This window comes from Zobellella taiwanensis (assembly GCF_003012795.1).
GTDB lineage: Bacteria > Pseudomonadota > Gammaproteobacteria > Enterobacterales > Aeromonadaceae > Oceanimonas > Oceanimonas taiwanensis.
Genome location: NZ_PXYH01000022.1, coordinates 1 through 57150, shown reverse-complemented (window position 1 = coordinate 57150; position 57150 = coordinate 1). Strand labels below are relative to the sequence as shown.

The window sequence follows — 57150 nt, the reverse complement described above, 5'->3', positions numbered from 1 at the left end:
AAGAATGCGCAGGTTATTGACCGGATGCATGTCGCAGGCGATGGCGTTGGCCAGCTCCAGTACCCGGGCCCGGGCCAGGGGCTCGGCAGGCAGCAGCCGGGGCTCGGGCCGGGTTTCGTCCAGGTAGTCGATGATCGCCATCGACTGGCTCAGGGCGGTGCCGTCGTCCTCCACCAGCAGCGGCACCCCCTGGGAGGGGTTCAGCATCCGGTAGTCATCGGCCTTTTGTTCACCCACCCGGATGTTTATATCTTTGTAGTCGTAGTCCAGGCCCTTCAGGGCCAGGGCGATGCGCACCCGGTAGGAGGTGGAACTGTTGAAAAAACTGTAAAGCTGCATGGTCTTCTCTCCCTTACACCACGCGCACGCGCAGTTCGCCCAGGCCGTCGACGCCGCCGACCATCAGCTCGCCCGGTTTCACCGCGCCCACCCCTTCCGGGGTACCCGTCATGATGAGGTCGCCCGGCTTCAGCTCAAAGAAGCGGGACAGGTAACTGATGGTCTCGGGCACCGACCAGATCAGCTTGTCGATGTCGCTGCGCTGGCGATCCTCGCCGTCCACCTGCAGCCAGATGGCGGCCTGCCCGGGGTGGCCGACCTGGCTGGCCGGATGGAGCGGGCCCACCGGCGCCGAGGCATCAAAGGCCTTGCCGATTTCCCAGGGGCGGCCCATTTCGCGCATTTTCATCTGCAGGTCACGGCGGGTCATGTCCAGGCCCACGGCATAGCCCCATACATGGTCGTTGGCTTCTTCCAGGGGAATGTTGCTGCCGCCCTTGCCGATGGCCACCACCAGCTCGATTTCATAATGGTAATTGCCGGTTTCACTGGGATAGGGCAGCGCCAGGGTGTCGCCATCGGCGACGGCCACCACGGCATCGGCGGGCTTGCAGAAAAAAAAGGGCGGCTCCCGATCCGGATCGAAGCCCATCTCCCGGGCATGGGCGGCATAGTTGCGGCCGACGCAATAGACGCGACGCACCGGAAACTGCTGGTCGGCATGGCCGGCGACGGGAATGCGGGTAACGGCTTGGGGTTCTACGACATAACTCACGTGACACTCTCCTGACTGTTTGAGCGGCCCTGCCTCGGCGCCCTGGTACTGCCCGGCGATAGCATTCTTCCAATGTCTCGCTTACGGACTCATAACTTCTGGGCAACAGTATTCACTGGGAAAGCCATATCGAATAATGATATTTTGAGATACCGTCATACAATTTATGGTATATCTCATGGACTGGACCCGCCGCCTGCGTCTCAGGCACCTGCATCTGCTGATTAACCTCACCGATACCGGCAGCCTGAGCGACACCGCCCGTATGATGCACACCACCCAGCCGGGGTTGTCGAAGTGGCTGAAGGAGCTGGAGGAAGACATCGGCGCGCCGCTGTTCGAGCGCCATGCCCGCGGCCTCAGGCCCACGGCCATGGGCCAGTTGCTGGTAAGGCATGCCCGGCGCATGGTGACCGAGATGGACCGGGCCCAGCACAACCTGGAAGCCCTGCAGGAAGGCAGCTCCCGTACTGTGGCGGTAGGCACCTCGCCCGCCTCGGCGCCCAGCTTCGTACCGGCGGCCATCATGGCCTTTATCGCCCAGCATCCCAAAGCTCGGGTGGAAATACAGGAAAGCACCATGAACTCGCTGCTGAACAAGCTGGAGCTGGGCAAGCTGGACGTGGTAGTGGGCCGGCTCGACAACTACCAGCCCAGAGCCAGCCTGAAAAGTGAAATGCTTTACGAGGAGCCGCTGCGCATCGTGGCCCGTCCCGGCCACCCCCTGGCCGGGCGGACGGGGCTGGGCTGGGACGATCTTTACCAGTACGACTGGATCGTCTGGCCCCAGGGCACGCCCATCCGCAGCAAGCTGGACATGGCCCTGACCATGGCCGGACGCAAGCCGCCGCCCTACCGGGTAGAGTCATCCTCCCAGGTCGGCAACCTCTGGCTGCTGCAATACAGCGACATGCTGTCGGTCAGTTCGGAACGGGTGGCCCGCCATTTCACCGGCCGCGGCCTGGTGGTGCCGCTCGATATCCGTCTCGACAGCGGCGAAGGCTATGTGGGCATGTGCTGGCGCGACGAAGTCCACCCCGACCCCATCACCCTGGATTTGCTGCAATGCCTGCGGGAAACGGCCACCCTGGTCGGGCACTAGGGCGGGTTAAGCCACCTGGCCGGCCACCCAGCCGGAGCTCCAGGCCCACTGGAAGTTGTAGCCCCCCAGCCAGCCGGTGACGTCCATCACCTCGCCCACAAAATAGAGGTTGGGCACCTGCTTCGCTGCCATGGTCTTGGACGACAGCTCATTGGTGTCCACCCCGCCCAGGGTCACCTCGGCGGTGCGGTAGCCCTCGGTGCCGCCGGGCTTCAGCGGCCAGGCCGTCAGCCTTTCCTCTATCGCCGCCAGCTCCTTCGGGGTGTATTGCTTGAGCGGCTTGTTCACCAGCCCTTCCCGCGCCAGCAGCGCCTCCACCAGCCGTTTGGGCAACTGGCGGCCGAGCCAGGTTTTCAGCTCCTGGTTGGGGCTGTCCGCCATGCCCTCGGCCAACCGGCCGGCGGGCAGCAGCTCGAAATACACCCGTTCGCCCGGTTGCCAGTAGGACGAAATCTGCAGCACCGCCGGGCCGGATACCCCCCTGTGGGTAAACAGCAGGTTTTCGGCAAAGCGGGTGCCGTCCTCGCTTTCGGCCACCACCGGCAGGCTGACGCCGGCCAGGGGCTCCAGGCTTTTCCTGTCTTCGGGCTGCAGGGTAAAGGGCACCAGGCCGGCCCGGGTGGGCAGCACCTTGAGGCCAAACTGTTCCGCCAGCCGGTAACCGAAGGGGGAGGCGCCAATCTTGGGCATCGACAGGCCGCCGGTGGCCACCACCAGGGAGTGGCAGCTGTACTGTTCACCGGCCGTCGCCACGGCAAAGCCCTCGCCCAACCGCTCGACATTCAGCACCTCGCTTCGCAGGCGGATACTGACACCGGCAAAATCACACTCTTTTACCAGCATATCGACGATATTTTGCGCAGAGTCATCACAAAACAGCTGGCCCAGGGTTTTCTCGTGATAGCCGATGCGGTGCTTTTCCACCAGGGCAATAAAATCCCACTGGGTATAGCGGGCCAGGGCCGACTTGACGAAATGGGGGTTGGCACAGAGGAAGGCTTTGGGCTCCACATGATAGTTGGTGAAGTTGCAACGGCCGCCGCCGGACATCAGTATCTTGCGGCCGATGCGCTTGCCGTGATCCAGCACCAGCACCCGCCGGCCGCGCTTGCCCGCCTCGGCGGCACACATCAGGCCGGCGGCGCCGGCGCCGATCACGATTACATCCCAGGCCTGCATGGGCTTTATCCTCTCGTCGACACAAAGGCGCTATTCTAGCGCCCCGCTCCCGGCTGTGCTATCCAGCCCGGCAGGGCACCGTTATAATCCGCCCCATGAGCGACCTGGCCGATCTTTTCAACACCCTGAGCACCCTGCTGCTGCGCCACCAAAGCGACTGGCGGCCGCTGCCCTTTGCCTGCACTTCCCTGCCCTGGCCAGAGCTGGCGCCGGTCCTGGCATCCCTGGACGACGCCAGCCTGGACCGGCTGGAGCAGGACGAGGCCGCCGTCCATGCCCTGCTCGCGCCCTGGCGGCCCGAGGTGGTAGCCGCCCTGGACTGGCGCCTGCCCGAGCTGCGGCGGGCCGCCAACTACGCCACCCCACGCTGGAGCAGCGGTATTCCCGGTCGTAAATGGGCACAAATTTGCGACTTTGGCGCCAATGTCGATGCCAATCACCCCATACTCGAATGGTGTGCCGGCAAGGGCCACCTCGGCCGCTTGCTCGCCCTGCGCTCGGGGCGGCCGGTCACCAGCCTGGAATGGAACCCGGATTTGTGCCGCCAGGGCGAGCAGCTGGCCGATTCGCTCGGACTCGATCACCGCTTTGTCTGCGCCGACGCCCTGGCCGCCGACGCCGCCGCACTGTTCACCGCCAACCAGCAGGCCCTGGCCCTGCACGCCTGTGGCGAGCTGCACCTGCGCCTGCTGCGCCATGCCGCCGCCGCCGGCACCCGAGCCATCGCCCTGTCGCCCTGTTGCTACCATCTGATCGATGGCAACGACTACCGCCCCCTGTCGGCGGCAGGCCGGCGCCAGGATCCGGGGCTGGGTCGCCATGAGCTGCGCCTGCCCCTGCAGCAGCAGGTGACCGGCGGCGCCCGCATTGCCCGCTTGCGGCACATTGAACAGGGCTGGCGGCTGGCCTTCGACGTCCTGCAGCGCAGCCTGCGCGGGCAGGATCGGTACCTGCCGCTGCCCGCCTTTCCCAAACAGCTGTTGAGCGGCGATTTTACCGCCTTCGCCCGCTGGGCCTGCGAGCGCAAGGGACTGCGCCTGCCCGAGCCGTTCGATCCGGCACCCTGGCTGGCCCGGGCCGAAGGCCGGCGGCAACTGGTGCGCCGCATCGAGCTGGTGCGCCACCTCTATCGCTACCCGCTGGAACTGTGGCTGCTGCTGGATCGGGCCCTGTTTCTGGAAGAGCAGGGCTACTGGGTCCGCCTGGGCACCTTTACCGCCTGCGCCAATACCCCCCGCCGTTATTTGATCCAGGCCAGCCTGGACTGAAATAGCCCGGCGCCCGTCTTGTGCCGGTGCGCCCTCCTGGCCTATGCTGCTGGCATCAGGTGCGGTGCAAAATTCCCGCCCGGCTCACGGTTTAAGAGCTAATGGATTGATAGACTTGGTAAAAAAGGAGAGGTGCCATGACAGAACCCTATCAGTACAAGCATATCCTGGCGGCGGTCGACATGACCGAAAAAAACCGCAAGGTAATCGCCAAGGCGGTGGATCGCGCCCGCGCCAACCAGGCCAAGCTGTCGGTGATCCATGTGGATGTCGACCTGAAAGACCTCTATACCGAGATGATCGATATCGATATCGACAATATCCAGGATCAGGTGGTGGCCGACGCCAAGCAGCGGCTGGAGGAATACCTGGGGGACATCAACTATCCCATCGAGAAAAAGCTGGTGATCTGCGGCGATCTGACGCTCAAAGTGAACGAAGCCGTGGAGCAAAACCAGATCGACCTGCTGGTCTGCGGGCATGAGCAGAGCTTCTGGAGCCTGCTCACCTCCTCCGCCCGCCAGTTGATGAACACGGTGCCCTGCGACATGCTGGTGGTGCCCCTGCCGAAGGACTGATCCCCCAGCCGGGCCGGTTCAGCGCCGGCCCTCACCCACCTCGCCCAGCAACTGGCGAAACCAGATCAGCGCCGGGTCAAACTCGGTCAGCGGGTGCTGTGCCAGTACATAGGTGCTGTAGAGCGGCTCGTCCAGGGCGTGGCTTTGCAGCGGGTAATAGTGGCAAAAATCCCGGGCGATCAGCTCGGGCACCACCGCCAGGTAGCGTCCCGTGGCCAGCAGCTTGGGCAGCGCCTCGAAGCTCGGCACCCATACCGCAATATGCCGCGCCAGCCCCTTTTCCTTCAGCCATTGCTCCACCAGGGTCTGGTTATGGCCCCAGGTCGAAGTCGACACATGGCTCCAGGCCACCAGTTCGGCGGGCGTCAATACTGCCGCCAGGCCGCTGCCCCGGGCGGAAAGACACACCATGGGGTTGTCGAACCAGGCCTGGCTCAGCAACCGCGCCGACAGATGGCCGGCGCCGGCAAACCCCACCACCAGGTCCAGTTCGCCCCGCGCCAGGCTGTCCTCGTAGTCCGAATGCACCAGTTCGCTGATCGCCAGCCGGCAGCCCGGCGCCCTGTGGTGCAGCAATTCCACCAGTTGGGGCACCACGCCATGCTCGATGGACGAAGGCACCGCCAGGCGAAAGGTGCGGCTCGAGGCAGCCGGGTCGAACATCGCCGACTGGCGCACGCCCTGCTCCAGCAGGGCCAGGGCCTGGCGCACCGGCGCCGCCAGGGCCCGGGCCCGTTGGGTCGGCCGCATTTCCTTGCGGGTCATCACGAACAGGGGATCGTCCAGGGCCTGGCGCAACCGGGCCAGGGCGTGGCTGACGGTAGACTGGGACAGGCTGAGCTGTTCCGCCGTCCGGGTGACGTTGCGGTGATGCATCAGCACGTCGAACACCCGCAACAGGTTGAGGTCGAGCCGCTGGTAAAGGTTATCCATCGATATTCACCATACAGTCATGATGACAATTCATTTTCGACATAAGTTATCTCACCATAAAATGGCGGCATTGAACAAGTTTATCGTCGGCGTGGTGAGGCAACCTCATTCCGCTGTACGGCCGGACAAGGTTCTGGGCACGGTGGCATCATGGGGGGTACTGCCTGTCTCGCCGGCGCACGGATTATTCGAGGTAATCCGGGCAAGGGTGAAAAGCGGAATGTTCAAGGCCGGGTGGCGAGGATTGCCACGCTGACAACCTCTTGCGGGCATGGCCCACGAGTTCTGCGTGTGGTGTTAAACCACTTTGTTTGGGGACGTCATTCTCTCCTTTATGACAAACCTGATCTTGGTCCCGGGCCGGTGCATTGCGCCGGCTTTTTTTATGGGCCGGCAACTGGATCGGTACCGCGCTTTACGCCATCATAGCGCCCCATCTTTACCAATGGCGAAAATTCACCCATGTCCTATCTGGTCTTTGTCACCCTGCTGTGGGCCTTTTCCTTCAGCCTGATCGGCGTCTATCTGGCCGGCAGCGTCGACAGTTATTTTTCGGTATTCAGCCGCGTCGCCCTGGCCGCCCTGCTGTTCCTGCCCTTTATCGCCCGCGGCCTGCCCGGCCGGCTGGCGCTGGGGCTGATGGGCTGCGGCGCCGTGCAGCTCGGCATCATGTACCTTTTCTATTACCAGTCGTTCCTGCTGCTGACGGTACCCGAAGTGCTGATCTTCACCGTGCTCACGCCCATCTACGTCACCCTGATTTACGATCTGCTCCACCGCCGCTTCAATCCCGGCTACCTGCTCACCGCCGCCCTGGCGGTGCTGGGCGCCCTGGTGATCCGTTTCAACGGACTGACCGACTCCTATCTGCTCGGCTTTGCCGTGGTGCAGGGCGCCAACCTCTGCTTCGCCCTGGGCCAGGTCGGCTACAAGGTGCTGATGGAGCGCTATCCGCAACATCCGCCCCAGCACCGGTTGTTCGGCTATTTTTACCTGGGCGCCCTGCTGGTGGCGGTGCCGGCCTGGCTGTGGCTGGGCCAGGACAGCTACCCTGCCACCGGCCTGCAATGGGGAATTCTGCTGTGGCTGGGCCTGGGCGCCTCGGGCCTGGGCTATTTCCTGTGGAACAAGGGCGCCACCCTGGTCAATGCCGGCGCCCTGGCGATCATGAACAATGCCCTGGTGCCCGCCGGCCTGCTGGTCAACCTGCTGATCTGGAACCGGGAGGCGGATCTGCTGCGCCTTGGCCTGGGCGGATGCCTCATCCTCGCGTCCCTCTGGCTCAACGAACACTGGTTAAAAACACCCCGCGCCGCCTACGGCTGAGGGGACGACATCACAAAACCGACAATTGTCACGGCCGGACTCTGGCAAAGCCGGCCGCCCTCCTTACACTGATCGGCAGGAAACCGTGCTCAGGAGAGACGCCATGTTTACTGCCCTGCTACTCGAAGAAAAAGACAAAAAAACCCACGCCAGCCTGCAACGGCTGAACGAACACCAGCTCACCACCGGCGACGTGCTGGTGAAGGTCGACTACTCCACCCTCAACTACAAGGACGCCCTGGCCATTACCGGCAAGGGCAAAATAGTGCGCCAGTGGCCCATGGTGCCCGGCATCGATTACGCCGGCACCGTGCTGGCCTCGGATCATCCGGACTACCGTATCGGCGACGAGGTGCTGCTTACCGGCTGGGGCGTGGGCGAACAGTACTGGGGCGGTCTGGCGGAAAAGGCCAGCGCCAAGGGCGACTGGCTGATCCCCCTGCCGCCGGGCATGAGCGCCAAGCGGGCCATGGCCATCGGCACCGCCGGCTTTACCGCCATGCTCAGCCTGATGGCGCTGGAACAGGCCGGCGTCAAGCCGGATCAGGGCCCGGTGCTGGTGACCGGCGCCACCGGCGGCGTAGGCTCGGTGGCGGTGCGGCTGCTGGCGGGCGCCGGCTTCGAGGTGCACGCCGCCACCGGCCGGCCCGAGCATGCCGACTGGCTGACCTCACTGGGGGCCGCCGCCATCCTGTCCCGCTCCGAGCTGGACGCCGAGCCGGCGCCGCTGGAATCCCAGCGCTGGGCCGCCGCCATCGACTCGGTGGGCGGCCGCACCCTGGCCAAGATCCTGAGCCAGACCAAAATGGACGGCGCCGTGGCCGCCTGCGGCCTGGCCGGCGGCGTGGCCCTCAACACCACCGTCATGCCCTTTATCCTGCGCGGGGTCCGGCTGCTCGGCATCAACTCGGTCTACATGCCCAGGGAAAAACGCATCGCGGCCTGGCAACGGCTGCAGCGCAGCCTGCCGCTGGACTTTGAGGACCAGGCCCAGGTGCTGACCCTGGAGCAGAGCATAGCGGCGGCCGGGGATCTGCTGGCCGGCAAGCTCAGGGGCCGGGTGGTGATCCAGCCCTGAGGCATGTGTTTCCACGGCGGGCACGCCCGCCGTTCAGTTTATTGACTTGGTTGTCTGAACACCTTAACGAAGTCAGCCAAAGGGCCCACTCCGCCGACGCCCTGTAAATACATCCCTGTACGCTCGCACATGCCATCCCTGGCATGCGACGGTCGGCCGATTAGGATCAGTTATTTAAGGAAGGCACCGACCCTTACCCGCCCTTGCCAAAACATGTTATAAGATAACAAAACCATTTTTCGCGGACCCGTTATGAGCACTCCCGTCACCACCCACCTCGTCATGGGCTTTCTCGGCAGCGGCAAGACCACCCTGCTGCGCCACCTGCTGGCCCACAAACCGGAAAACGAGCGCTGGGCCATCCTGGTCAACGAATTCGGCGAAGTGGGCATAGACGGCGTCCTGCTTTCCGATCAGGGCGCCGTCATCAAGGAAGTGCCCGGCGGCTGCCTGTGCTGCGTGTCCGGCCTGCCCTTCCAGATAGGGCTCAACGCCCTGCTGCACAAGGCCAGGCCCGACCGCCTGCTGATCGAGCCGAGCGGCCTGGGCCACCCCAGCCGCATCCTCGACACCCTCACCAACGAGCACTACCGGGAGGTACTGCAACTGGGCCCCGCCTTCTGCCTGGTCGACCCCCGCCAGTGGGCCGACCCGCGCTACCGGGAGCACGACACCTACCAGGATCAGCTGGCGCTGGCGGACATACTGGTGATCAACAAGACGGACCTGTGCAGCGAGGCCGAGCTCGAGGCCCTGCGCCGGGGCCTGGACGGCTACCGTCCTCCCAAGCAGGCGCTGGTGGAAGTTTGCCAGGGCCGGCTGGATCCGGCCTGGCTGCAGGGCGAACACCACCCGGACCGCCGGGCATCCCATCCCCGGGCCCACCAGGGGAACGCCCCGCGGCCGGTGCTGGCGGCGCCCGAGCCCCGGCTCAGCCGGGACCAGCCCTGGCGGCGCTACAGCAACCACGGCGAGGAGCACTTCTCCGTCGGCTGGCGTTTTCTCGACGAGGTAGTATTCGACCTGGCGGCGGCCGAGGCCTTTTGCCGGCGCCTTGGCGTGGCACGGCTGAAGGCGGTGTTGCGGGGAGCGGACGGCTGGCGCGCCTTCAACCAGGTGGGCGGCGAGCTGTCTGTCTACCGGGTCGCCCCCGCCCGGGAAAGCCGCCTGGAGCTGATTGACAGCGCGCCCCTGGCGGTACATCCGCTCCATGAAGAGTTGATGAAAACCCTGCTCTCGCTGCCCCGGTCATAAAACTGTCACCGGACTGTCTTAATCTTCGGGCCACAAGGATGCATAGAGGCCCGGTTGATGAAAGTTTCGCTGTTTTCGTTGTTGTCTTCATTGCTGCTGATCCTGCTGGCGCTGGTGCTGGCCGGCGCCTTTTACCTGGGGGATCAGCGCCTGCAACAGGGGGAGCAGACCCGGGCGGAGCTGGAGCAGTTGCGCCGGGACGCCAATATCGGCCTGCACCGCACCATTTCCGCCTACCTGGCCCAGGGCGACACCAGCCTGATGACGGAAGCGGAACACCAGTTGCAGGCCATGGCCGACAGCCTGGCCGCCTATCCGGACGGCGCCGACGCCGCCCGCGCCGTAACCACCCTGCACCAGCAACTGACCCACGACTTCCGCGAGGCGGGAAAGCTGTCCGGCAACAGCCAGCAATTGCTGCAGCACGCCGAACAGGAGCTGGCCGACCAGCTCAGGGCCCTGGCCCGCTACGCCGATACCGAACACAGCCTGGCTCCCCGCTACCAGGCAGTGGTGGCGGAGATGCTGGCCGCCCTGCCCCGGCTGGTGCACCTGCGCCAGGGCTATATCGACAGCGGCAACCCCCAGCTGCGCGAAACCCTCGATTTCCAGCTGGCCGAACTGGCCAAGCTGTCCGTCCGGCTCCAGGCCCTGCCCCTGCTGGGCATCTACCAGCAGCAGGAAGTGGACGAGTTCGCCCTGCGCAAGCCCAAGCCGGTGGAAGTGGGCGACGCGCCCCGGCGGGAAGTGCGCAGCCTGATCAACCGCTACCCCAAGGAACTGGACAATACCCAGTCCACCCTGGCCCTGCGCGGCCAGGCCACCCGGGCGCTGGGCGCCAGCCTGGCGGACATAGAGCAGCAGCTGGATCGGCTGGTGGAACGACGGGAAGCGGCGCGGCTGCAGGAATACCATCAACTGGCCATGCTGTTGCTGGCCCTGTGCAGCGCCCTGCTGCTGTTCGCCCTGCTCAGCTATCTGTTCCAGCGCCACTTGGTGGTACGCCGCCTGACACAGCTGCGCAACGCCTTCCGCCAGCTGCTGCAGGACGGCGAGCTGACCCCGTTGCCGGTCACTCATCCCCACAGCGAGCTGGGCCAGATCGCCACCAGCTTCAACGGCCTGCTCGACCTGCTCCAGCGCCAGCAGCAAAGCCGGGCCGAGCAACTGCAGCATGTGTCCCAGGCGCTGCAGCAGATGATTGAGGAAGTGCGCGATATCCAGGATCACACCCGGGGCACAGACCAGACCATGCAGGGCAGCCTGGGCATGGTCAACGAACTCAACCACCTGGCCGAGCAGATGCGCCAGGCCACCGACGATATCGCCCTCACCGCCCGCGACAACCTGCAGGCCATGGGCGTGAGCCGGCAGAAGGTGGAACAACTGGTGCATACCGCCGAGCAAAGCCAGCAGGCGGCGCTGACCGGCCAGCAGGCGCTGGCCAGCCTGGGCAGCTCGGTGGACGACGCGGCCGCCATCATAGGGGTGATCCAGCAAATCGCCGAGCAGACCAACCTGCTGGCGCTCAATGCCGCCATCGAGGCGGCCCGGGCCGGCGAGCACGGCCGGGGCTTCGCGGTGGTGGCGGACGAGGTCCGCAAGCTGTCGGGCAACACCCAGGGTTCGCTGACCGAAATCGGCAACATCATGGACCGGCTGCGGCTGTCGAGCGACGAGCTGAACCAGACCATCAGCAAGATGATGCAGGCGGCCGAGGCCCAGCACGATCAGGCCCAGACCCTGATGGCCGTTACCGAACAGGTGCGCGCCACCTCCCAGGCCACCACGGCGGTGGCCGAGCAGGGCGCCGGTCACGCCGACAGCCAGGCCGCCGAGCTGGGCCGCTTTATGGGACTGATGGACGAACTCAAGCAGCAGTCGACCCAGGTATCGGCCCGGGCCGAGCAGGTGGTGGCACGCATCCGCCACCAGGCGGGCACCATCACCGCCATGCTGGGCCAGGCCTGAGGCGGAACCCCAGCGTTACAGGCGGTTGAGGGGGATCTTGAGGTAAACGGTGTCGTTGTCTTCGGCCGGCGGCAGTTGGCCGGCACGGATATTGACCTGGATCGACGGCAGTATCAGCCGGGGCATGGCCAGGCCGGCGTCCCGCTCGTTGCGCATCTTCACGAATTCGGCCTCGTCGATACCATCGTGCACATGGATATTGTCCCGCCGCTGTTCCGCCACCGTGGTCAGATAGCGGTGCTCGCGGCCGGCCTTGGGATAGTCGTGACAGACATAAACGCACGTGTCGCCGGGCAGCGCCAGCAGCCGGCGGATGGAGCCGTAAAGCCGGGCGGCGCTGCCGCCGGGAAAATCGCAGCGGGCGGTGCCCACGTCCGGCATGAACAGGGTGTCGCCGACAAACGCCGCCCGTTCGTTGACGATATAGGCCAGGTCCGCCGGGGTATGGCCGGGGGTGTGCATCACCCGGACACTCAGCTCGCCCACCTCGAAACGGTCACCGTCGGCGAACAGCCGGTCAAACTGGCTGCCGTCGGGCAGGAAGCCTTTTTCCAGGTTGAACACCCGGCGGAAGATCGTCTGAACCTCACGGATGTGCTCGCCGATGGCGATGCGTCCCCCCAGCTGCTCACGGATAAAGGGCGCCGCCGACAGATGATCCGCATGGGCATGGGTTTCCAGTATCCACTGCAGGCTCAGATCCTGCTCCCGGATAAAGTCCACCAGCTGTTGCGCCGTATCGGTGCGGGTGCGGCCCGACTTGGGGTCGAAATCCAGCACGGGATCGATCACCGCGGCGGCGCCGCCGGACCGGTCATAGACCACATAGCTGAAGGTTTCGCTGTCCTGGTCAAGAAAGGCCCTGACCTGGGGAATGTCCTGAACTGCCATATGCTGATCCTCCCGATGCTGAATACGGCAATACATTAGCATAATCTAATTTAAAACCCTAGCCGTCCGCCCGCAACGCCGCCCTGACATAAAGGTCGAAACGGTTGTTCTTGCTTTCCACCCGGGCCGAAGGCGCCTGGTCGTTGAGGAAGCCGGCATAATCGGGCCGCTTCACCACCACCCGGGCGCGAGCCAGGGCCAGGGCCGGGGGCAGCAGGGCATCGGCGTCTTCGTCGGGCCCCACCAGGGAGTGGAACACCCGCATTTCCTTTTTGACCAGCGCCGACTTTTTCTTGTGGGGGAACATGGGATCCAGGTAGACCACATCCGGCGGTTCGGTGATATCCGCCAGGCCCTGGCCGAAAGGCAGCAGCCGCAGCCGTTCGCTGACCCAGCCGCCGATTTCCGGGTCCATTGCGGCCCGGCGCAGGCCATCCTCCAGCAGGGCGTGCACCACCGGATGACGCTCGCACAGGGTAACGATGCAACCCAGCGAAGCCAGCACAAAGGCGTCCCGGCCCAGGCCGGCGGTGCCGTCCACCACGCTCGGGGTGTGGCCGTGCTTGAGCCCCACGGCCCGGGCTATGCTCTGGCCCCGGCCGCCGCCGAACTTGCGCCTGTGGGCCAGGGCCCCTGCCACAAAGTCCACGAACACGGCGCCGAGGCGGGGCTCGTCGAGCTTGCGCAGCTCCAGCCGGCCGCCGGCCAGCACCAGGGCAAAGGGCGCCGGGGCGGTCAGCCCGGCCAGGCGCCGGGCCAGCCGCCCGGCCTCGTCCGCCAGGGCGGGATCTTCCACATCAATCTGCAGCGGGTACTGAATGTCCGGCATAGGATTCCAAAAAGGGCAAGAGTTCACGGATGGGCATGGGCCGGGCGATCAGGTAGCCCTGCAAATAGTGGCAGGGCTGGGTCGCCAGGTAGGCGGCCTGGGCCTGGGTTTCCATGCCCTCCACCACCACCTTCATGCCGAGGTCGCCGATGATGCGCAAAATTCCCTCCAGCAGCAAGCCGTCGCGCTGGTTGCCGGGCAGGTAGTCGATAAAACTCTTGTCGATTTTGACGAAATCGATGGGAAAGGCGCGCAGGTAGTTGAGCGCCGAGTAGCCGGTGCCGAAGTCGTCGATGGCGATGCGGCAGCCCGCCTTGCGCAGGGCGTCGATGCGTTCCAGGTGCTGCTCGTTGCCCTGCATGAACAGGGATTCGGTGATCTCAAAAATGATGTGCCGGGGCGACAGCTCGTGCTTGCCAATCACCGACAGCCACTCGCCGCCGTCCAGGCCCAAGCTCTGGAATTCCAGGCTGGAGCGGTTGATGGCCATTTCCAGGGCATAGCCGGCCTGTTGCAACCGGCGCAGGTCGGCGCAGGCCCGATTCAGCACCCAGTCGCCCAGGGCCTGCACCATGCCGCATTCCTCCGCTACCGGCACAAACTCGGCCGGAGAAATAAAGCCGAGGACCGGATGCTGCCAGCGCACCAGGGCTTCCAGCTTGGTTACCCGGCCCGAGGCGGTGTCCACTATCGGCTGGTAATACAGGCTGAGTCCGCCCTGCTTCACCGCCTCCACCAGTTCGTGCTGCAGCCGCAGGCGGCGGGTTTGGGAGCGGTTGAGCTGGTTGTCGTACAGGGCCAGGGGCTGCTTTTTCTGCTTGGCGCCAAACAGCGCCTGCTCCGCATGCTGCAGCAGGGTTTCGGCGTCCTGCTCCTCCACTCCGGGCCAGAGGGCACCACCCAGGGTGGCCTCCACATACAGGTGCTGGCTGGCCAGGTGGAGGGGCCGGTTGAGCGCTCCCAGCAGGTGTTTGCCGAAAATCCGCGCCTGGCGGTGCTGCACTATGCCCGGCACCAGCACCGCGAATTCGTCGCTGCCGATGCGGGCCAGGAAGTCGCCGCCGCGCAGCCGGCCGCGCAGGCGCAGCGCCACTTCCCGCAGCACCTGGTCGCCGACCCTGTGGTTCATGGCGTTGTTGAACAGCCGAAAATTGTTGATGTCGAGGATCATCAGCGCAAAGGGTTCGCCCTGCCGGCAGGCCCGGGCCAGCCGCTGCTGGAAACTGGCCCGGTTGGCCAGGCCGGTGAGGCCGTCTTCCTCTGGCTGGGCGCCCGGCGCGGGGGCGGGCGGACTGATTTCGCTGAAGACCGCCAGGTACTGGCTCTGGTGCCCCTGGCGGGTGAGCGAGGTGATCCTGAGCTGTTCGGGATAAACCTGGCCGTTCTTGCGCCGGTTCCACACTTCACCCTGCCAGCTGCCTTGCTCGCGCAGGGCCTGGTTCATGCGCTGATAGAAGTCGCGGGAATGCATGCCCGATTTGAGCAGGGAGGGAAAGCGCCCCAGCACTTCCTCCTGGCGATAGCCGGTGATCTGTTCGAATGCCGGGTTGACCGCCACGATGCGGCTGCTGGCATCGCAGATCATCAGCCCTTCGGGGCGGGCCGGCGGCGGGCTGAAATGGGTCCTGGGTCCGACCGGCTCCGCCGGTTGGGGTTGCAGTTGCTCGATAAGGCCCACCAGATAGTCGGGCTGGCCCTGTTCGTCGCGCACCAGGGTCAGGTGCGCCACTCCCCTGAGCACCCGGCCGTCCTTGTGCAGGTAGCGCTTTTCCAGCGCCGCCATGCCCTGGCCGGGCTCGTCGGCCAGTCGCTGGTACAGCCGCAGTGTATCGGGCCAGTCGGCGCTGTGGCAGAGATAACTGAGCGACTTGCCCCTGAGATCGGCGGCGGAAAAGCCCAGGGCCCGCTGCATGGCGCCGTTGCTCCATTCAATCAGGCCCGCCGGGCTGGCCTTGACCATGGGCAACGGCAGATGGCGGAACAGGGACAGGCTGGCGCCGGCGGCACGGGCCCGGTCCTGCTGGGCGAAGATGGCGCGAAACAGCTTGAGCCAGGCGGCGGCGGACGGCAGCCGTCCCTGCTGGCGCCACAAGAACAACAGGCCGTAGCCCGGATAACTGGGCGCCAGCGACAGGCCGTAACCGGCCGCCACCTCCAGGGTCTGGCAGTACTGGCGCGGCAAGGGCTGGCGCCCATGCCGCAGCCCGGTCAGCGGCTGCCCGGGCAGGGGCACGCCCGCCGCCAGCAACGGCTGCCATTGATCCTGCCGCAACCGGCACAGCAAGGCGCCGTCCGCCACCCGTTGTTCAATCAGCTGGCTCAGGCACCAGAGGTTAAACCATGAGGATACCCTGCTTTCCATTGTTGCTCTCTAATCCCGCCTATCCATGCTCGTTAACCGTGTATACCCCATCCGCGCCGCCCCTGGCCAGACGAGGATCAAAAAAAGGTGGCCTAAGCCACCTTGGGTGATCCGGTTCAGGCAGCGATGCCCGAGTGACGCAGCAAGGCGTCGATGTTCGGCTCCCGGCCGCGGAACTGCTTGAACAGCTCCATCGGCTCCTTAGAGCCGCCCTGCTCCAGCACAGCGTGCAAAAAGTCGCGACCGGTCTTCGCCGAAAACACCCCTTCCTCCTCGAAGCGGGCGAAGGCGTCGCTCGACAGCACCTCGGCCCACTTGTAGCTGTAGTAGCCCGCCGCGTAGCCGCCGGCGAAGATGTGGGAGAAGCTGTGCTGGAAGCGGTTGAACTCGGGCGGCGGCAGCACCGATACCCGCTCCCGCACCTGGTCCAGTATTTCCTGCACCCGGCCGGGCCGGGCACCGTCCCGGGCCATGTGCAGACGGAAATCGAACAGGGCGAACTCCAGCTGGCGCAGCATCATCAGCGCCGAGTGGAAGTTGCGCGCCGCCAGCATCCGCTCCAGCATGTCCGCCGGCAGCGGCTCACCGGTCTCGAAGTGGCCGGAAATAAAGGCCAGCGCCTCGGGCTGCCAGCACCAGTTTTCCAGGAACTGGCTGGGCAGCTCCACCGCGTCCCAGGCCACGCCATTGATGCCGGCCACCCCGGCCACGTCCACCTTGGTCAGCATGTGATGGATGCCGTGGCCGAACTCGTGGAACAGGGTCAGCACCTCGTTGTGGGTGAACAGGGCGGGCTGGCCGCCCACCGGGCCGTTGAAGTTGCAGGTCAGGTAGGCCACCGGCTTTTGCAGGCTGCCGTCCTCCCGGTAGCGGCGGCCGATGCAGTCGTCCATCCAGGCGCCGCCGCGCTTGTTGGCGCGGGCGTAGAGATCCAGGTAGAAGCTGCCGCGCAGCTCACCGGTTTCGTCGAAAATATCGAAAAAGCGCACGTCCGGATGCCACACTTCCACCCCGAAACGCTCCCGGACCTTGATGCCGAACAGCCGCCTAACGGTCTCGAACAGGCCCTGCACCACCTTTTGCTCGGGGAAGTAGGGACGCAGTTCCTCGTCGGAAATGGCATAGGTATGCTGCTTGAGTTTCTCGCCGTAATAGGTGACATCCCAGGCATTGAGCCGTTCGACGCCGTGCTGCTCGCGGGCGAAGGCGGTCAGTTCGGCCAGCTCCGCCTCGCCCTGGGGATGGGAGCGTTCGGCCAGTTGTTCGAGAAACTCCAGCACCTGCTGCTCGCTCCGGGCCATCTTGGTGGCCAGGGAGACCTGGGCGTAGTGCTCAAAGCCCAGCAGCTCGGCCAGCTCCTGCTTGAGCGCCAGGGTTTCCTCTATGATGGCGGTGTTGTCGAACCGGCCCGCATCCGGGCCCTGATCGGAAGCGCGGGTGGTGTAGGCCCGGTACATTTCCTCGCGCAGGGCGCCGTTGTCGGCGTACATCATTACCGGCAGGTAGGAGGGAATATCGAGGGTGAACAGCCAGCCGTCCAGCTCCCGGGCCCTGGCCTGGGCCTCGGCGGCGGCCAGCGCCGAGGCGGGCAGGCCGGCCAGCTCGGCCCGGTCGGTAATGTGCTTGACCCAGGCCTGGGTAGCGTCCAGCACCCGGTTGGAAAAGGTGGAGGCCAGCTCCGACAGCCGGCTGCGGATGGCGCCGAAACGCTGCTTTTGCTCCGCTTCCAGGGCGATGCCCGACAGGCGGAAATCGCGCAGGGTATTCTCGACTTCCTTTTGCTGGGCCTGGCTCAGCTTTTTGAAGTCGTCCCGTTCCGCCAGGCTCTGGTAGGCGGCGAACAGGCCCTCGTGCTGACCCATCCAGGTCTGGTATTCCGACAACAGCGGCAGGCAGGACTCATAGGCCTGGCGCAGCGCCTCGTTGTTCATCACGCTGTTGAGATGGCTGACCGGCGACCAGATGCGGCTGAGGTGATCGTTGACTTCCTCCAGCGGCGCCACCAGGTTGTCCCAGGTGAACTCCTCGTGGCGCGCCAGTACGGTTTCCACCCGTTTCCTGCAATCCGCAATGGCATGCTCTACCGCCGGCTTGATGTGTTCCGGCTTGATCTGGCTGAACGGCGGCAGGCCGTCCATGGTGAGTAGCGGATTCGTCATGGTCCTGTACCTCTTGTTGTTTTGGCCATCGCGCTGCCTGCCGGCAAGCGAGGGAATACCCCCTAACATGGTGACAGCGGGCCCAATGTTCAAGCTTTTCCTGCGTTAGCCTCCCGATTGACCGGCAAAGCGACCAATTGTTGACCGCCAGTCCCGCCAAAACTTGGTGTACAATCGGCAAGGCGTTTTATTTGAATCCTTCGACCCAGGGAGCAGACATATGGCACAGCATTTCGACTATATCGCCATCGGCGGCGGCAGCGGCGGCATTGCCTCCGCCAACCGGGCGGCCATGTACGGCAAGAAAGTAGCCCTGATCGAGGCCAAGGATCTGGGCGGTACCTGCGTCAACGTGGGCTGCGTACCGAAAAAGGTGATGTGGCACGGTGCCCAGGTGGCCGAGGCCATCAAGCTCTATGCCGCCGACTACGGCTTTGATGTGGAGCTCAAGGGCCACGACTGGGGCACCCTGGTGGAAAGCCGCCAGGCCTACATCGGCCGCATCCACCAGTCCTACGACCGGGTGCTGGGCAACAACAAGGTCACGGTGATCAAGGGCTTTGCCCGCTTCAAGGGCGCCCGCACCCTGGAAGTGAACGGCGAAGAGGTCACCGCCGACCACATCCTCATCGCCACCGGCGGCGAGCCCGTTATTCCGCACATTCCGGGTGCCGAGCACGGCATCGACTCCAACGGTTTTTTTGCCCTGACCGAGCAGCCCAAACGGGTGGCGGTGGTCGGCGCCGGCTACATAGCGGTGGAGCTGGCCGGGGTGCTGCACTCACTGGGCAGCGAGACCCACCTGCTGGTGCGCAAGCAGGCGCCGCTGCGCAACTTCGACCCCCTGCTCACCGACACCCTGGTGGAAGTGATGGCCGAAGACGGCCCCACCCTGCATACCCATTCCGTGCCCAAGAGCGTGGAAAAGCACAATGATGGCAGCCTGACCCTGCACCTGGAAAACGGCGAGTCCATCACAGTGGACTGCCTGATCTGGGCCATCGGCCGCCGCCCGCTGACCGGCAACCTCAACCTGGAAAGCGCCGGTGTCGAGCTGGACGACAAGGGCTACATCAAGGTGGATGAATACCAGAACACCTCGGCCCCGGGCGTGTATGCGGTGGGCGACAACATCGGCCGCGTGGAGCTGACCCCGGTAGCGGTGAAGGCCGGCCGGCAGCTCTCCGAGCGGCTGTTCAACAACAAGCCCGACGCCAAAATGGACTATGAGCTGGTGCCCACAGTAGTGTTCAGCCACCCGCCCATCGGCACCATGGGCCTGACCGAGCCGCAGGCCCGGGAGCGCTTTGGCGACGACAACGTCAAGGTGTACACCTCCTCCTTCACCGCCATGTACACCGCGGTGACCCAACACCGCCAGCCCTGCAAAATGAAACTGGTGTGCGCCGGCGAGGATGAAAAAGTGGTGGGTATTCACGGCATCGGCTTTGGCATGGACGAGATCCTGCAAGGCTTTGCGGTGGCGGTGAAGATGGGCGCCACCAAGGCCGACTTCGACGCCTGCGTGGCCATTCACCCGACTGCGGCGGAAGAGTTTGTGACCATGCGCTGAGCGGGATTGCCGCCCTCAGGCGTGACAGAAGGCGGCGTTGCGCCCCCGGCGCTTGGCCTGGTACAGGGCCCGGTCGGCCAGCTCGAACAGGACTTCCGGCCCATGCCCTTCGGCCGGCGACAGGCTGGCCGCCCCCACGCTCAGGGTCTGGCGGTCGGCAATGGGTGAAAAACGGTGTTCCATGGCCCGCTCGTGCAACTGGCGCACCAGTTGCTGCGCCAGTTGCCGTTCCCGCCCCGGCGCCAGGCCACGGAACAGCAGAACGAACTCGTCGCCGCCGTAACGTCCCAGCCAGCCGTGGTGGCGGTCGGCCACTGTCTGTAATAACGTCGCGATATCCAGCAGCACCTGGTCCCCCGCCAGGTGGCCGTAGTTGTCGTTGTATTCCTTGAAATAGTCCACATCCACCAGCAGCAGGCTGACGGTTTCTGGCGGCCGGGCCGCCGCCTGGGTCCAGAGCCCTTCCAGCACCTCCCAAATCGCCTTGCGGTTGAACACCCCGGTCAGACCGTCCCGGCTGGCGCTCTGGTGGCTGCTCTGGGCGCGCCGCTCGGCGTCGATACTGCGCAGAACCAGGCGGTGCAGCATCAGGAACAGACCGGCGCCGCTCAGCAGCAACAGCACCAGCAGCCATTCGTAGCGGTGCAGTGAACGGCTGAACGCGGCGTAATCATAATCCACTCCCAGCATGCCAATAAAACGACCGTCGCTGGCGTAAAAGGGGGCATAGCCGGTAATAAACTTGCCCCATTTGTCACGCGTCACCAAATAGGCGGGCTGGCGCCTGCGGAATACCTCTTTGTTGGTGTCTGCCAGCAGCGAATACCTATCCTTGTCGTGTTCCGCCACCGGGGTTGAGCCTTCTTTCGAGTTCCACGGCAATGACTGGGCATCAAGCAGGTATTGAATATCGAGCCCGGTTCCGACAGGGGCGCCATATAATGATTCTTCGCCCGGCTCTACCCGATAGCGCCAGGGCGGCGCCAGTTCGGTTTCGATATAGATATAGCGAATATCGGTCAGCGCCATCAGTTCACGGGCCTGGCGCTCAAAATCCTGGTTCAGCGGATGATGAACCAGCTCGCTAAACTCCAGCCGGCTCAATTCGGCCACCTGCTCCGGCGACAGCGCGGTATGGCGGGCCAGCTGGGTCGCCAGCGCCATCAGGTTGCGCCCGGTGTTGTGCTCAAATTCCTTGCGCACCAGATGGGCACCCAGCAGCACGATAAGCAGTACGCTGCCCAGCCAGAATGCAAATGGTAATAATTTTTTGTTTTCACCCGTTACAGGTATCAAGATCGATATCCATTCGTTTTCCCGGAAAGGTATCCGGGATTAAACCCCGAACAAAAAAGGCGGCGACATTTTTATTTTATGGCCGGCACCTGGCTTTAATTATCATTGGGCTTCGGGAAGGATTTTATAGCAGCCCCCGGAAAAGGCATATACGCTTTTAAATGTATAAGGATAAGTATTTACACTTACTTCCATCCTGTTTCGCCATTTTTATTACTATTTTGGTGGCAATAGAATTGGAGCCATTTCCGGCTGTTGTAATAGAATGGTTGGTCGTTGCCATGATGTGACAATACTATTCTGATAATGACAGCCAACACGCATTGGGGAAAGCCGGCATGACGCCTCACCAGACGGTCTATGTCGTTGACGATGACGACGTGCTCAGGCACCTGCTGGAACAAGTTTTTACCTCGGCAGGTTTTCGGGTGCTGACCTTTGCCTGCGCCGAGGACTTTCTCGCCAGCCAGCCCCACGGCGAGGCCGCCTGCCTGATCCTGGATCTGCGCATGCCCACCATCAGCGGCCTGGAACTGCAGAACATCATGCGGCAACGGCATATTGACATGCCGGTCATCGTCTATACCGGGAACGCGGATGTGGCCGTGACGGTCCGGGTGATGCAGCAGGGCGCCTTTACCCTGATTGAAAAACCCCTGAGCAGCGAGTTGCTGATCGCCGAGGTAAAAAAGGCCCTGCACCACGCCGAACGCCAGCAGGCACTGAAGCGGCGCATCCGTCACGCCCAGCAGGTGATGACCAGCCTGTCCCGCCGGGAGCGGGAAATCGCCGACCACCTGGCAGACGGACTGACCGCCGCCGACATTGCGGCCCGGCTGGAGCTCAGCGTGCGCACGGTGGAAACCCACAGGGCCAAGATTTTCCGCAAGCTGGGGCTCAAGTCGGTAGTGCTGCTGGCCCAGCTGGCGTTGCTGGCACGGCTCGGCTGACGCTGCCGCCAAATTGAGCGGTGCCCCCGATTGGGATACACTGCCCCCACTCTTTGCCCGCTTTCCGCCGAGGCCGCATGTCCAAACCGCAGGATAATGTCCGCATTATCAAAAAGTATCCCAACCGGCGCCTGTACGACAGCCACACCAGCAGCCATGTCACCCTGGCCGACATCCGCCGCCTGGTGCAGGAGGAAGAGTCCTTTCAGGTGGTCGACGCCAAAACCGGCGAAGATCTGACCCGCAGCATACTGCTGCAGATCATCCAGGAAGCCGAAAGCGACGGCGATCCCATCTTTTCCAGCGATATGCTGAAAAACATCATCCGCTTCTACGGCCCCTTCCAGGGCGTGCTCGGCAGCTACCTGGAAGAGAGTATCCAGTCGATGCTCGATATCCAGACCCAGGCCGGCATGCAGTCCTCCCAGGCCTGGTCCCAGTTCATGCAGGGCCAGGTGCCCATGATGCAGGAACTGATGCGCCAGTATGTGGAACAGTCCCGCCAGCTTTACCTTAATACCCAAAACATGTTCGGCCTGTTCGGCGGCTTCCCCGCCCCGGATGAACAGGAGCAAAAAAAAGACGGCGAGGACTGATCCCCGCCGCCTTGGCGTAAGGCGCCCGAATGCTCAGTGGTGGTGGCCGCCCTCGCCATGGGCATGGCCATGAGCGATTTCCTCTTCGGTGGCGGCCCGCACCGATGCCACGCCGAGTTCGAAGGTCAGGGTCAGGCCGGCCAGGGGATGGTTGAAATCCACCTCAGCCATGAACTTGCCGACTTTTACCACTGTTACCTGGCGATGGCCCTTATCGGTCTGCACCACGGCCACCATACCCGGCTGCCAGCGCTTGGCGCCTTCCAGATGCTTGACCGGGATCCGCTGGATCATACCTTCCTGGCGTTCGCCATAGGTTTCTGCCGGAGCCAGGGTTACGCTGAACCGATCGCCCTCGGCCTTGCCCGCCAGCGCCTGTTCCACGCCCGGCATCATGTTGTTGTGGCCGTGCAGATAGGCCAGGGGCGAGCGGCCTTCGTTGCTTTCCAGTACCTGGCCCTGCTCGTCTTTCAGGGTGTAATGCAATTGCACTACAGTGTTGTCCGCGATTTGCATCTCGATGTCCCGTGTTCGGTAAGAAATAAAGCCGACGGATAATAGCAGAAGCCCACGCCGGCTTCAGCGTTGTGAGCCGGGGCAGCGACTCCAGGGCGACGGCAAGCGGACTGCAGCTTGCCGGCCTGGTGGAAACCGGCATCCTCCTGGACACATAAAAAAAGCGACAGGGAAGTTGCCCTGTCGCCCAAACGAGATAACAGCTGTGTTCGAAGAAAATCAGCCGGCCTTGGTGGAAGAGGCGCGGGGGTTCTTGCCGGCGGTGCCGGCACTGGCGGCGGTCAGGCTTTTTTCGGCGGCTTCGGCAACCTGCCGGGCGGCTTTTTCGGAGCTGTCGGTCGCCTGCCTGATGGCCTTGTCGGCGATGTCGGCGGCGTCCTTGGCGGCCTTCTGGGCGCTTTCATAAGCGTCGTTGGCGTTGCTGACCGCTGTTTTCAGGGCAGAGACCGCAGGTTCGGCACCCGCCGGGGCCCGGCTGGCGAACTGCTCGACCCATTCGTCCACCTGGCGGTTGCCGGTGGCCACTTGTTGCTCGCCGTAGTGCGCCAGCTGCTGCTGGGTTTCTGTGGCCAGGGCCAGCAGGTCACGGTTGAAGGCCAGTTGGCGATCGAGCAGGGCAGAGGGGCTGCAGGTGGCGGCGTTCAGCTCAAGCAGGGCCTTGGGTTCGCGTACGGCCAGCAGCTTGCCGGCATAATCGAACTGGGCGGCGGCCAGGTCGGTCAGCGCCTTGTAGTGCAGCTGGCCCAGTTTTTCGGCGCCGGCAAACAGGTTGCCACTCAGATTTTGTACCAGGGCCAGGTTGGCCTGCTGGGCTTTTTGCAAGGTTGCGATATCAAACAATGACATGGTTGGCGTCTCCTGATGAATGGGGGGCTATTGCCCGGCACGCCAGCAAAGTCTTTTACCACTCAGGCTTGTTCGGCGCGCAAGGTCATTATTGCACCGCACAAAAATCTTTTACAAGCTCTTTTTTGTGCAGCGCAAAATAGCCGGCACGGGGAGCGCCGGCAGCGACAAAAGATACATATAAAATATATCTTTGATCACCGACAGGATCCGCCGGGCCGAAGCGGACCATACTGAAGCAATATGAATTCAGCATGACGGATCCCTAGCCCCATGAATGCCAGCACTCTCCAGGATATCCAGGCCATCCCTTTCCAGCCCGCTTCCCTCGATATCTGGGACGCCAAATACCGGCTCAAGAACGGTCGCGGCGACGCGGTGGACGAGGATTTGCCGGCCACCTACGACAGGGTAGCGCGGGCCCTGGCGGAGGCGGAAGCCACGCCGGCCCTGCGCAAAACCTGGTACAAGCAGTTCCGCTGGGCGCTGGAACAGGGCGCCATCCCTGCCGGGCGCATCATTTCCAACGCCGGCGCCCTGGCCCACAAGCCGGCCACCTCCACCATCAATTGCACTGTGTCGGGCACCATTCAGGACTCAATGGACGATATTCTGCGCAAGGTGCACGAAGCCGGGCTGACCCTTAAGGCCGGTTGCGGTATCGGCTACGAGTTTTCTACCCTGCGCCCGCGCAATGCCTTCGTCTCCGGCGCCGGCGCCTACACCTCGGGTCCCTTGTCGTTCATGGATATTTATGATCGCATGTGCTTCACCGTGTCTTCGGCGGGCGGGCGCCGCGGTGCACAAATGGCAACCTTCGACATCAGTCATCCGGATGTGGTCGACTTTATCCGGGCCAAGCGGGAGGACGGCCGCCTGCGCCAGTTCAACCTGTCGTTGCTGATCAGCCGCGATTTTATGGCGGCGGTGGAGCAGGACGCCGACTGGCCGCTGGTGTTTCCGGCCACCGCCGCCGAGATTGAGCGCGACCGGCTCGACATCCACGACCCGGCCCAAATCCTCTGGAAGGACTGGCACCTCAAGCAGGACTACCTGCTCGATGAGCAGCACAGGGTAGCCCACCGGGTGTACGGGGTGATCCGGGCCCGCAAGCTGTGGAACCTGATCATGAGTTCTACCTACGACTTCGCCGAGCCGGGCTTCATCCTGATCGACCGGGTGAACGAGCTGAACAACAACTGGTTCTGCGAGACCATCCGCGCCACCAACCCTTGCGGCGAGCAGCCGCTGCCGCCCTACGGCAGCTGCCTGCTGGGCTCCATCAACCTGACCCGCTTCGTGCTCCGCCCTTTCGGCCCCGAGGCCGAGTTCGACTGGGATCGCTACCGGCAGGTGGTCGCCATTTTCACCCGCATGCTGGACAACGTGGTGGAGATCAACGGCTTGCCGCTGGCGGCCCAGCAGGCCGAGATCACCGGCAAACGCCGCCATGGCATGGGCTACCTGGGCCTGGGCTCGGCCCTGACCCTGCTGGGGCTGCGTTACGGCTCGCCCGAGGCGGTCGCCTTTACCGAACGGGTGACCCGCGAGCTGGCCGTCACCGGCTGGAAAACCGGCCTGGAGCTGGCCCGGGAAAAGGGGCCTGCGCCGGTGCTGCTGCAGGAATTCGAACTGACTCCGGAGCTGCTGCGCCTGCGCCCCGAATTGCTGGATGACGGTTACCGGCCCGGCGACCGGGTACCCGGACGGATACTGCACGCCCGTTACAGCCGCTATATGCAGCAGTTGGCCCACATAGAGCCGGAGCTGGTGGCCGGGCTGGCGGAGGTCGGCGCGCGTTTTACCCACCATTCATCGATAGCGCCAACCGGCACCATTTCCCTGTCCCTGGCCAACAACGCCAGCAACGGCATAGAGCCGAGCTTCGCCCACCACTACAGCCGCAACATTATCCGCGCCGGGCGCAAGACCAAGGAAAAGGTGGACGTCTTTTCCTTCGAACTGCTGGCCTACCGCCATCTGGTCAACCCCGGAGCCCTGCCCGACAGCACGGACCCCGCCCAGACCCTGCCCGACTATTTTGTGACCGCCGGCGACATTACGCCCCGCCAGCATGTGGATATGCAGGCCGCCGCCCAGCGCTGGATAGATTCGTCCATCTCCAAAACCGCCAATGTGCCCGCCGACTATCCGTTCGAGCAGTTCAAGGACATTTATCTCTATGCCTACCGGCAGGGCCTGAAAGGCTGTACCACCTTCCGCTTCAACCCCGCCGCCTTCCAGGGGGTGCTGGTGAAGGAACAGGATCTGGCCGCCACCCGTTACCAGTTCACCCTGGAAGACGGCAGCACGGTCGAACTCAGCGGCAACGAAGAGGTGGAATACGACGGCGAACGGCATACTGCCGCCAATCTCTACGACGCCCTCAAGGAAGGGTATTACGGCAAATTCTGAAGGTATCCCATGAAAAAAATCAGCAAGAAGATTGTCGGCTACCGGGTGCTCGACCAGGACACCCCACCCCAGCAGGAAGCCCGGCCGCCCATAGTGCAGATGCACGAGGCGGTAAAACGGCCCGAGGTCCTGCTCGGCTCCACCTACAAAATCAAGACGCCCCTGTCGGAGCATGCCCTTTATGTCACCATCAACGACATGGTGCTCAACGAAGGCACCGAGCACCAGATCCGGCGGCCCTACGAAATTTTCATCAACTCCAAGAACATGGAGCACTACCAGTGGGTGGTGGCGCTGACCCTGCTGATGTCGGCGGTCTTTCGCAAGGGCGGCGACATCACCTTCATCGTGGAGGAGCTGCGTGCCGTGTTCGACCCCCAGGGCGGCTATTTCAAGCCCGGAGGCCGCTTCATGCCCTCCCTGGTGGCGGAAATCGGCGACGCCATCGAGCACCACCTGCGGATGATCGGCATGATCAGCCCACCCGGCCTGGATCCGCACCAGCAGGCAATACTGGACGAGAAGCGCGCCCAGTACGAGGCCAGGCAGGCGGACGCCGCGCCCCGGGAACCGGGCCAGTTTCCGGCCGATGCCCAGCTGTGCCGGAAGTGCCTGACCCGGGCCGCCATTCTGCTCGACGGCTGCCTGACCTGCCTCAACTGCGGCGAGTCCAAATGCGGTTGACGGGGATGATGTGTGTGGCTGGCCCACACACATTGATCACAAATAAAAATACAAAAATGAACACAAAAAGCTTCGCACCCTCTCTTTGTTAATGTAGTGTAACCTCTTCGCCGCATCCCGTTTCGGCCGCCTCCAATCATAAAACTGAAATCCTCTTCCATAAAAAAATGCAAACCTGGCATGCTGTCCATCGCCTTTGGAAATCAACAAAAAAATACTGATAAACAATCACCTAACCATTAAAAAAACCTTTCCACCCCCTCCCAGAAAAAGACCTTCATTTCCACATTATAAAAATCATTTCCAAAATATGTTGATCGTCACATTTTTTTTCGTATCATCAGGGTATGGGTTGCGTAGTTGTTAAGCGTCCTCACCAGACCCCGATACGCACCAGTCACCACGGACAACAACAATGGTGCCGAGGGCACCTCAGATGAATGGATACAAACCATGGCTAAAATGAAAGCAATCGAAGCGGCCGCTAAAATCCTGGAACTGGAAGGTGTCACCAAAGCCTTTGGTGTTCCCGGCGCCGCCATCAACCCCTTCTACGCCGCGCTGAAGGGTCTCGGCTCCATCAGCCACGTGCTGGCCCGCCACGTCGAGGGTGCCTCCCACATGGCCGAAGGCTACACCCGTGCCAACCCGGGCAATATCGGGGTCTGTATCGGTACCTCCGGCCCCGCCGGCACCGACATGATCACCGGCCTGTACTCCGCCTCCGCCGACTCCATTCCGATCCTGTGCATCACCGGCCAGGCGCCGCGTGCCCGCATGCACAAGGAAGACTTCCAGGCCGTGGACATCGAGTCCATCGCCAAGCCGGTCGCCAAGTGGGCGGTCACCGTGATGGAGCCGGCCCAGGTGCCCGGTACCTTCCAGCAGGCGTTCCATATCATGCGTTCCGGCCGTCCCGGCCCGGTGCTGATCGACCTGCCCTTCGACGTACAGATGGCCGAGATCGAGTTCGATCCGGAAGCCTACCAGCCGATGACCCCGTACAAGCCGGCCGCCACCCGCATACAGGTTGAAAAAGCCCTGACCATGCTGAACGCCGCCGACAAGCCGCTGATCGTTTCCGGTGGCGGCGTGATCAACGCCGATGCCGCCGATCTGCTCACCGAGTTCGCCGAAGTGCTGGCCGTGCCGGTGATCCCGACCCTGATGGGCTGGGGCACCATTCCCGACGACCACGAGCTGATGGCCGGCATGTGCGGCCTGCAGACCTCGCACCGCTACGGCAACGCCAACCTGCTGGCTTCCGACTTCGTGATCGGCATCGGCAACCGCTGGGCCAACCGCCACACCGGTTCCGTCGACGTCTACACCAAGGGCCGCAAGTTCGTGCACGTGGACATCGAACCGACCCAGATCGGCCGGGTGTTCGGCCCGGATCTGGGCATCGTGTCCGACGCCGGCGAAGCGCTGAAGCTGTTCGTGGAAGTGGCCAAGGAGTGGAAAGCCGCCGGCAAGCTGAAAGATCGCAGCGCCTGGGTTTCCGAGTGCCAGCAGCGCAAGCGCACCCTGCAGCGCAAGACCCACTTCGACAACACCCCGGTCAAGCCGCAGCGCGTATACGAAGAGATGAACAAGGCCTTCGGCCGCGACACCACCTATGTGTCCACCATCGGTCTGTCGCAAATCGCCGCCGCCCAGTTCCTGCACGTGTACAAGGCGCGCAACTGGATCAACTGCGGTCAGGCCGGCCCCCTGGGCTGGACCATTCCCGCCGCCCTGGGCGTATGCGCCGCCGAGCCGGGCCGCCAGGTGGTTGCCCTGTCCGGCGACTACGACTTCCAGTTCATGATCGAAGAGCTGGCGGTGGGTGCCCAGTTCAAGCTGCCCTACATCCACGTGCTGGTGAACAACTCCTACCTGGGCCTGATCCGCCAGTCCCAGCGCGGTTTCGACATGGACTACTGCGTCCAGCTGTCGTTCGAGAACATCAACGCGCCGGAGCTGGGCGAATACGGTGTGGATCACAAGGCCGTGGTCGAGGGCCTGGGCTGCAAGGCCATCCGGGTATTCAAGCCGGAAGACATCGCCCCCGCCTTCGAACAGGCCAAGGCGCTGATGGCCGAGCACCAGGTGCCGGTAGTGGTGGAAGTCATCCTGGAGCGGGTGACCAACATCGCCATGGGCGTGGAAATCGACGCCATCAACGAGTTTGAAGAGCTGGCCGAGAAGGGTGCCGACGCTCCCACCGCCATCTCCCTGCTCGACTGACGGTATGGGCCCGGCCCGGGGCCGGGCCCATACTGAACTTGCCCCCAAGAACATAAGGACATCGCAATGCCGAAATTAGCCGCCAACCTGTCGATGCTGTTTACCGAGGTCGACTTCCTGGACCGCTTCGACGCCGCCGCCAAGGCCGGTTTCAAGGGCGTGGAATACCTGTTCCCCTACGACTATCCGGCCGAGGTCATCAAGGCCAGGCTGGACCAGAACGGCCTGGAGCAGGTGCTGTTCAATCTGCCGGCCGGCGATTGGGCCGCGGGCAGCCGCGGCATTGCCGTCGATCCGAGCCGGGTTGAAGAGTTCAAGGCCGGCGTGGACCAGGCCATCGCCTACGCCAGGGTGCTGGGCAACAAGCAGGTCAACTGCCTGGCCGGCATCCCGCCCGCCGGCGTGTCCGCCGAACAGGCCGAGGCCACCTTTGTCGCCAACCTCAAGTACGCCGCCGAGAAGCTGAAGGAAGCCGGCATCAAGCTGATTGCCGAGGCGATCAACACCCGCGACATTCCGGGCTTTTTCCTGAACAACAGCAAGCAGGCGCTGGACATCATCGAGAAGGTGGGTTCCGACAACCTGGCGTTCCAGTACGACATTTACCACATGCAGATCATGGAAGGGGACATCATCCCGACCATCGAGAAAAACCTGAGCATCATCAACCATATCCAGCTGGCCGATAACCCGGGCCGCCATGAGCCGGGCACCGGCGAGCTGAACTACCACAACATCTTCGCCTTCCTGGACAAGGTGGGCTACCAGGGTTGGGTGGGCGCCGAGTACAAGCCGGCCACCACCACCGAGGCGGGCCTGGGCTGGCTGAAAAGCCACGGCGTTGCCTGAATCCCTGAACTGATCGCTCCCGGCGCCGGCCATCCGGCGCCCCAAGCCAAGAGGAAACGAACATGAAAATAGGTTTTATCGGTACCGGTATCATGGGCAAGCCCATGGCCCAGAACCTGCAAAAAGCGGGTCACACCCTGTATTTCTCCGAGCACTACAAGCCGGCCCCGGCCGACCTGCTGGGTGATCACGGCATCGCCCTGGCCACGCCCAAGGCGGTAGCCCAGGAAGCCGAGGTGATCATCACCATGGTGCCCGATACGCCCCAGGTGGAAGCGACCCTGTTCGGCAAGGACGGCGTGGCCGAAGGCCTGTCCGCCGGCAAGGTGGTGGTGGACATGTCCTCCATCTCCCCCATGGCCACCAAGGGTTTTGCCAAGCGCATCAATGAACTGGGTGCCCAATACCTGGACGCCCCGGTGTCCGGCGGTGAAGTGGGCGCCATCAACGCCACCCTGACCATCATGGTCGGCGGCGAAGAGGCCACCTTCGAGCGCATCAAGCCGCTGTTCGACGCCATGGGCAAGAACATCACCCTGGTGGGCGGCAACGGCGACGGCCAGACCTGCAAGGTGGCCAACCAGATCATCGTGGCGCTGAACATCGAAGCGGTGGCCGAGGCCCTGGTGTTCGCCTCCAAGGCCGGCGCCAACCCGGCCAAGGTGCGCGAGGCGCTGATGGGCGGTTTCGCCTCTTCCAAGATCCTGGAAGTGCACGGCGAGCGCATGGTCAAGGGCACCTTCAACCCGGGCTTCCGCATCGCCCTGCACCAGAAGGACCTGAACCTGGCCCTGAGCGGTGCCCGCGAGCTGGGCGTGGCCCTGCCCAACACCGCCAGCGCCCAGGAACTGTTCAACACCTGTACCGCCCTGGGCGGCGACGGCTGGGATCACTCCGGCATGGTCAAGGCGCTGGAGCACCTGGCCAACCATAATATCCGGGGCGAGTAACCCTTTTTACCGGACCGCGGCTTTTTGGCTTCGGTCGCGGGCCGGTCAAAACCGGGGCTGGCACCGGCAACCGCAGACTTTCACTCAGGGGGCTTTGTGTTAGATCTTCATTGCCGGTTGTGCTGCCCCACCCTCTTCATCAGCGTAAGATAGAGACAGCCGTTTTTTCAGGAGTATTTGTAATGGATATCCATCCTCAGGAGTTGTTACAGCAGTTGTTCGACAGCGCCGTGGCCGCCGCCCTGCCCAAGGGCAACCTGGCCGAATACCTGCCCAGGGATACTCGTCAAAAAGCCGTTGTCATCGGTGCCGGCAAGGCCGCCGCCTCCATGGCCGCCGAGCTGGACGCCATCTGGGAAGGCGAACTGTCCGGCCTGGTGGTGACCCGCTACGATCACGGCGCGCCCTGCCAGCGCATCGACATCATCGAGGCCGCCCACCCGGTGCCGGATGACGCCGGCGAGCGGGTCGGCCGCCGCATGCTGGAACTGGTGTCCGGCCTCGGCGAGGACGACCTGGTGATCTGCCTGCTGTCCGGCGGCGGCTCCTCGCTGCTGAGCCTGCCGGCCCCGGGCCTGACCCTGTCCGACAAGCAGGCCATCAACAAGGCCCTGCTCCGGTCGGGGGCGGCCATCGACGAGATGAACTGCGTGCGCAAGCACCTGTCCGCCATCAAGGGTGGCCGCCTGGCTGCCGCCGCCTACCCGGCCCGGCTGATCGCCCTGGGCATTTCCGACGTGCCCGGCGATGAGGCCACCGTGATTGCCTCCGGCCCCACCGTGGCGGATCCCACCACCTCGGCCCAGGCCCTGGCCATCCTCGACCACTACGGCATCGAGGTGGGCGCCCATGTGCGCGACTGGCTGCAGAGCCCCGAGTCCGAGACCGTCAAGCCGGGCGACGAGCGCCTGAGCCGGGCCGAGTTCCACATGATAGCCACTCCCCAGGATGCGCTGGACGCCGCCGCCGACCTGGCCATGTCCCACGACATCACCCCCCTGGTGCTGGGCGACGGCATCGAGGGCGAGTCCCGGGAAGTGGCCAAGGTGCACGCCGCCATCGCCAAGCAGATAGTCAAGTGCGGCCAGCCCATCTCGGCCCCCTGCGTGATCCTGTCCGGCGGTGAAACCACGGTCACCATCAAGGGCAACGGCCGTGGCGGGCGCAACAGCGAGTTTATGCTGAGCCTGTTCAACGAGCTGAAGGGGCTGAAGGGCGTCTATGCCCTGGCCGCCGACACCGACGGCATCGACGGGGTGGAAGACAACGCCGGCGCCTACATCACCCCCGAGCTGTACGCCCGGGCCGAGGCGGCCGGCCTCAAGGCAGAAGACTACCTGGCCAACAACGACAGCTACGGTTTCTTCTCCCGGCTGGGTGTGCTGGTGGAAACCGGCCCCACCCGCACCAACGTCAACGATTTCCGCGCCATCCTGGTGCTGCCGGAATAACCGGACTTATAACAATAATCATTCTGGCCGCTCTGGCGGGCGGCAGGCACTCCCTGTAACAGGGCCGGGCGGACACGCCGGCCCTGTTTTTTTGCCCATTCACCGCTTTTCGCAACAAACACTCACTTTTTGCTCGAAGCATCCCCCCCTTTCCACTATAATCACGCGCTTTGAAATTTCCCGGCCCGCCGCCGGGTGGTTGACAGGCTCTAAGGGGGTATGACTGAGGTGATCAAGACACCGTACTATCTCATCGACAAAAGCAAACTGCTGCGCAACATGGAAAAAATTGCCTATGTGCGCGAACACTCCGGCGCCAAGGCGCTGCTGGCCCTGAAATGCTTCGCCACCTGGTCGGTGTTCGACCTGATGAGCCAGTACATGGACGGCACCACTTCTTCCTCCCTCAACGAAGTCAAGCTCGGCAAGCTCAAGTTCGGCGGTGAAACCCACGCTTACAGCGTGGCCTATGCCGACGACGAAATCGCAGAAGTGCTGGCCCACTCCGACAAGATCATCTTCAACTCCATCGGCCAGCTCGAACGCTTCGAGGCGGCCTCCGCCGACCACGTGCGCGGCCTGCGCCTGAATCCGGGTGTGTCCAGCTCCGAGTTCATCATCGCCGACCCCTCCCGCCCCTTCAGCCGCCTGGGCGAATGGGACGCGGCCAAGGTCGAACGGGTGCTCGACCGCATCTCCGGCTTTATGATCCACAACAACTGCGAGAACAGCGACTTCGCCCTGTTCGATCGCATGCTGGGCCAGATTGAGGAGAAATTCGGCAACCTGCTGGCGCAACCCCGGATCAGCTGGGTCAGCCTGGGCGGCGGCATCCACTTCACCGGCGAAGGCTACCCGCTCGACCAATTCTGCGCCCGGCTCAAGGCCTTTGCCGAACGCTACGGGGTGCAGCTCTACCTGGAGCCCGGCGAGGCGGCCATCACCCTCAGCACCTCCCTCGAGGTGACGGTGCTCGACACCCTGTACAACGGCAAGCAGCTGGCGATCGTGGACAGCTCCATCGAGGCGCACATGCTCGACCTGCTGATCTACCGCCAGAACGCCAAAATGGAGCCCTGCGACGGCCCCCATGAATACATGGTGTGCGGCAAGTCCTGCCTGGCCGGGGACATCTTCGGCGAGTTCAGGTTCGACCACGAATTGAAGGTCGGCGACCGGCTGTCGTTCATCGACGCCGCCGGTTACACCATGGTCAAGAAAAACTGGTTCAATGGCGTCAACATGCCCGCCATTGCCGTGCGTCAGCTCGACGGCAGCGTGGAACTGGTGCGTGAGTTCGGTTTCGACGATTTTGTAAACAGCCTCTCCTGAGGCATGGAGTAACCACAGCAAAGCCTTTCAAGGAGGCGATTCGAGGAAAAAAATGAAGAAAAACGTTCTGATTATTGGTGCCGGAGGTGTCGCCCAGGTGGTCGCGCACAAGTGTGCGCAGCATAACGACGTGCTGGGGAACATCCATATCGCTTCGCGTACTGTCGAGAAATGCCGGAAAATCGTCGACAGCGTGCGGGAAAAGGGCAGCCTCAAGGTTGCCGGTGAATTGCAAGCCCATGCCCTGGATGCGCTCGATATCGACGCCACCAAGGCATTGATTGACAAGACACAGTCGCAACTGGTGATCAATGTCGGATCGGCTTTCGTCAACATGTCGGTGCTGCAGGCCTGTATCGAGACCGGCGCCGCCTACCTCGACACCGCCATCCATGAAGATCCGGCCAAAATCTGCGAAAATCCGCCCTGGTATGCCAACTACGAGTGGAAGCGCAAGGCCATCTGCGAAGAGAAGGGCATCACCGCCATCCTGGGCGTGGGCTTCGATCCGGGTGTGGTCAACGCCTATGCCGCGGTGGCGGTGAAGGAGTGCTTCGACAGCGTCGACTCCATCGACATCATCGACATCAACGCCGGCAGCCACGGCCGCTACTTCGCCACCAACTTCGATCCGGAAATCAACTTCCGCGAGTTTACCGGCCGGGTCTGGTCCTGGCAGAACAGCGAGTGGGTGCAAAACCGGATGTTCGAGGTGAAGCGCACCGACGATCTGCCGGTGGTGGGCAGCCAGACCAGCTACATGACCGGCCACGACGAGGTGCACTCCCTGTCCCAGAACCTGGGCGTGCCCAACGTGCGCTTCTGGATGGGCTTTGGCGAGCACTACATCAATGTGTTCACCGTGCTGAACAACCTGGGCCTGCTCTCCGAGCAGCCGGTGAAGACCGCCGAAGGCCTGGAAGTGGTGCCGCTCAAGGTGGTCAAGGCCGTGCTGCCCGACCCCTCCTCCCTGGCGCCCACCTACAGCGGCAAAACCTGCATCGGTGACCTGGTCAAGGGCAAGAAGGACGGCCAGGACAAGGAAGTGTTCATCTACAACGTGGCCGACCACGCCGAGGCCTATGCCGAAGTGGGCAGCCAGGGCATTTCCTACACCGCCGGCGTGCCGCCGGTGGCCGCCGCCCTGCTGATCGCCTCCGGCGAGTGGGACGTGAAGCACATGGCCAACGTGGAAGAGCTGGATCCCAAGCCCTTCATCAACCTGCTCAACGACATGGGCCTGCCGACCCGGATCAAGGACGAGCAGGGCGATCGCCCGCTGCGCTTCTGAGCCCGGTTTAACCATGCAAAAGGCCAGTCAGCGGACTGGCCTTTTTTGTTTTCAGCTGCCCGCTTCCGGCTTCCGGCTTGCTTTGGGCGCCCGGCCGCCGATGGCCTTGGTCACTTCCCGGGCAGCGTCCATCACCAGGGCGCTGAGCATGGGGATACGCTCCCACTTCACCCGCACCGCCGGCCCGGAGATGGAGATGGCGGCCACCGCCTCGCCGTATTCGTTGTAGATATTGGCGGCGATGCAGCGCAGGCCTTCGAACTGCTCTTCGTCGTCCAGGGAGTAGCCCTGCTGGCTTATCTTGCCGAGTTCCAGTTCGAACTGGCTGGGATGGATAAGGGTATGAGCGGTAAAGGCCGCCATGCCGGTCTTGCGGATGATCTCCAGGGCGTCCTTGCGCGGCATGGCCGACAACAGCGCCTTGCCCACGCCGGAGGCGTGCAGCGGCGCCCGGCTGCCGAGCGACACCACCATGCGCATGGTCTGGGGCGATTCCACCTGGCCCACATACACCACGCTGTTCTGCTCCACTATCCCCAGGTTGGAGGTTTCGCCGGTTTCTGCCACCAGCCGCTTCATGAAGGGCCTGGCCTGGGCGATAAAGTCGCGCTTTTTCAGGTAGGCGTTGCCGATGGAAAAGGCGTTGACGCCGATGCTCCACAGCCCCTGGGTATCATCCACGTCCACAAAATCGTGGCTGCGCAGGCTGTTGAGCAGGCGATGGGCGGTGGATGGCGCCAGCCCCAGGCTGCCGGCCACGTCGGTGAGCGACATGCCCATATCCGAAGCGGCCAGCCGCTCCAGCAGCAGCAGGGCACGGGACAGGGACTGGACCTGGCTGGTGCCGGCCGCGGCGGCGCTTTTCGTCTTTTTGGTTTTTGTTCCGTCTGCCATGTAAAAGCCGTGTAATACAGAGACCTGGCCGACATTGTAGGGGGAATCGGGAGGCAAGTCCCGCCCCGTGTGGATTGCCGCCGCTTCCTGCTATAGTGGGCGCCCCTTGGATAACAGAGGAGCCGGCGGATGATCCCGGACAGCAAACTGCCCGACCAGGGCACCACCATTTTCACCCGGATGAGCGCCCTCGCCGCCGAGCACGGCGCCATCAACCTGTCCCAGGGCTTTCCCGACTTCGACGGCCCTGCCTACCTGAAGGAGCGGCTGGCCCACCATGTGGCGAGCGGCGCCAACCAGTACGCCCCCATGGCCGGGGCCCCGGCCCTGCGCCAGGCCATCGCCGCCAAAATCCGGCACCAGCACGGCATCGGCCTCAGCGCCGAACATGAGATCACCGTTACCGCCGGCGCCACCGAGGCGCTCTACGCCGCCATCACCGCCCTGGTACGTCCCGGCGACGAGGTGGTGTGCTTCGACCCCAGCTACGACAGCTACGCCCCGGCGGTGACCCTGGCCGGCGGCCGCCTGGTGCGGCTGCCGCTCAGCCCGCCCGGGTTCCGCCCCGACTGGGCCCAGTTCCGCGCTAGCCTGAGCCCGCGCACCCGGCTGGTGATCGTCAACACGCCCCACAACCCCACCGCCACCGTCTGGCAGGCGGACGATTTCAACCAGCTGTGGCAGGCCATTGCCGATCACAACATCTTCGTGCTGAGCGACGAGGTCTACGAACACATCTGCTTTACCCCGGCCGGCCACAGCAGCGTGCTGCACCATGCCAACCTGAGGGAACGGGCCATCGCCGTGTCTTCCTTCGGCAAGACCTATCATATGACCGGCTGGAAGGTCGGCTACGCCGTGGCGCCGCCGGCCCTCACCGAAGAGCTGCGCAAGGTGCACCAGTACCTCACCTTCTCGGTCAACACCCCGGCCCAGCTGGCCCTGGCGGACATGCTCGAGGCCCATCCCGAACACTGGCGGCAGTTGCCGGAGTTCTACCGGGCCAAGCGGGACCGTTTCGCCCGGGCGCTGGCGGGCAGCCGTTTCAAGGTATTGCCGAGCCTCGGCACCTACTTCCTGCTGGTGGACTACGGCGCCATCAGCGAGCTGGACGACCTGACCTTCGCCCGCTGGCTGACCGAGCACGCCGGCGTGGCCGCCATCCCGCTGTCGGTGTTCTGTGAAGGGCCCTTCCCCCACCAGCTGGTTCGGCTATGCTTTGCCAAACAAGACGAAACCCTGGACCAAGCGGGAGCCCGCCTATGCCAACTCTGAATCTCAGCCTGCTGCAGCAGCCCCTGCGCTGGCACGACGGTCCGGCCAACCTGGCCCATTTCGACGGCCTGCTGGCCGGGCTGCACGGCCAGGATCTGATCCTGCTGCCGGAAATGTTCACCACCGGCTTCGCCATGGACGCTTCCCGCCACGCCCTGGCGGAAGAGGAGGTGATCGACTGGCTGCACGATCATGCCCAGCGGCTGCAGGCCATGATTGGCGGCAGCGTGGCGCTCGCCACCGAAACGGGGACGGTCAACCGCTTCCTGCTGGTGGATCCCCACCGCCGGGTGCACCGCTACGACAAGCGCCACCTGTTCCGCATGGCCGGCGAGCACCAGTTTTACCGGCCGGGAGCGGAACGGGTGATAGTGGAGTGGAAGGGATTCCGGATACTGCCGCAGATCTGCTACGACCTGCGTTTTCCGGTGTGGTGCCGCAACCGCAACGATTACGATCTGGCACTGTTCGTAGCCAACTGGCCGGCGCCCCGGGCCCACCACTGGACCGCCCTGCTCACCGCCCGCGCCATCGAAAACCAGGCCTTCGTGGCCGGCTGCAACCGGGTCGGCCAGGATCCCAACGGCCTGAGTTACAGCGGCAACAGCCTGATCCTCTCGCCCCAGGGCGAGCTGCTGGCCAAGGCCGGCGACCACCAGGCCGCCGTGCTGCAGGCCAGCCTCAGCCTGGCCGAGTTGCGGGACTACCGGGAGCGCTTTCCGGCCTGGATGGACGCGGACGACTTCCGGCTCGAGTAGCACCGCCAGGCCTGACCCGGATAACCCGCTCCGGGCATAACAAAGGCCGCAACCGACAGTGTCGGTTGCGGCCTTGTTTTTGGATGGCGCAAAAAACGAAAAAACCGACTCTAGGTCGGTTTAATAATGGTCGGCGTTGAGGGATTCGAACCCCCGACCCTCTGGTCCCAAACCAGATGCGCTACCAGGCTGCGCTAAACGCCGAGAAGTCTTTCAGTGGGCTGCTACGGCTGCCGCCGCTTTCCCTCTGTACGGCAGGACAATCTATCCTGGCCGTGCCGATTATGTTCGGAAGCAGTGGTGCGAAGGGGGGGACTTGAACCCCCACGTCCGAAGGACACTAACACCTGAAGCTAGCGCGTCTACCAATTCCGCCACCCTCGCATTGTTACCGCTTCCAGGCTCTTGGCCTGAAACTGGGGTGACCGACGGGGCTCGAACCCGCGACAACCGGAATCACAATCCGGGACTCTACCAACTGAGCTACGGTCACCACATTTTGTCCATTACCAGATGGCGCGCCCGACAGGATTCGAACCTGTGACCTCTGCCTCCGGAGGGCAGCGCTCTATCCAGCTGAGCTACGGGCGCTCTATATTTGGACGGAGCGAATACTAAGGTTACCCCCCTGCCTTGTCCAGCACTTTTTTGCAATAAAAACGCGGCTGCCGCTTTTGTCGGCAGAGTGCTGCTTTTTTTGGCTAGAATGGTCACAGGAGCGGGGGCAGGCGATTGACTTGGCGCCGGAAAAACCTAGAATCACCGCTCGCGAATGAACGTTCATTCATGACTTTTCCATCCCGGGTAACAGAATACGATGACAGACAAGCGTGAGCGCATCCTCAATGCGGCGGAGGCCCTGATCGCCCACTATGGCTTCCAGGGCATGTCGATGCAACTGGTTGCCAGGCAGGCGGACGTCGCCACCGGCACCATTTACCGCTATTTCAAGGACAAGGAAAGCCTGCTGCGCTGCGTGCACGAAGAACGGCTGCAGGAGGTGTCGGTCGCCCTGCTCGCCGGGCTGGACTCGGGCCCGCCCAGTTACCAGCAGTTTCGTACCCTGTGGCTGAACTGTATCCGCTACCTGCTCGACAACCCGGATTGCCTGATGTACCGGGTGCAGTACGAGGCCTCTCCCCTGTTCAACCGGGAAGAGGAAAAACAGATGGATGAACGTTACTTCAAACCCGTTTTCGAGTTTTTCGAACGGGGCCGGGAGGCCGGCATCTTCCGCAATATACCGGCGGAGCTGCTCGGTTTCCTGGCTCTGGAAAACCTGATGCTGTTGACGCAAAAACACACCAAGGGCTGTATCCGGCTCGAAGAAAGCCTGTACGACGAACTGATCGATGCAGCCTGGAACGCCATTCTAAAACGATAACAAATAGTCGCGGGAGTGACCCTGATGAAAAAATGGACCCTGTCCATGCTGCTGCTGGTGGTGCTGATTTTTGGCAGCGTAATTGGCTTTAACCTGTTCAAGCAAAACATGATGGCCCAGTATTTCGCCAATATGCCGATACCGAGCTTTCCGGTGACCCTGCAGACGGTGGCCACCAGTGACTGGACGCCGCGCATTGCCGCCATCGGCTTTATCGAGCCTATCCAGGGCATCAATGTCAGCAATGAGTCCGCCGGTATCATCCGCGCCATTCACTTCGAGTCCGGTCAGCAGGTCAAGGCAGGTCAGGTGCTGGTGGAGCTGGATGCGGACGTGGAAAAAGCCAACCTGCGCAGTGCCGAGGGGCGCCTGCCCTCGGTGCAGGCCAACCTGGAGCGGATGCGCCAGCTTTATGCCCGGGGTTCGGTGTCCAAGGGCCAGCTGGACGAGGCGGAAGCCAACTACCGCGAGCTACAGGGTCAAATAGACTCACTCAAGGCCACCATAGAGCGGCGTACCATACGTGCGCCCTTCGACGGCATCATGGGTATCCGCAACGCCTTTCTCGGCCAGTACCTGAATGCCGGCGCCGACATCGCCCGGCTGGAGGACATCAGCCATTTCCGCATCCGCTTCACCATTCCCCAGACCCGGCTGGCCGACATTGCCGTGGGCCAGGGGTTGAACATTTTCGTGGACGCCTATCCCGACACCCCCTTCGAGGGGCAAATCACCGCCATAGAGCCACAGGTCAACCCGGAATCGGGCGTGGTGCAGGTGCAGGCCAGCATTCCCAACCAGGACGGCAAGCTGCGCTCGGGCATGTTCGCCAAGCTCGACGTCCGCTTGCCGACCCAGAAAGACCAGATACTGGTACCCCAACACGCCATCAACTTCACCCTCTACGGTCAGACCGTGTATGTGGTGGAAGAACAGCAGACCGAAGAGGGCGACTCCGTGCTGGTGGCCCGTCAGCGGGTGGTGGAAGTGGCCGAGCGCGAGGCCGAGCTGGCCCGGGTAGTGAAGGGGCTGGAACCCGGCGAGAAAATCGTGACCTCCGGCCAGGTGCGGCTGTCCAACGGCAGCCGGGTCAAACCGGTGGAAAGCGACGCGCTCGACACCCCGGCCAACGCCCCCATGCTGTAACGCGGAGAACCCCATGCGTTTTACCGATATTTTTATTAAACGGCCGGTGCTGGCCGTGTCGATCAGCCTGCTGATCGTACTGCTGGGGCTGCAGGCCCTGCAGAAAATGCAGGTGCGGGAATATCCGGAAATGACCAACACCGTCATCACCGTCTCCACCGGCTACTACGGCGCCAGTGCCGATCTGGTGCAGGGCTTTATCACCCAGCCCCTGGAACAGGCCATCGCCCAGGCCGACAACATCGACTTCATGAGTTCCACCAGCAGCACCGGCAGTTCCAAGATCACGGTGCAGATGAAGCTCAACACCGATTCCAACGCGGCCCTGTCGGACATTCTCGCCCGGGTCAACTCGGTACGTTCGCAACTGCCCCGGGAGGCGGAAGATCCCAGCCTGGAGATGACCACGGGGGCTTCCACCTCCATCATGTACATCGCCTTCAGCAGCGAGCAGCTCAGTTCACCCGAGATCAACGACTACCTGGAGCGGGTGGTGCGGCCCCAGTTCTACTCGGTGGACGGGGTAGCCAAACTCAACCTGTTCGGCGGCGCCAAGTTCGCCCTGCGCATCTGGCTCGACCCGCTGCGCATGGCCGCCTACCAGCTGACCGCCGCCGAGGTGCTGTCGGTGCTGCAGGCCAACAACTACCAGGCCGCCGCCGGCCAGGCCACCGGCTATTACATGCTCTACAACAGCAAGATCAACTCCCAGGTGGAAACCGCCGAGGAGCTGGAGTCGCTGGTCATCGCCACCCGCAACGACGCCGTGGTGCGGCTGCGCGACCTGGCCCGGGTCTCCCTGGAAAAGAGCCACGATGTGGTGCGCGCCCTGGCCGACGGCGAGTCGGCGGTGATCATCGGGGTGGACCCCACCCCCTCCGCCAACCCGCTGGACGTGGCCGCCAACGTGCGCGACATGCTGCCCGACCTCGAGCGCAACATGCCCGACACCATCAAGATGAAGCTGCTGTACGACGCCACCGACGCCATCAACGAGTCCATCTTCGAGGTGGTCAAGACCATCCTCGAAGCCTCGCTGATCGTGCTGGTGGTAATCACCCTGTTCCTGGGCTCGCTCAGGGCGGTGCTGATCCCCATCATCACCATTCCCCTGTCGCTGGTGGGCGTGGCCATACTGATGAACCTGTTCGGCTTCAGCATCAACCTGATGACGCTGCTGGCCATGGTGCTGGCCATCGGCCTGGTGGTGGACGACGCCATAGTAGTGGTAGAGAACGTCGACCGCCATATCAAGGCCGGGGAAGACCCCTACCGGGCCGCCATTCTCGGCACCCGGGAAATCGCCCTGCCGGTGATCACCATGACCATCACCCTGGCGGCGGTGTATGCCCCCATTGCCCTGATGAGCGGCATTACCGGCTCCCTGTTCAAGGAGTTTGCCCTCACCCTGGCCGGCGCCGTCTTTATCTCCGGGGTGGTGGCGCTGACCCTGTCGCCCATGATGTGCTCCCGGCTGCTCAAGGCCCACGTCAACCCCAACCGTTTTGAGCGAGCCGTGGAAAATACCCTGGAGCGGCTGACCGAGCGCTACTCGCGCATGCTGGACGCGGTCATGGGCAAGCGCCCTGTGGTGATCGCCTTCGCGGTGCTGGTGTTCGGCTCGCTGCCGGTGCTGTTCAGCTTTATCCCCAGCGAACTGGCACCGAACGAAGACCGTGGCGCCTTTATGATGATGGCCAAGGCGCCCAACAGCGCCAACCTCGACTATATCGAGAACAACATGCGCAAGGCGGTAGAGGTACTGAACCAGGACGACGCCCTGGCCACCTCCCTGACCATCACCGGCGTGCCCAACGCCAACCAGGGCCTGGCGGTGGCGGTGCTCAAGCCCTGGAGCCAGCGGGATGCCCAGAAAGCGGTGATCGGCCGGCTGACGCCGCCGCTGCAGGCCATTCCGGCGGTGGCCATCAGCGCCTTCGAATTTCCCGAGCTGCCCGGCGCCTCCAGCGGCCTGCCGGTACAGTACGTGCTGACCACCCCCAACAACTTCGAAAGCCTGTATGAAGTGGCGGCGGACGTACTGCAGAAGGTGAGCCAGAGCCCGCTGTTCATCTACAGCGAGCTGGACCTGGCGTTCGACTCGGGCACCATGAAGATAGAAGTGAACCGGGACAAGGCCGGCGCCTACGGGATAACGATGCAGGACATCGCCGTCACCCTGTCCACCATGATGAGCGATGCCTACGTCAACCGGGTGGATCTGGATGGCCGCAGCTATGAGGTGATCCCCCAGGTGGCGCGAATCGACCGGCTCAACCCGGACTCGATCAACAATTATTTCGTCCGCGCCCACAACGGCGACATGGTGCCCCTGGCCAACCTGGTCACCCTCACCATGGAAGCCCAGCCCCGCGCCCTGCCCCACTACAACCAGCTGAACTCGGCCACCATCGGTGCCGTGCTGACGCCGGGGGTGTCCATGGGCGATGCCATCGGCTTTCTGGAGCAGGAGGTCACCGCCGAGCTGCCCACCGGCTACAACCACGACTACCTGGGCGCCGCCCGCCAGTTCGTGACCGAAGGCAGCGCCCTGTACATGACCTTCCTGCTGGCGCTGTTCATCATCTTCCTGGTGCTGGCGTCCCAGTTTGAGAGTGTGCGCGATCCCCTGGTGATCATGGTGTCGGTGCCCCTGGCCATTTCCGGCGCCCTGATCGCCCTGGCCTGGGGCCTGGCCACCATGAACATCTATACCCAGGTGGGGCTGATCACCCTGGTCGGCATCATCACCAAGCACGGCATCCTGATGTGCGAGGTGGCCAAGGAGGAGCAACTGCACCGGGGCCGGGACCGGACCGAGGCGATACGGGTGGCGGCGCGCATCCGCCTGCGCGCCATCCTGATGACCACCGCCGCCATGGTGGCGGGCCTGGTCCCGCTGCTGTTCGCGGTGGGCGCCGGCGCCTATTCCCGCTTCGGCATGGGCATCGTTATCGTCTCCGGCCTGAGCATCGGCACCCTGTTCACCCTGTTCGTGCTGCCGGTGATCTACACCTTCCTCGCCTCCCGCCACAAGCCGTTGCCGGAGTTCGATGAGGCGCTGGCCCCCAAGGCTCACGGCATGCACTGAGCCGACGGCGAAGCAAGCAAAAGGGCTGCCCGGTGCAGCCCTTCCTTTTTCGGCCATCGCCGCCCTTCACCTGCCCGGGGTTATTGCCTACACTGGCATCTTTGTGTCGTACGGGCCCGCCAACACCATGAAAAACCAGAAAAAAGCCTACCTGTTCGGACTGGGGGCCGTGGCCTGCTGGTCCACCGTGGCCACCGCCTTCAAGCTCTCCCTCGGCTATTTCTCACCGGCCCAGCTGCTGCTGGTGGCCACCGCCACCTCGCTGGTGCTGCTGCTCGGCCTGCTGGCGGTACAGGGCAAGCTGAGATACCTGGGCCGCTATCTGCGCGACCGGCCCGGCTACTATCTGCTGCTGGGGTTGCTCAACCCGGCGCTTTATTACCTTATCCTGTTCCAGGCCTACGACCGGCTGCCGGCCCAGCAGGCGCAGACCCTCAACTACACCTGGGCCATCACCCTTACCCTGCTGGCGGTACCCTTCCTCGGGCAGAAGATCCGCGGCCAGGATTGGGTGGCCATCGTGCTCGGCTACCTGGGCGCCATGGTCATCGCCACCCGGGGCGACCTGCTCGGCCTGAACTTCGAGGACCCCCTGGGGGTGGCCCTGGCCCTGGTATCCACGGTGATCTGGGCCGGCTACTGGATACTCAACACCCGCAACCAGGGCGATCCCCTGGTGGCGCTGACCCTGAGTTTCCTGCTGGCATTGCCCTTTATCCTGCTGGCCACCGCCCTGTGGTCGGATTTCGCCCTCACCGCCTGGCAGGGCTGGGTCGGCGCCGTCTACGTGGGCCTGTTCGAGATGGGCTTCGCCTTCGTGATGTGGCTGCTGGCCATGAAGCATGCGGAAAACACCGCCCGCATTTCCAACCTGATCTTTATTTCGCCCTTCGCCTCCCTGCTGCTGCTGCGCTTTCTGGTCGGCGAGGCCATCTACCCGGCCACCATAGCGGGGCTGGTGATGATAGTGGCGGCCCTGCTGATCCAGCAGCTCAGGCTCGGGCCCCGGTTTGCCAAGGCCAGGGGGGCGGAGTAAAGTGAGCCGCGAGGCCATTCATCATCCATTCTCCCGCTAAGGAATCGCCATGACTCACGCCAACCGCCTTGCCGCCGTCCGGGACAGCCTGAAGCAAGAGGGCCTGGACGCCTTTATCGTGCCCCACGACGACGAGCACCTGGGGGAATACATTCCGCCCCATGCCGAGCGGCTGGACTGGATCAGCGGCTTCAACGGCTCCGCCGGCGCCGCCGTGGTGCTGGCCGACAAGGCCGCCATCTTCGTGGACGGCCGCTACACGGTGCAGGTGCGCCACCAGTGCGATCCGGCGCTGTTCGAGTTCCGCCACCTGATAAGCGAGCCCTTCCTCGACTGGATAGCGGAGCACCTGCCGGCGGCCAGCCGGGTCGGCTTCGATCCCAAACTGCACAGCCGGGGCTGGCACCAGGCGGCCGAAGCCCGGCTGGCGGAAAAAGGCATCCAGCTGGTGCCGCTGGCCGAGAACCCCATCGACCGGCACTGGCACGACCGGCCGTCTCCGGTATGCCGTCCCGCCCTGCTGCTCGACCAGGAATACAGCGGCCAGCACAGCGAGGCCAAGCGCCACCGCATCGCCGAAATGCTGCAGACCAGGGCGGTGGACGCCCAGTTGCTGACCCAGGCCGAGCCCATCAACTGGCTGCTCAATATCCGTGGCCGCGACATCCCCTGCCTGCCGGTGGTGCTGAGCTTCGCCCTGCTGTACCGGGACGGCGCCGTGCAGCTGTTCGCCGACCCCGCCAAGTTCGCGGATCTCGACCTGGCCGGCCACAGCGGCAAGGACGTCACCCTGGCGCCGATGGACGAGCTGGAACAGGCGCTGGTCCGCCTCGGCGCCAACGGCGCCCGGGTCCAGCTCGATCCCGCCACCGCCAACGCCTGGAGCGCCCTGGTGCTGGAGCGGGCCGGCGCCGAGCTGGTGCCGGCCGAGGATCCCTGCATGCTGCCCAAGGCCTGCAAAAACCCGGTAGAGGTGCACGGCAGCCGCGCCGCCCACCTGCGCGACGCCGTGGCGGTGTGCCGCTTCCTGGCCTGGCTGGACCGGAGGGTGGCCGAGCCCCATCCGGAGCGGGAAGACGAAGGCACCCTGGCCGACCGGCTGGAAGCCTTCCGCGCCGAACTGCCCGAATTCGTGGAGCCGAGCTTCGGCACCATCTCGGCCCTGGGCCCCAACGCCGCCATGTGCCATTACCGGCACAGCAACGGCACTCCGCGCCAACTGGGGCAGGACGCCATCTACCTGGTGGACTCGGGCGGCCAGTACCTGGACGGCACCACCGACATCACCCGCACCGTGGCGGTGGGCGAGCCCGACGCCGAGATGCGCAAACTGTTCACCCTGGTGCTGCGTGGCCATATCGACCTGGCCTGCGCCCGCTTTCCCGCCGGCACCGGCGGCCTGCAGCTGGACGCCCTGGCCCGCCTGCCCCTGTGGCAGCAGGGCTACAACTTCGACCACGGCACCGGCCACGGCGTGGGCCACTTCCTCAGCGTGCACGAGGGACCCCAGCGCATTTCGCCCAAGGGCAGCATGGTGCCGCTGACCACCGGCATGATCGTTTCCAACGAGCCCGGCTACTACCGGGAAGACGCCTTCGGCATCCGTTGCGAAAACCTCGAGGTGGTGCGCCCGGCCGACACCGACGGCGACATCCCGGTGTTCGAGTTCGAAAACCTCACCTGGGTGCCCTTCGACCGCCGCCTGATCGACCCGGCCTGGCTCGAACCCAAGCAGGTGCAATGGCTGAACCACTACCACGCCCAGGTGTGGGAAAAGGTCGGCCCCAACCTCGCCGGGGGCGACCTGGCCTGGCTGGAACAGGCTACCCGACCCCTTTGAGGGACTCGGTAACAGGGACTCGCGGGAGTGGGGTAGCCGCGCTAATCCCCAGTCCCCGCAGTAATTTGCCGCCTTTCCCTCAAATTCGGTACACTGCCCCGAATTTTGTCGTTTGGGTATGGTCTTAAACGGCAACCTCATCAACCGGGTTAACCTATGCAACTAGCCAACTATTATCGCGCCCTGCTGGCGCAGCTGCCGTCCCTGGCGGTGGAGGCGGATCGGGTGCAGGTACTGCACTCTGCCAGCGCCTTCCGGCAGCGGCTGCTGGAGTTGATCGCCGCCGCCCAGACCCGTATCTGCCTGGTGGCCCTCTACCTGCAGGACGACGAAGCCGGCCGCGAGGTGCTTACCGCTCTTTATCAGGCCAAACAGGCCAATCCCGCCCTGGACGTGCGCCTCTATGTGGACTTCCACCGTGCCCAGCGGGGCCTGATCGGCCATCAGGGCCAGGGCGGCAACCACCTTATGTACCGGGAATTCGCCGAGCGCTACCCGCATCCCATCGCCATTCACGGAGTGCCGGTCAAGGGCCGGGAAATCCTCGGGGTGCTGCACCTCAAGGGCTTCGTGTTCGACGACGTGGTGCTCTACTCGGGCGCCAGCCTCAACGACATCTATCTGCACCGCCAGGACAGATACCGTTTCGACCGCTACCACCAGATCACCGATGCCGGCCTGGCCGACAGCATGATCGATTATGTCGACCGGCTGTTCGCCAACAACCCGGCGGTACCGCTGCTGAACCAGGCCGACATCCCCCGCGCCCGCCAGTTGCGCCATGCCATCCGCCAGTTCAAGCAGCAGATGCGGCGAACCCAATACCGCTATCCCGCCCGCCCACGGCAGCCGGGCCAGGTGGCCATTACCCCTCTGGCCGGCCTCGGCAAGCTCGGCAACCGGCTCAACCGCACCATCCGCCACCTGCTGCGCGGCACCCGGGAAACGCTCTTTATCTGCACCCCCTACTTCAACCTGCCCAAGCCCCTGGCCAAGGACATCCGCAGCCTGCTGCGCAAGGGGGTGGAAGTCACCCTGGTGATCGGCGACAAGACCGCCAACGACTTTTACATCCCGCCGGAAGAAGCCTTCCGCACCATAGGCGGCCTGCCCTACCTGTACGAAACCAACCTGCGCCGCTTTGCCCGCGCCAATCAGACCTTTATCTACCAGGGCAAGCTCAACATCATGCTCTGGCGCCACGAACGCAACTCCTACCACCTCAAGGGGCTGTTCGTGGACGACGACCTGGCGATGATCACCGGCAACAACCTCAATCCCCGCGCCTGGGGGCTGGATCTGGAAAACGGCCTGCTGCTGCAGGATCCGGAGCGGTTGCTGCGGGAGCGTTTCGAGGCAGAAAAGGCCAATATCCTGGAACACTGCCGGCGACTGGAGCACTTTTCCGAGATAGAGGAACTGGCCGACTATCCGGAGCCGGTGCAAAAACTGCTCCGACGGGTCTCCCGCACCCGCGCCAATGTACTGCTGAAGCGGCTGCTGTAAGCACCGGGATTCGGGATTCGGGATTCGGGATTCGGGATTCGGGATTCGGGATTCGGGATTCGGGATTCGGGATTGAAGACCAGAACCAGGAACCAGACAACCCCCAGTCCCCAGTCCCCAGTCCCCAGTCCCCAGTCCCCAGTCCCCAGTCCCCAGTCCCATTTTAATCCCGCCTCTGCTATCCTCTGTAAATATTTACAGTATGGGGCCGCCATGAATCTGGACAAAATGTCCCTCAACCTACTCAAGGGAGTGGGCGACAAGATGCTGGAAAAGCTGCACCGCCTGGGCCTGGAAACGGTGCAGGACCTGCTGTTCCACCTGCCCCTGCGCTACGAGGATCGCACCCGCGTCTGCCCCATCGCCGAACTGATGCCGGGCATGCATATCTCAGTGGTGGGCGAAATCGTCGACAACCACATCAGCTATGGCCGCAAGCGCATGCTGATCTGCCGGCTGCGCGACGACAGCGGCACCCTGACCCTGCGCTTTTTCAACTTCGCCGCCGCCCAGAAAAACAGCCTCGCCGCCGGCACCCGCCTGCGTGCCTTCGGCGAGATCCGCCCCGGCCAGCATGGCCTGGAGATCATCCATCCGGAATACAGCCTGCTGCAGGGCGGCCAACCGGCCACCGGCGAAGCCAGCCTGACCCCGGTGTACGGCACCACCGAAGGGCTGCGCCAGCTGACCCTGCGCCAGCTCAGCGATCAGGCCCTGGCCCTGCTCGAGCAGCAGCCACTGGCGGAGCTGCTGCCCGAGGGACTGTACCAGCATCAGCTCGGCCTGAACCAGGCGGTGCGCCTGCTGCACCGGCCGCCCCCCGACGTCGCCCTGCCCCAGCTCGAGCAGGGGCAGCACCCGGCCCAGCGCCGGCTGGTGCTGGAAGAGCTGCTGGCCCACAACCTGTCGGTGCTCAAGGTGCGCGAGCAGAGCCAGGCCCATCGCGCCCGGCCGCTGTCCTGCCCGCAAGCGCTGATCGACCGCTTCCTCGGCCAGTTGCCCTTTTCCCCCACCGCTGCCCAGCGCCGGGTGGTGGCGGAGATCGGCGCCGATCTGCACAAAACCGTGCCCATGATGCGGCTGGTGCAGGGCGACGTGGGCTCGGGCAAAACCCTGGTGGCGGCCCTGGCGGCGCTGCAGGTGATCGGCAACCAGGGCCAGGTGGCGCTGATGGCGCCCACCGAGCTGCTGGCCGAGCAGCACGCCAACAACTTCGCCGCCTGGCTGTCGCCGCTCGGCATCCAGGTGGGCTGGCTGGCGGGCAAGGTCAAGGGCAAGGCCCGGGCCGAACAACTGGAGCGGCTCGCCAGCGGCGAGCTGGCCATGGTGGTCGGCACCCACGCCCTGTTCCAGGAGCAGGTACAGTTCAACGCCCTGGAGCTGGTGATCATCGACGAACAGCACCGCTTCGGGGTACACCAGCGCCTGGCCCTGCGCGAAAAGGGCAGCCAGGGGGATTATTACCCGCACCAGTTGATCATGACCGCCACCCCCATCCCCCGCACCCTGGCGATGACCGCCTACGCGGATCTGGACACCTCCGTCATCGACGAACTGCCACCCGGGCGCACCCCGGTCACCACAGTGGCCATTCCCGACACACGCCGCGACGAGGTGGTGGCCCGGGTACGGCAGCTGTGCCGGGAGCAGGGCCGCCAGGCCTACTGGGTGTGCACCCTGATCGAGGAGTCGGAGGTGCTGGAATGCCAGGCGGCGGAGGACACCGCCGCCGCCCTCTCCGCCCAGTTGCCGGAGCTGAGGGTAGGGCTGGTGCACGGCCGCATGAAGGCGGCGGAAAAGCAGGCGGTGATGGCCGACTTCAAGGACGGCCGCCTCGACCTGCTGGTGGCCACCACCGTCATCGAGGTGGGGGTGGATGTACCCAACGCCTCGCTGATGATCATCGAAAACCCCGAGCGCCTGGGCCTGGCCCAGTTGCACCAGCTGCGCGGCCGGGTCGGCCGGGGGGCGACCGCCTCCCACTGCGTGCTGCTCTACCACGCTCCTCTCACCAAAACCGCTGGCCAGCGGCTGGGGGTGTTGCGCGACACCAACGACGGCTTTGTCATCGCCCAGAAGGATCTGGAAATCCGCGGCCCGGGCGAGCTGCTCGGCACCCGCCAGACCGGCCTCGCGGATCTGAAAATTGCCGATCTGGTGCGGGATCAGGCGCTGCTGCCCGAAGTACAACGGCTGGCCCGCTACCTGGCCGACCGCCATCCCGAGGTGGTGGAGCCGCTGATCCGGCGCTGGCTAGGATGGCGGGAACATTATGGTAAAGTTTGAGAAAACAAGGTCTTGAGCGTTAAGCTGTGCACCACAAGAAAAGCCGGGACGACGGCAAAATGCCTTCCAAAAGAAGCCTTTCTTGCCGACCCTTTACGGCCAAAAGCCTAACGCTGCCCCAAGGGCGAAGGATAGTCTGATGAAAAAGCTGGTCAGATATGTGTTGCTGCTGTTACTCATTCTGGTGCTCGGCGGCTGGCTGCTGCTCAACCTGTTCGATGCCAACCAGCTGAAAAAGCCGGTCCTCGGCTGGCTCAACGAAAACACCGAGCTGGACATCGGTATCGGCCGGCTCGAGTTCAATCCCCTCACCCCCTACAAGCTGCTGGCGGAAGAGGTGCGCCTGGGTGACTGGTTCGAGGCCCGCCAGGTTTATGTGGAACTGGAAGGACTCGCCTCCCTCGCCGGCGAAACCCGGGTCGCCATTATCGACATCGTCGACGGCCGCCTGACCCCCGGCCGGGTGCGCGAGCTGGCCCTGCCCGCCAGCCTGGCCGATATCCGGATTGCCGAACTCAACACCCGCAACCTGACCATCAGCGGCGATGGCTGGCAGTTGCAGGGTGCCGACCTGACCCTGCGCGACTGGCAACCCCGCCGGCAAGGTCAATGGCAATGGACCGCCGACCTGACCCTGAGCGGCCAGGTGCGCCAGCTGTCCCACCCCTGGCTGGAACTGTCCCGGGCCAGCCTCGAAGGCCGGGTCGAGCAGGGCCGCCTGGTACTGGACGAAGTCCGTGCCCGGCTGTTTGACGGCCTGCTCGACAGCCGCCTGCTCCTGGATCCCGCCCGCCGCGAGCTGCAGCTCAACGGCCCCCGCTTCACCGGCAACCGGTTCCGGATGGAATATGCCCCCCGCCTGCCAGAGGGCTGGACCCTGCTGCTCAGCCGGGCCAGCCTGGAAGACACCAGCCTGACCAGCCCCCGGTTCACCGCCAACGGCATCGCCGGCCAGCTGCGCTACCTGGAATGGAACGGCCGGGACCTGCCCGAGGGGCAGGGCGAGTGGCAGGCGGCCGAGGCGGTGCTGGGCTGGCTGCGGCTCGACCAGCACCAGGGCCAGTGGCTCGGCAGCCGGGAGCGGCTCGGCCTGAGCCTGAACGGCAAGGCCTACCAGGGCAGCCTGGCGGCCGAACTGGGCTGGTTTCCGCAGCAGGGCCGGCTGGACATAGAACAATTGCAACTGACCGGCAACAAGCTGGAATGGCACCCGGACCTGGCCTGGCCCATTCCGGACCTGCGCATCCACAAGCTCAACCTGGGCCAGGGCGAGCTGCTGTCCATGGATCCGGCGCTGCCCCTGTCACTGCTCGACGGCCGGCTGTTCATCGCCGACCTCGCCTGGGCGGCAGGCCAGTGGCGGCCGCTGACCGAACAGGCCCGGCTGGAGGGCGGCTGGGGAGAACTGGCCTACGACAGCCTGATCAGCCGCCAGGCCGGCTTCAAGGCCCGGCTGGACGATACCCGGTTACGGCTGGATGAATTCGACGGTGAGTGGCTGGAAGGCCGCCTCAGGCTGGCCGGCCGCCTGGGCATCTATCCGCCGTATCCGGCCAGCCTGCGGCTGGACGCCGAGGACCTGGCCCTGCGCCGGCTCAGCAGTTGGCTGCGCAAGGAGCGCGGCTTCTCCGGCAAGCTGAACCTGAACGCCGAGCTCGACGGCGAACTCCATCGCCGCGCCAGCTGGACCGGCGAGCTGCGCCTTGACGCCGAGGATCTCTTTGTGGAACGGCTCGGCCTGGACGACTGGCTGCGCCGGCGCCTGGGCGAGGATTACGCCGAGCCCAGGGCGGTAGATCCGGCGCTGGCGGCCCTGGACCTGGCGCAGAGCGACGGCTTTATCTACCGTGCCGAGCTGGCCGGCCCCGTCCGCGAGGGACGCTGGCAGTTGAACGGCAGCGCGGTACAAAGCGTGCGCCACCTGCTGGCACTGAGAGGAGAGCTGGATCTGGCCGGCGGCTGGGATCTGGAGCTGGGCGCGGTCAACGACCAGGGCTGCCGGGAGCTGGCCATCCGCCTGCAGCAAAGCTGGCGCGCACCCAAACTCCGGCTGCACCAGCCAGCACCGGCCGAGCCCTGCCGGCCCTGGTATAGGGGTCCGCTCGCCTATCCCGCCGCCGGCCTGCCCGGCAACCTGATAGAGGCGGTGCGCAACCTGCCGCAGGAGCCGTAAGCTGTTTAGTGCGGCAGTATCACATAGCGGCCGCTGAACACCGCGGCCTTGGCCTCACCGCTGTAGAGGGTAACGTTAAGATCCACCCTCACCCTTTCGCCCCGGGCCAGGGGCAACAGCTGCTCGCGCAACCGGCCCTGCACCTCGGCGGTAGGCTCGTCCCACACCGGAGTCAGGTATTTGATCTCGCCGCTGCCCTGGACGATGTCGCCGCTCACGCCGTATTCCTGCATCTGCAGCCAGATCAGGCCCCAGCCGGTGAGCACGCACTGGCTGTAGATGCTGCCGGCGAACATGGACTCGTGCAGGTTAAGGTTGGCGTTGAGGTTGCCCCGGGTCTTGAACTTGCTGCCGGTGTACTGGGTAATGCGGATGCCCATTTTTTCGCTGATGGGGATGCGCCGGTGCCACAGCCGCTGCAATTCGTCGCACAGCTCGGGGCAATGACGGATCTGATGGATGGGAGTCAGCGCCTTGATCATCTGCCGGTGGGGTATCTTGCCGAAACTGATAGGCCCCTCGCCCACCACGGTGAAGCCGCAGCGGCCATAAAACGCCACCGCTTCCTCCCGGGCATTCATCACCAGCCGGCGCACCCCCTGCTGGCGGGCCACCTGCTCCAGGGCCTGCACCATGCGGGTGCCCAGGCCCTTGGCCCGGCATTCGGGGATCACCGCCATAAAGCGGATCTGGGCTTCATCGCCGCTCACATAGAGCCGGCCCACGGCCACCAGCTTGCCGTCCTTGTCCACCATCATGCGATGGTGGGCGTACTCGTCGAACTCGTCCCGCTCCGATCCCCTGGGCTGCTGCCAGGGTTTGCGCAGCAGCTGCCAGCGCAGCAGGTAGTAGGCTTCCAGTTCCGCTTCCGTTTGCGGGGTGACCACACGATACATGGTCTGCTCCTGTTATGGTTATCTTGGGATATGCTGCCGCTTGTCGCGGCAGGGTGCAATGGGGGCCGGCTCAGACCTGCAGCCAGAAGGTGACGGGGCCGTCGTTGGTCAGGCTGACCTGCATGTCGGCGGCGAAGCGGCCCGCCTCGGAGTGGACGCCCAGATCCCGCGCCGCCATCACGAAATAATCGTACCAGCGCTCGGCGTCCGCCGGCGCCGCCCCCCGGGAAAAACTGGGCCGCAGGCCACTGTTGGTGTCCGCCGCCAGGGTGAATTGGGATACCACCAGCAGGCTGCCGCCGGCCTGGCGCAGGTTGAGGTTCATTTTGCCGTTGTCGTCGCCAAACACCCGGTAACCGAGCACCTTGTTCAGCAGCTTGTCGGCCCTGGCCTGGTCGTCGCCCCGCTCGACGCCAAGCAGTACCAGCAGGCCCGGGCCGATGGCGCCCACCCGCTCGCCGGCCACGGTGACCGAAGCCGAACTGACTCTCTGGATCAGGGCTATCATGCCTGCATCAACTCCTTTGCCATATGATCGGTGGCTTTCACCAGGGCGTCTATGATACCCGGTTCGAAGGCCGAATGTCCGGCTCCCGGCACAATTTGCAGCGCCAGCCCGGGCCAGGCGGCGGCCAGCTCGGCAGCGGCCGCCACCTTGCAAATGGCGTCGTAACGGCCGTGGATCAGCACCGCCGGCAACTGGCGGATCCTGTCCAGGTGATTGATGATATGGTTTTCCTCGATAAAACAGTGATTAACAAAGTAGTGGCATTCTATCCTCGCCAGCGCCAGGGCACTGTGGGCTTCACCGTAGTAGGCCTCGGCGTCGGGCCGGGGCAGCAGGGTGCTGATGCGTCCCTCCCACACCGCCCAGGCGCGGGCGGCGTTGAGCCGGGCCAGCTCGTTGGCACTGGTCAGCAAGCCGTGGTAGCGCGCCAGCAGATCGTCGGCATGTCCTTCCAGGGGCGCCAGAAAGTCCCGGTAATGATCGGGAAACAGCTGGGCGGCGCCGCCGTCCGGGTGATAGAGCCAGTGCAGATCCTGCCGGCGACCGAGAAACAGGCCGCGCAGCACCAGGCCCAGCACCCGCTCGGGGTGGGCAATGGCGTAGCACAGCGCCAGGGTGGAGCCCCAGGAGCCGCCAAACACCAGCCAGCGCTCAATGCCAAGGTGACGGCGGATCTGCTCCAGGTCGGCGATGAGCGCCTGGGTATGGTTGTCGTCAAGCTCGGCGTGGGGTTCGGATTGCCCGGCGCCGCGCTGGTCGAACAGAATGATGCGGTAGCGCTCGGGATCGAAAAAACGACGATGCTCGGGGCCGGTGCCGGCTCCGGGGCCGCCGTGCACCAGCACCACGGGAATGCCGAGCGGATGGCCGCTTTCCTCCACATAAAGGCGGTGACGGAGGGACACGGCCAGCCACTGCTGCTGGCTGGCGGCAATGGCCGGATAGAGGGTGCGCATCAGGAGGTTTCCTCACCGTTGTCTTGATCTGCCTTAAAGCTTAGTCCGTGGCTGTGCTCGTAGTCGCCCAGGCTGGCGGTCAGCTCGGCACCGAACAGGGCGATCATCCAGCTCAGGTACACCCACACAAACAGGATGGGCACCGTGGCCAGGGCGCCATAAATGGCCTGGTAGGAAGGAAACTGGGTGATATAGAAGGCAAAGCCGCGCTTGGCCAGCTCAAACAGCACAGCCGCCACCAGGCCACCGCAAATGGCGTGGCCAAAGCGCACCCGGGTATTGGGCACCACCATGTAAAACACCACGAACATCAGGGTGGACAGCAGGAACGGCAGCAAGCCGAGCAGCACGGCGCCGATACCGAAGAAGCTGTCGCCCTGGAAGATGCGCATCGAGGTCACATAGGACGTCATCGCCAGGCTGGCGCCCGCCAGTATAGGTCCCAGGGTGAGGATCATCCAATAGGTGGAAAAGGCCACCGACCAGCGCCGCTTCTGGCTCACCCGCCAGATATGGTTGAAGTTTTCGTCGATGGCGGAAATCAGCAGCATGGCGGTCACCGCCAGCGCCGCCACCCCGATGGCGGTGGTTTTGGAGGCATTATCGATAAAGCCCTGGATATTCTTCTGCACCACGTCCCCCGCCGCCGGCACGAAGTTGCTGAACACGAAATTCTGGATGGTCTCGCGCAGCTCGGCAAACATGGGAAAGGCGGACATCATGGCGAAGACCACCGCCAGCATGGGCACCAGCGACAGCAGGGTGATGTAGGTCAGGTAGCCGGCGGTCACCTTGAGCCGGTCCTGCTGCATGCGCTTGAGCACGAAGCGCACGAAATCAGCGCCATGGTCCCGGATGAAACGCAGGCGATGTTCGATACGGGCGACAACCTTGGTCATGGGCAATCCTGTTGGGCGGCAAAGGAATGCCTATTGTGGCAAATTTTACACCTCCGGCGCCACCCGGGTATCGGCCGCCGGGCCAGAATGCAAAACGCCCGGCACGGGGCCGGGCGCTCTGGTGCCGGGGCAGGCGGGATTACTGGCGCACGCCCTCGAGGTGGATTTCCAGGTAGACGGTCGCCGCCGCCGGACCCAGATCGTAGTTCATGCCGAAATCCGCGGGCTTGAGCTCGATTTCCCCTTCAAATCCGCGACGGAAGCCACCCCAGGGATCCTGGCCGGCACCCACCTGTTCGATCTCGAATTCGACCGGCTTGGTCACGCCGTGCAGGGTCAGGTCGCCGCGCACCCGGTATTCGCCCTCGTCGTCTTCACGGCTCACGCTGGTGCTCTTGAAGCTGGCCTCGGGGAACTTGCCGACATCCAGAAAATCGTCGCTGCGCAGATGGCGGTCCCGCTCCGCATGGTTGGTGTCCAGGCTGGTGGTGTTGATGGTGATTTCCACGCTGTTGTTGGCCGGATCCGCCTCGTCGTAGACAAAGCTGCCCTTGAAGTCGTTAAAGCGGCCGGTCAGCCAGCTGTAGCCCAGATGGTTCACCTTGAAATTGACCGAGGCATGCATGCCATCGGTATCCACTGTGTAGGTCTCGGGGGCGGCAAAGGCCTGGGGCGCCAGGGCCAGCAGGGCGGCGGCAATCACTGTGTGTTTCATCATTCGTCTCTCCTTGGGGTGACTAGGGTCAAAGCATACGTTTAAGAGTATCGTCTTTATCGCGCCAGTGGTGCTTGAGGGCCGCGGCGGCGTGCAGCGCCACCAGGCCGATCAGCGACCAGGCAAAATATTCATGCAGCAGGCCGGCGATGTCTTCCTGATCCGGGAAGGGGGTGATCAGCACCGGGATGTCGAACCAACCGAAAAAGGAAGCCGGCCTGTTGTCGGCGGTGGCGATCAGGTAGCCGCTGGCGAACAGCCCGAACAGCAGGCCGTACAGCAGCAGGTGCATGGCGTGGGCCAGGCCGCGCTCCCAGGGCCGGTGGCTGGCCAGGGGTCCTGGGCTACGGCCGACCGCCCGGGTCAGCAGCCGCACCACCACCAGGGCGCACAGCAGAAAGCCGACGCTTTTGTGCCAGTAGGGCAATACCTGGTAAAGGGGGTCGTAATAGCCCAGGTTACGCATCCACAGGCCAACGCCGAACAGGCCGAATACCAGCAGGGCGGTCAGCCAGTGCAGCAATCGCAGGGGCAGGGAATATTTTTGCATGGGATGGTCACCTCCGTCGCTGACCAGGACTCACTGCGGCCGGTCGGCCTGATGATAATGGTACTCAGTGTAATCTTTGCTGGCGCCGATCAAAGCCATGATTCCTGCTTCAGATGTTCAAATTATTTGAACACCCGGCCGACTGGCAACATCGAGTAGGGTGAGGCGTTACCGCCTCATCCCTCTCACAGAACCGTACATACGGGCCACGTATACGGCTCATGCCATTAACTTACCCCGAACTCGGGGACAGTGATGCCGGTTTTGACCTTCGC

Annotated in this window: 46 protein-coding genes, 4 tRNA genes and 1 pseudogene (1 of these 51 only partly in view); 28 read left to right on the top strand and 23 right to left on the bottom strand. The window is 64.0% G+C overall.

The features are described from left to right. Both maiA and C7I36_RS14135 read right to left on the bottom strand, forming a co-directional pair. On the bottom strand, nucleotides 1-339 hold the 5' portion of the coding sequence (gene maiA, locus C7I36_RS14140; protein ID WP_106454342.1) for a maleylacetoacetate isomerase. 303 nt of this gene lie to the left of the window's left edge; the window shows 339 of its 642 coding nt (coding positions 1-339); it begins with the start codon at nucleotides 337-339; its stop codon lies off the left edge, out of view. Between the two features lie 13 nt (nucleotides 340-352). After that, nucleotides 353-1054, bottom strand: a complete 702-nt coding sequence (locus C7I36_RS14135) for a fumarylacetoacetate hydrolase family protein (RefSeq protein ID WP_106454341.1) — start codon at nucleotides 1052-1054, stop codon at nucleotides 353-355. Between the two features lie 178 nt (nucleotides 1055-1232). Between C7I36_RS14135 and C7I36_RS14130 the strand changes: the two genes are divergently transcribed. Beyond that, a complete protein-coding gene (locus tag C7I36_RS14130) occupies nucleotides 1233-2156 on the top strand; it encodes a LysR family transcriptional regulator (RefSeq protein ID WP_106454340.1) in 924 nt (307 codons plus the stop codon). A gap of 6 nt (nucleotides 2157-2162) precedes the next feature. Here the strand turns inward: C7I36_RS14130 and C7I36_RS14125 are convergent, their stop codons facing one another. Next, on the bottom strand, nucleotides 2163-3335 hold the full coding sequence (locus C7I36_RS14125) for a BaiN/RdsA family NAD(P)/FAD-dependent oxidoreductase (protein ID WP_106454339.1): 1173 nt from the start codon (nucleotides 3333-3335) through the stop codon (nucleotides 2163-2165). Nucleotides 3336-3430: 95 nt separating this feature from the next. Here C7I36_RS14125 and C7I36_RS14120 point away from each other — a divergent pair, with 95 nt between their 5' ends. Next, complete coding sequence (locus C7I36_RS14120) at nucleotides 3431-4603, top strand: methyltransferase (protein ID WP_106454338.1); 1173 nt, start codon at nucleotides 3431-3433, stop codon at nucleotides 4601-4603. 137 nt (nucleotides 4604-4740) lie between these two features. Next, nucleotides 4741-5181, top strand: coding sequence for a universal stress protein (locus tag C7I36_RS14115; protein ID WP_106454337.1), 441 nt, complete (start codon nucleotides 4741-4743; stop codon nucleotides 5179-5181). Between the two features lie 18 nt (nucleotides 5182-5199). On the opposite strand, the gene C7I36_RS14110 is transcribed toward C7I36_RS14115, so the two are convergent. Next, nucleotides 5200-6114, bottom strand: a complete 915-nt coding sequence (locus C7I36_RS14110; RefSeq protein WP_106454336.1) for a LysR family transcriptional regulator — start codon at nucleotides 6112-6114, stop codon at nucleotides 5200-5202. A 462-nt stretch (nucleotides 6115-6576) separates the two neighbouring features. Between C7I36_RS14110 and C7I36_RS14105 the strand changes: the two genes are divergently transcribed. The 4 genes from C7I36_RS14105 to C7I36_RS14090 all read left to right on the top strand — a co-directional run bounded on the left by C7I36_RS14105 (nucleotide 6577) and on the right by C7I36_RS14090 (nucleotide 11743). Continuing rightward, complete coding sequence (locus C7I36_RS14105) at nucleotides 6577-7440, top strand: carboxylate/amino acid/amine transporter (protein ID WP_106454335.1); 864 nt, start codon at nucleotides 6577-6579, stop codon at nucleotides 7438-7440. 103 nt (nucleotides 7441-7543) lie between these two features. Next, nucleotides 7544-8518: an acrylyl-CoA reductase (NADPH) gene (acuI, locus tag C7I36_RS14100; RefSeq protein WP_106454334.1), complete on the top strand. Its 975-nt coding sequence runs from the start codon at nucleotides 7544-7546 to the stop codon at nucleotides 8516-8518. 252 nt (nucleotides 8519-8770) lie between these two features. Then, entirely contained in the window at nucleotides 8771-9772 is a 1002-nt protein-coding gene (locus C7I36_RS14095) for a CobW family GTP-binding protein (RefSeq protein ID WP_106454333.1), read from the top strand. Nucleotides 9773-9829: 57 nt separating this feature from the next. Then, nucleotides 9830-11743, top strand: coding sequence for a methyl-accepting chemotaxis protein (locus C7I36_RS14090; RefSeq protein WP_106454332.1), 1914 nt, complete (start codon nucleotides 9830-9832; stop codon nucleotides 11741-11743). 15 nt (nucleotides 11744-11758) lie between these two features. On the opposite strand, the gene C7I36_RS14085 is transcribed toward C7I36_RS14090, so the two are convergent. The 4 genes from C7I36_RS14085 to prlC form a co-directional block, all read right to left on the bottom strand. Continuing rightward, the gene (locus C7I36_RS14085; protein WP_106454331.1) at nucleotides 11759-12634 is read right to left on the bottom strand and encodes an MBL fold metallo-hydrolase; all 876 of its coding nucleotides are present in this window, start codon (nucleotides 12632-12634) and stop codon (nucleotides 11759-11761) included. Between the two features lie 58 nt (nucleotides 12635-12692). Beyond that, nucleotides 12693-13463, bottom strand: coding sequence for a class I SAM-dependent methyltransferase (locus C7I36_RS14080; RefSeq protein WP_106454330.1), 771 nt, complete (start codon nucleotides 13461-13463; stop codon nucleotides 12693-12695). After that, nucleotides 13432-15825, bottom strand: coding sequence for a putative bifunctional diguanylate cyclase/phosphodiesterase (locus C7I36_RS14075; RefSeq protein WP_106454329.1), 2394 nt, complete (start codon nucleotides 15823-15825; stop codon nucleotides 13432-13434). The genes C7I36_RS14080 and C7I36_RS14075 overlap by 32 nt, the downstream gene beginning before the upstream one ends. Before the next feature lie 116 nt (nucleotides 15826-15941). Next, a complete protein-coding gene (gene prlC / locus C7I36_RS14070) occupies nucleotides 15942-17984 on the bottom strand; it encodes an oligopeptidase A (RefSeq protein WP_106454328.1) in 2043 nt (680 codons plus the stop codon). A gap of 220 nt (nucleotides 17985-18204) precedes the next feature. Between prlC and gorA the strand changes: the two genes are divergently transcribed. Further along, the gene (gene gorA, locus C7I36_RS14065) at nucleotides 18205-19557 is read left to right on the top strand and encodes a glutathione-disulfide reductase (RefSeq protein WP_106454327.1); all 1353 of its coding nucleotides are present in this window, start codon (nucleotides 18205-18207) and stop codon (nucleotides 19555-19557) included. 15 nt (nucleotides 19558-19572) lie between these two features. Here the strand turns inward: gorA and C7I36_RS14060 are convergent, their stop codons facing one another. Beyond that, nucleotides 19573-20853 carry a GGDEF domain-containing protein gene (locus tag C7I36_RS14060; protein WP_106454326.1) on the bottom strand — a complete coding sequence of 427 codons (1281 nt, stop codon included), beginning with the start codon at nucleotides 20851-20853 and terminating at the stop codon, nucleotides 19573-19575. A gap of 338 nt (nucleotides 20854-21191) precedes the next feature. Here C7I36_RS14060 and C7I36_RS14055 point away from each other — a divergent pair, with 338 nt between their 5' ends. Together C7I36_RS14055 and phaR are read left to right on the top strand one after the other, a co-directional pair. Beyond that, nucleotides 21192-21803: a response regulator transcription factor gene (locus C7I36_RS14055; protein ID WP_106454325.1), complete on the top strand. Its 612-nt coding sequence runs from the start codon at nucleotides 21192-21194 to the stop codon at nucleotides 21801-21803. Between the two features lie 77 nt (nucleotides 21804-21880). Further along, complete coding sequence (gene phaR, locus C7I36_RS14050) at nucleotides 21881-22399, top strand: polyhydroxyalkanoate synthesis repressor PhaR (RefSeq protein WP_106454324.1); 519 nt, start codon at nucleotides 21881-21883, stop codon at nucleotides 22397-22399. A gap of 33 nt (nucleotides 22400-22432) precedes the next feature. On the opposite strand, the gene C7I36_RS14045 is transcribed toward phaR, so the two are convergent. From C7I36_RS14045 to C7I36_RS17460, 3 genes are all read right to left on the bottom strand, one after another. Beyond that, entirely contained in the window at nucleotides 22433-22915 is a 483-nt protein-coding gene (locus tag C7I36_RS14045; protein ID WP_106454323.1) for an FKBP-type peptidyl-prolyl cis-trans isomerase, read from the bottom strand. A gap of 219 nt (nucleotides 22916-23134) precedes the next feature. Continuing rightward, entirely contained in the window at nucleotides 23135-23761 is a 627-nt protein-coding gene (locus C7I36_RS14040) for a phasin family protein (protein WP_106454322.1), read from the bottom strand. 88 nt (nucleotides 23762-23849) lie between these two features. Beyond that, entirely contained in the window at nucleotides 23850-24017 is a 168-nt protein-coding gene (locus C7I36_RS17460; RefSeq protein WP_181256383.1) for a hypothetical protein, read from the bottom strand. 17 nt (nucleotides 24018-24034) lie between these two features. Here C7I36_RS17460 and C7I36_RS14035 point away from each other — a divergent pair, with 17 nt between their 5' ends. From C7I36_RS14035 to C7I36_RS14000, 8 genes and pseudogenes are all read left to right on the top strand, one after another. Further along, complete coding sequence (locus C7I36_RS14035; protein ID WP_106454321.1) at nucleotides 24035-26176, top strand: adenosylcobalamin-dependent ribonucleoside-diphosphate reductase; 2142 nt, start codon at nucleotides 24035-24037, stop codon at nucleotides 26174-26176. A 9-nt stretch (nucleotides 26177-26185) separates the two neighbouring features. Next, nucleotides 26186-26860, top strand: coding sequence for a TSCPD domain-containing protein (locus C7I36_RS14030; protein ID WP_106454320.1), 675 nt, complete (start codon nucleotides 26186-26188; stop codon nucleotides 26858-26860). A gap of 453 nt (nucleotides 26861-27313) precedes the next feature. Next, nucleotides 27314-29089, top strand: coding sequence for a glyoxylate carboligase (gene gcl, locus C7I36_RS14025; protein WP_106454319.1), 1776 nt, complete (start codon nucleotides 27314-27316; stop codon nucleotides 29087-29089). A gap of 66 nt (nucleotides 29090-29155) precedes the next feature. After that, entirely contained in the window at nucleotides 29156-29938 is a 783-nt protein-coding gene (gene hyi, locus C7I36_RS14020; RefSeq protein ID WP_106454318.1) for a hydroxypyruvate isomerase, read from the top strand. 44 nt (nucleotides 29939-29982) lie between these two features. Then, a pseudogene (locus C7I36_RS14015) lies at nucleotides 29983-30888 on the top strand (2-hydroxy-3-oxopropionate reductase); the annotation flags it as partial. A 182-nt stretch (nucleotides 30889-31070) separates the two neighbouring features. Continuing rightward, the gene (locus C7I36_RS14010; RefSeq protein ID WP_106454316.1) at nucleotides 31071-32339 is read left to right on the top strand and encodes a glycerate kinase type-2 family protein; all 1269 of its coding nucleotides are present in this window, start codon (nucleotides 31071-31073) and stop codon (nucleotides 32337-32339) included. Nucleotides 32340-32567: 228 nt separating this feature from the next. Beyond that, a complete protein-coding gene (locus tag C7I36_RS14005) occupies nucleotides 32568-33671 on the top strand; it encodes a carboxynorspermidine decarboxylase (protein ID WP_106454351.1) in 1104 nt (367 codons plus the stop codon). 52 nt (nucleotides 33672-33723) lie between these two features. Continuing rightward, nucleotides 33724-34962 carry a saccharopine dehydrogenase family protein gene (locus C7I36_RS14000; protein WP_106454315.1) on the top strand — a complete coding sequence of 413 codons (1239 nt, stop codon included), beginning with the start codon at nucleotides 33724-33726 and terminating at the stop codon, nucleotides 34960-34962. A 51-nt stretch (nucleotides 34963-35013) separates the two neighbouring features. On the opposite strand, the gene C7I36_RS13995 is transcribed toward C7I36_RS14000, so the two are convergent. Beyond that, complete coding sequence (locus tag C7I36_RS13995) at nucleotides 35014-35856, bottom strand: IclR family transcriptional regulator (protein WP_106454314.1); 843 nt, start codon at nucleotides 35854-35856, stop codon at nucleotides 35014-35016. Between the two features lie 129 nt (nucleotides 35857-35985). Here C7I36_RS13995 and C7I36_RS13990 point away from each other — a divergent pair, with 129 nt between their 5' ends. Then, a complete protein-coding gene (locus C7I36_RS13990) occupies nucleotides 35986-37131 on the top strand; it encodes a pyridoxal phosphate-dependent aminotransferase (RefSeq protein ID WP_106454313.1) in 1146 nt (381 codons plus the stop codon). Next, nucleotides 37119-37889, top strand: coding sequence for an amidohydrolase (locus C7I36_RS13985; protein WP_106454312.1), 771 nt, complete (start codon nucleotides 37119-37121; stop codon nucleotides 37887-37889). Before C7I36_RS13990 ends, C7I36_RS13985 begins: the two co-directional genes overlap by 13 nt. Nucleotides 37890-38016: 127 nt before the next feature. Here the strand turns inward: C7I36_RS13985 and C7I36_RS13980 are convergent. The 4 genes from C7I36_RS13980 to C7I36_RS13965 all read right to left on the bottom strand — a co-directional run bounded on the left by C7I36_RS13980 (nucleotide 38017) and on the right by C7I36_RS13965 (nucleotide 38480). After that, a tRNA-Pro gene (locus C7I36_RS13980) sits at nucleotides 38017-38093 on the bottom strand. Nucleotides 38094-38187: 94 nt separating this feature from the next. Continuing rightward, nucleotides 38188-38273 (bottom strand) — tRNA-Leu (locus tag C7I36_RS13975). Nucleotides 38274-38306: 33 nt separating this feature from the next. Further along, nucleotides 38307-38382, bottom strand: a tRNA-His gene (locus C7I36_RS13970). A 21-nt stretch (nucleotides 38383-38403) separates the two neighbouring features. Then, nucleotides 38404-38480, bottom strand: a tRNA-Arg gene (locus tag C7I36_RS13965). Between the two features lie 226 nt (nucleotides 38481-38706). On the opposite strand from C7I36_RS13965, the gene C7I36_RS13960 reads away from it, so the two are divergent. The 8 genes from C7I36_RS13960 to C7I36_RS13925 all read left to right on the top strand — a co-directional run bounded on the left by C7I36_RS13960 (nucleotide 38707) and on the right by C7I36_RS13925 (nucleotide 52351). Then, the gene (locus tag C7I36_RS13960; protein WP_106454311.1) at nucleotides 38707-39273 is read left to right on the top strand and encodes a TetR/AcrR family transcriptional regulator; all 567 of its coding nucleotides are present in this window, start codon (nucleotides 38707-38709) and stop codon (nucleotides 39271-39273) included. Nucleotides 39274-39297: 24 nt separating this feature from the next. After that, nucleotides 39298-40419, top strand: a complete 1122-nt coding sequence (locus C7I36_RS13955; RefSeq protein ID WP_106454310.1) for an efflux RND transporter periplasmic adaptor subunit — start codon at nucleotides 39298-39300, stop codon at nucleotides 40417-40419. 13 nt (nucleotides 40420-40432) lie between these two features. Beyond that, the gene (locus C7I36_RS13950) at nucleotides 40433-43510 is read left to right on the top strand and encodes a multidrug efflux RND transporter permease subunit (RefSeq protein ID WP_106454309.1); all 3078 of its coding nucleotides are present in this window, start codon (nucleotides 40433-40435) and stop codon (nucleotides 43508-43510) included. Nucleotides 43511-43637: 127 nt separating this feature from the next. Continuing rightward, nucleotides 43638-44546, top strand: coding sequence for a DMT family transporter (locus C7I36_RS13945; RefSeq protein ID WP_106454308.1), 909 nt, complete (start codon nucleotides 43638-43640; stop codon nucleotides 44544-44546). A gap of 49 nt (nucleotides 44547-44595) precedes the next feature. Beyond that, a complete protein-coding gene (locus tag C7I36_RS13940) occupies nucleotides 44596-46386 on the top strand; it encodes an aminopeptidase P family protein (protein ID WP_106454307.1) in 1791 nt (596 codons plus the stop codon). 156 nt (nucleotides 46387-46542) lie between these two features. Next, complete coding sequence (pssA, locus tag C7I36_RS13935; protein ID WP_106454306.1) at nucleotides 46543-47892, top strand: CDP-diacylglycerol--serine O-phosphatidyltransferase; 1350 nt, start codon at nucleotides 46543-46545, stop codon at nucleotides 47890-47892. 213 nt (nucleotides 47893-48105) lie between these two features. Then, nucleotides 48106-50178: an ATP-dependent DNA helicase RecG gene (gene recG / locus C7I36_RS13930; RefSeq protein WP_106454305.1), complete on the top strand. Its 2073-nt coding sequence runs from the start codon at nucleotides 48106-48108 to the stop codon at nucleotides 50176-50178. Between the two features lie 139 nt (nucleotides 50179-50317). After that, a complete protein-coding gene (locus C7I36_RS13925) occupies nucleotides 50318-52351 on the top strand; it encodes an AsmA family protein (RefSeq protein ID WP_106454304.1) in 2034 nt (677 codons plus the stop codon). Between the two features lie 5 nt (nucleotides 52352-52356). Here the strand turns inward: C7I36_RS13925 and C7I36_RS13920 are convergent, their stop codons facing one another. The 6 genes from C7I36_RS13920 to C7I36_RS13895 all read right to left on the bottom strand — a co-directional run bounded on the left by C7I36_RS13920 (nucleotide 52357) and on the right by C7I36_RS13895 (nucleotide 56875). Beyond that, complete coding sequence (locus C7I36_RS13920; protein WP_106454303.1) at nucleotides 52357-53247, bottom strand: bifunctional GNAT family N-acetyltransferase/hotdog fold thioesterase; 891 nt, start codon at nucleotides 53245-53247, stop codon at nucleotides 52357-52359. A 70-nt stretch (nucleotides 53248-53317) separates the two neighbouring features. Next, nucleotides 53318-53755: a D-aminoacyl-tRNA deacylase gene (gene dtd, locus C7I36_RS13915; protein WP_106454302.1), complete on the bottom strand. Its 438-nt coding sequence runs from the start codon at nucleotides 53753-53755 to the stop codon at nucleotides 53318-53320. Next, on the bottom strand, nucleotides 53752-54711 hold the full coding sequence (gene pip, locus C7I36_RS13910; protein ID WP_106454301.1) for a prolyl aminopeptidase: 960 nt from the start codon (nucleotides 54709-54711) through the stop codon (nucleotides 53752-53754). The genes dtd and pip overlap by 4 nt, the downstream gene beginning before the upstream one ends. Next, nucleotides 54711-55610 carry a virulence factor BrkB family protein gene (locus tag C7I36_RS13905; protein ID WP_106454300.1) on the bottom strand — a complete coding sequence of 300 codons (900 nt, stop codon included), beginning with the start codon at nucleotides 55608-55610 and terminating at the stop codon, nucleotides 54711-54713. The genes pip and C7I36_RS13905 overlap by 1 nt, the downstream gene beginning before the upstream one ends. 139 nt (nucleotides 55611-55749) lie before the next feature. After that, on the bottom strand, nucleotides 55750-56328 hold the full coding sequence (locus tag C7I36_RS13900) for a YceI family protein (protein ID WP_245880129.1): 579 nt from the start codon (nucleotides 56326-56328) through the stop codon (nucleotides 55750-55752). Between the two features lie 25 nt (nucleotides 56329-56353). Continuing rightward, complete coding sequence (locus tag C7I36_RS13895) at nucleotides 56354-56875, bottom strand: cytochrome b (RefSeq protein ID WP_106454299.1); 522 nt, start codon at nucleotides 56873-56875, stop codon at nucleotides 56354-56356. Between the last annotated feature and the right edge of the window lie 275 nt (nucleotides 56876-57150).

Coding starts and splice junctions, on each gene's coding strand:
- C7I36_RS14130 (WP_106454340.1), top strand. CDS start 1,233: ATGGACTGGACCCGCCGCCTGCGTCTCAGGCACCTGCATCTGCTGATT.
- C7I36_RS14125 (WP_106454339.1), bottom strand. CDS start 3,335: ATGCAGGCCTGGGATGTAATCGTGATCGGCGCCGGCGCCGCCGGCCTG.
- C7I36_RS14120 (WP_106454338.1), top strand. CDS start 3,431: ATGAGCGACCTGGCCGATCTTTTCAACACCCTGAGCACCCTGCTGCTG.
- C7I36_RS14115 (WP_106454337.1), top strand. CDS start 4,741: ATGACAGAACCCTATCAGTACAAGCATATCCTGGCGGCGGTCGACATG.
- C7I36_RS14110 (WP_106454336.1), bottom strand. CDS start 6,114: ATGGATAACCTTTACCAGCGGCTCGACCTCAACCTGTTGCGGGTGTTC.
- C7I36_RS14105 (WP_106454335.1), top strand. CDS start 6,577: ATGTCCTATCTGGTCTTTGTCACCCTGCTGTGGGCCTTTTCCTTCAGC.
- acuI (WP_106454334.1), top strand. CDS start 7,544: ATGTTTACTGCCCTGCTACTCGAAGAAAAAGACAAAAAAACCCACGCC.
- C7I36_RS14095 (WP_106454333.1), top strand. CDS start 8,771: ATGAGCACTCCCGTCACCACCCACCTCGTCATGGGCTTTCTCGGCAGC.
- C7I36_RS14090 (WP_106454332.1), top strand. CDS start 9,830: ATGAAAGTTTCGCTGTTTTCGTTGTTGTCTTCATTGCTGCTGATCCTG.
- C7I36_RS14085 (WP_106454331.1), bottom strand. CDS start 12,634: ATGGCAGTTCAGGACATTCCCCAGGTCAGGGCCTTTCTTGACCAGGAC.
- C7I36_RS14080 (WP_106454330.1), bottom strand. CDS start 13,463: ATGCCGGACATTCAGTACCCGCTGCAGATTGATGTGGAAGATCCCGCC.
- C7I36_RS14075 (WP_106454329.1), bottom strand. CDS start 15,825: ATGGAAAGCAGGGTATCCTCATGGTTTAACCTCTGGTGCCTGAGCCAG.
- prlC (WP_106454328.1), bottom strand. CDS start 17,984: ATGACGAATCCGCTACTCACCATGGACGGCCTGCCGCCGTTCAGCCAG.
- gorA (WP_106454327.1), top strand. CDS start 18,205: ATGGCACAGCATTTCGACTATATCGCCATCGGCGGCGGCAGCGGCGGC.
- C7I36_RS14055 (WP_106454325.1), top strand. CDS start 21,192: ATGACGCCTCACCAGACGGTCTATGTCGTTGACGATGACGACGTGCTC.
- phaR (WP_106454324.1), top strand. CDS start 21,881: ATGTCCAAACCGCAGGATAATGTCCGCATTATCAAAAAGTATCCCAAC.
- C7I36_RS14045 (WP_106454323.1), bottom strand. CDS start 22,915: ATGCAAATCGCGGACAACACTGTAGTGCAATTGCATTACACCCTGAAA.
- C7I36_RS14040 (WP_106454322.1), bottom strand. CDS start 23,761: ATGTCATTGTTTGATATCGCAACCTTGCAAAAAGCCCAGCAGGCCAAC.
- C7I36_RS17460 (WP_181256383.1), bottom strand. CDS start 24,017: ATGCTGAATTCATATTGCTTCAGTATGGTCCGCTTCGGCCCGGCGGAT.
- C7I36_RS14035 (WP_106454321.1), top strand. CDS start 24,035: ATGAATGCCAGCACTCTCCAGGATATCCAGGCCATCCCTTTCCAGCCC.
- C7I36_RS14030 (WP_106454320.1), top strand. CDS start 26,186: ATGAAAAAAATCAGCAAGAAGATTGTCGGCTACCGGGTGCTCGACCAG.
- gcl (WP_106454319.1), top strand. CDS start 27,314: ATGGCTAAAATGAAAGCAATCGAAGCGGCCGCTAAAATCCTGGAACTG.
- hyi (WP_106454318.1), top strand. CDS start 29,156: ATGCCGAAATTAGCCGCCAACCTGTCGATGCTGTTTACCGAGGTCGAC.
- C7I36_RS14010 (WP_106454316.1), top strand. CDS start 31,071: ATGGATATCCATCCTCAGGAGTTGTTACAGCAGTTGTTCGACAGCGCC.
- C7I36_RS14000 (WP_106454315.1), top strand. CDS start 33,724: ATGAAGAAAAACGTTCTGATTATTGGTGCCGGAGGTGTCGCCCAGGTG.
- C7I36_RS13995 (WP_106454314.1), bottom strand. CDS start 35,856: ATGGCAGACGGAACAAAAACCAAAAAGACGAAAAGCGCCGCCGCGGCC.
- C7I36_RS13990 (WP_106454313.1), top strand. CDS start 35,986: ATGATCCCGGACAGCAAACTGCCCGACCAGGGCACCACCATTTTCACC.
- C7I36_RS13985 (WP_106454312.1), top strand. CDS start 37,119: ATGCCAACTCTGAATCTCAGCCTGCTGCAGCAGCCCCTGCGCTGGCAC.
- C7I36_RS13960 (WP_106454311.1), top strand. CDS start 38,707: ATGACAGACAAGCGTGAGCGCATCCTCAATGCGGCGGAGGCCCTGATC.
- C7I36_RS13955 (WP_106454310.1), top strand. CDS start 39,298: ATGAAAAAATGGACCCTGTCCATGCTGCTGCTGGTGGTGCTGATTTTT.
- C7I36_RS13950 (WP_106454309.1), top strand. CDS start 40,433: ATGCGTTTTACCGATATTTTTATTAAACGGCCGGTGCTGGCCGTGTCG.
- C7I36_RS13945 (WP_106454308.1), top strand. CDS start 43,638: ATGAAAAACCAGAAAAAAGCCTACCTGTTCGGACTGGGGGCCGTGGCC.
- C7I36_RS13940 (WP_106454307.1), top strand. CDS start 44,596: ATGACTCACGCCAACCGCCTTGCCGCCGTCCGGGACAGCCTGAAGCAA.
- pssA (WP_106454306.1), top strand. CDS start 46,543: ATGCAACTAGCCAACTATTATCGCGCCCTGCTGGCGCAGCTGCCGTCC.
- recG (WP_106454305.1), top strand. CDS start 48,106: ATGAATCTGGACAAAATGTCCCTCAACCTACTCAAGGGAGTGGGCGAC.
- C7I36_RS13925 (WP_106454304.1), top strand. CDS start 50,318: ATGAAAAAGCTGGTCAGATATGTGTTGCTGCTGTTACTCATTCTGGTG.
- C7I36_RS13920 (WP_106454303.1), bottom strand. CDS start 53,247: ATGTATCGTGTGGTCACCCCGCAAACGGAAGCGGAACTGGAAGCCTAC.
- dtd (WP_106454302.1), bottom strand. CDS start 53,755: ATGATAGCCCTGATCCAGAGAGTCAGTTCGGCTTCGGTCACCGTGGCC.
- pip (WP_106454301.1), bottom strand. CDS start 54,711: ATGCGCACCCTCTATCCGGCCATTGCCGCCAGCCAGCAGCAGTGGCTG.
- C7I36_RS13905 (WP_106454300.1), bottom strand. CDS start 55,610: ATGACCAAGGTTGTCGCCCGTATCGAACATCGCCTGCGTTTCATCCGG.
- C7I36_RS13900 (WP_245880129.1), bottom strand. CDS start 56,328: ATGATGAAACACACAGTGATTGCCGCCGCCCTGCTGGCCCTGGCGCCC.
- C7I36_RS13895 (WP_106454299.1), bottom strand. CDS start 56,875: ATGCAAAAATATTCCCTGCCCCTGCGATTGCTGCACTGGCTGACCGCC.